Annotated in this window: 52 protein-coding genes (1 of these 52 cut by a window edge); 20 read left to right on the top strand and 32 right to left on the bottom strand. The window is 66.4% G+C overall.

Annotated features, from left to right (window positions below):
- The 8 genes from MU449_RS14460 to MU449_RS14425 all read left to right on the top strand — a co-directional run.
- Nucleotides 1-327 carry the end of a TRAP transporter substrate-binding protein gene (locus MU449_RS14460; protein WP_244739344.1) on the top strand. Its footprint begins 654 nt before the window's first position, so only the last 327 of its 981 coding nucleotides appear in the window; its start codon lies off the left edge, out of view; it ends in the stop codon at nt 325-327.
- On the top strand, nt 324-1100 hold the full coding sequence (locus MU449_RS14455; protein ID WP_244739343.1) for a maleate cis-trans isomerase family protein: 777 nt from the start codon (nt 324-326) through the stop codon (nt 1098-1100). Before MU449_RS14460 ends, MU449_RS14455 begins: the two co-directional genes overlap by 4 nt.
- Nucleotides 1093-1587 (top strand): TRAP transporter small permease, encoded by a 495-nt coding sequence (locus MU449_RS14450; RefSeq protein WP_244739341.1) that lies wholly within the window; start codon nt 1093-1095, stop codon nt 1585-1587. Before MU449_RS14455 ends, MU449_RS14450 begins: the two co-directional genes overlap by 8 nt.
- A complete protein-coding gene (locus MU449_RS14445; protein WP_244739340.1) occupies nt 1587-2867 on the top strand; it encodes a TRAP transporter large permease in 1281 nt (426 codons plus the stop codon). Before MU449_RS14450 ends, MU449_RS14445 begins: the two co-directional genes overlap by 1 nt.
- Before the next feature lie 210 nt (nt 2868-3077).
- The gene (locus tag MU449_RS14440) at nt 3078-4466 is read left to right on the top strand and encodes an ABC transporter substrate-binding protein (protein ID WP_425310714.1); all 1389 of its coding nucleotides are present in this window, start codon (nt 3078-3080) and stop codon (nt 4464-4466) included.
- Nucleotides 4463-5449, top strand: coding sequence for a carbohydrate ABC transporter permease (locus MU449_RS14435; RefSeq protein WP_244739338.1), 987 nt, complete (start codon nt 4463-4465; stop codon nt 5447-5449). The genes MU449_RS14440 and MU449_RS14435 overlap by 4 nt, the downstream gene beginning before the upstream one ends.
- A gap of 1 nt (nt 5450) precedes the next feature.
- Nucleotides 5451-6626 (top strand): carbohydrate ABC transporter permease, encoded by a 1176-nt coding sequence (locus MU449_RS14430; protein ID WP_244739337.1) that lies wholly within the window; start codon nt 5451-5453, stop codon nt 6624-6626.
- Nucleotides 6627-6628: 2 nt separating this feature from the next.
- Entirely contained in the window at nt 6629-7723 is a 1095-nt protein-coding gene (locus MU449_RS14425) for an ABC transporter ATP-binding protein (protein ID WP_244739336.1), read from the top strand.
- Between the two features lie 131 nt (nt 7724-7854).
- Here MU449_RS14425 and leuD read toward each other — a convergent pair whose 3' ends face one another.
- The 9 genes from leuD to MU449_RS14380 all read right to left on the bottom strand — a co-directional run bounded on the left by leuD (nt 7855) and on the right by MU449_RS14380 (nt 16738).
- Entirely contained in the window at nt 7855-8475 is a 621-nt protein-coding gene (gene leuD, locus MU449_RS14420; protein ID WP_244739335.1) for a 3-isopropylmalate dehydratase small subunit, read from the bottom strand.
- Nucleotides 8472-9902, bottom strand: a complete 1431-nt coding sequence (gene leuC, locus MU449_RS14415; RefSeq protein WP_425310690.1) for a 3-isopropylmalate dehydratase large subunit — start codon at nt 9900-9902, stop codon at nt 8472-8474. The genes leuD and leuC overlap by 4 nt, the downstream gene beginning before the upstream one ends.
- Before the next feature lie 13 nt (nt 9903-9915).
- Nucleotides 9916-10779 carry an isocitrate lyase/PEP mutase family protein gene (locus tag MU449_RS14410; RefSeq protein ID WP_244739331.1) on the bottom strand — a complete coding sequence of 288 codons (864 nt, stop codon included), beginning with the start codon at nt 10777-10779 and terminating at the stop codon, nt 9916-9918.
- A gap of 35 nt (nt 10780-10814) precedes the next feature.
- Nucleotides 10815-12308, bottom strand: a complete 1494-nt coding sequence (locus MU449_RS14405) for a tripartite tricarboxylate transporter permease (protein ID WP_244739329.1) — start codon at nt 12306-12308, stop codon at nt 10815-10817.
- A 5-nt stretch (nt 12309-12313) separates the two neighbouring features.
- Nucleotides 12314-12784: a tripartite tricarboxylate transporter TctB family protein gene (locus tag MU449_RS14400; RefSeq protein ID WP_244739328.1), complete on the bottom strand. Its 471-nt coding sequence runs from the start codon at nt 12782-12784 to the stop codon at nt 12314-12316.
- Between the two features lie 20 nt (nt 12785-12804).
- Entirely contained in the window at nt 12805-13803 is a 999-nt protein-coding gene (locus MU449_RS14395) for a Bug family tripartite tricarboxylate transporter substrate binding protein (RefSeq protein WP_244739327.1), read from the bottom strand.
- Nucleotides 13804-13995: 192 nt separating this feature from the next.
- The gene (locus MU449_RS14390; protein WP_244739326.1) at nt 13996-15285 is read right to left on the bottom strand and encodes a TRAP transporter large permease; all 1290 of its coding nucleotides are present in this window, start codon (nt 15283-15285) and stop codon (nt 13996-13998) included.
- Nucleotides 15282-15776 carry a TRAP transporter small permease gene (locus MU449_RS14385; RefSeq protein WP_244739325.1) on the bottom strand — a complete coding sequence of 165 codons (495 nt, stop codon included), beginning with the start codon at nt 15774-15776 and terminating at the stop codon, nt 15282-15284. Before MU449_RS14385 ends, MU449_RS14390 begins: the two co-directional genes overlap by 4 nt.
- A complete protein-coding gene (locus MU449_RS14380) occupies nt 15773-16738 on the bottom strand; it encodes a TRAP transporter substrate-binding protein (protein ID WP_244739324.1) in 966 nt (321 codons plus the stop codon). The genes MU449_RS14385 and MU449_RS14380 overlap by 4 nt, the downstream gene beginning before the upstream one ends.
- A 158-nt stretch (nt 16739-16896) precedes the next feature.
- On the opposite strand from MU449_RS14380, the gene MU449_RS14375 reads away from it, so the two are divergent.
- The gene (locus MU449_RS14375) at nt 16897-17532 is read left to right on the top strand and encodes a GntR family transcriptional regulator (protein ID WP_244739323.1); all 636 of its coding nucleotides are present in this window, start codon (nt 16897-16899) and stop codon (nt 17530-17532) included.
- Nucleotides 17533-17549: 17 nt separating this feature from the next.
- On the opposite strand, the gene MU449_RS14370 is transcribed toward MU449_RS14375, so the two are convergent.
- From MU449_RS14370 to MU449_RS14360, 3 genes are read right to left on the bottom strand one after another with little or no spacing between them, the layout of a single operon-like run.
- Nucleotides 17550-18704, bottom strand: coding sequence for an alpha-hydroxy acid oxidase (locus MU449_RS14370; protein ID WP_244739322.1), 1155 nt, complete (start codon nt 18702-18704; stop codon nt 17550-17552).
- Complete coding sequence (locus MU449_RS14365) at nt 18697-19443, bottom strand: amino acid ABC transporter ATP-binding protein (protein ID WP_244739320.1); 747 nt, start codon at nt 19441-19443, stop codon at nt 18697-18699. The genes MU449_RS14370 and MU449_RS14365 overlap by 8 nt, the downstream gene beginning before the upstream one ends.
- A gap of 13 nt (nt 19444-19456) precedes the next feature.
- The gene (locus MU449_RS14360) at nt 19457-20104 is read right to left on the bottom strand and encodes an amino acid ABC transporter permease (protein ID WP_244739319.1); all 648 of its coding nucleotides are present in this window, start codon (nt 20102-20104) and stop codon (nt 19457-19459) included.
- 287 nt (nt 20105-20391) lie between these two features.
- Between MU449_RS14360 and MU449_RS14355 the strand changes: the two genes are divergently transcribed.
- Nucleotides 20392-21225 (top strand): transporter substrate-binding domain-containing protein, encoded by an 834-nt coding sequence (locus tag MU449_RS14355; RefSeq protein ID WP_244739318.1) that lies wholly within the window; start codon nt 20392-20394, stop codon nt 21223-21225.
- A 46-nt stretch (nt 21226-21271) separates the two neighbouring features.
- On the opposite strand, the gene MU449_RS14350 is transcribed toward MU449_RS14355, so the two are convergent.
- Together MU449_RS14350 and MU449_RS14345 are read right to left on the bottom strand one after the other, a co-directional pair.
- Nucleotides 21272-22027, bottom strand: a complete 756-nt coding sequence (locus MU449_RS14350) for an enoyl-CoA hydratase/isomerase family protein (RefSeq protein WP_244739317.1) — start codon at nt 22025-22027, stop codon at nt 21272-21274.
- A 13-nt stretch (nt 22028-22040) separates the two neighbouring features.
- Nucleotides 22041-23564 carry an AMP-binding protein gene (locus MU449_RS14345; RefSeq protein ID WP_244739316.1) on the bottom strand — a complete coding sequence of 508 codons (1524 nt, stop codon included), beginning with the start codon at nt 23562-23564 and terminating at the stop codon, nt 22041-22043.
- Between the two features lie 111 nt (nt 23565-23675).
- On the opposite strand from MU449_RS14345, the gene MU449_RS14340 reads away from it, so the two are divergent.
- Together MU449_RS14340 and MU449_RS14335 are read left to right on the top strand one after the other, a co-directional pair.
- Nucleotides 23676-24452 (top strand): IclR family transcriptional regulator, encoded by a 777-nt coding sequence (locus tag MU449_RS14340; RefSeq protein ID WP_244739315.1) that lies wholly within the window; start codon nt 23676-23678, stop codon nt 24450-24452.
- A 62-nt stretch (nt 24453-24514) separates the two neighbouring features.
- Complete coding sequence (locus MU449_RS14335; RefSeq protein WP_244739314.1) at nt 24515-25954, top strand: FAD-binding oxidoreductase; 1440 nt, start codon at nt 24515-24517, stop codon at nt 25952-25954.
- On the opposite strand, the gene MU449_RS14330 is transcribed toward MU449_RS14335, so the two are convergent.
- On the bottom strand, nt 25951-26847 hold the full coding sequence (locus tag MU449_RS14330) for a dihydrodipicolinate synthase family protein (RefSeq protein WP_244739312.1): 897 nt from the start codon (nt 26845-26847) through the stop codon (nt 25951-25953). The genes MU449_RS14335 and MU449_RS14330 overlap by 4 nt on opposite strands.
- Before the next feature lie 132 nt (nt 26848-26979).
- Between MU449_RS14330 and MU449_RS14325 the strand changes: the two genes are divergently transcribed.
- Nucleotides 26980-27591 carry a helix-turn-helix domain-containing protein gene (locus MU449_RS14325; RefSeq protein WP_244739311.1) on the top strand — a complete coding sequence of 204 codons (612 nt, stop codon included), beginning with the start codon at nt 26980-26982 and terminating at the stop codon, nt 27589-27591.
- Here the strand turns inward: MU449_RS14325 and MU449_RS14320 are convergent.
- The 3 genes from MU449_RS14320 to hglS are packed head-to-tail and all read right to left on the bottom strand — an operon-like array spanning nt 27579 to nt 31708.
- The gene (locus tag MU449_RS14320; RefSeq protein WP_244739310.1) at nt 27579-28814 is read right to left on the bottom strand and encodes a pyridoxal phosphate-dependent aminotransferase; all 1236 of its coding nucleotides are present in this window, start codon (nt 28812-28814) and stop codon (nt 27579-27581) included. The two genes, MU449_RS14325 and MU449_RS14320, sit on opposite strands and share 13 nt — an antisense overlap.
- Before the next feature lie 7 nt (nt 28815-28821).
- Nucleotides 28822-30339 carry an L-piperidine-6-carboxylate dehydrogenase gene (gene amaB / locus MU449_RS14315; RefSeq protein WP_244739309.1) on the bottom strand — a complete coding sequence of 506 codons (1518 nt, stop codon included), beginning with the start codon at nt 30337-30339 and terminating at the stop codon, nt 28822-28824.
- 1 nt (nt 30340) lies between these two features.
- Complete coding sequence (hglS, locus tag MU449_RS14310; RefSeq protein ID WP_244739308.1) at nt 30341-31708, bottom strand: 2-oxoadipate dioxygenase/decarboxylase HglS; 1368 nt, start codon at nt 31706-31708, stop codon at nt 30341-30343.
- A 94-nt stretch (nt 31709-31802) separates the two neighbouring features.
- Here hglS and MU449_RS14305 point away from each other — a divergent pair, with 94 nt between their 5' ends.
- The gene (locus MU449_RS14305) at nt 31803-32708 is read left to right on the top strand and encodes a LysR substrate-binding domain-containing protein (RefSeq protein WP_244739307.1); all 906 of its coding nucleotides are present in this window, start codon (nt 31803-31805) and stop codon (nt 32706-32708) included.
- Here the strand turns inward: MU449_RS14305 and MU449_RS14300 are convergent.
- From MU449_RS14300 to MU449_RS14275, 6 genes are all read right to left on the bottom strand, one after another.
- On the bottom strand, nt 32679-34430 hold the full coding sequence (locus MU449_RS14300) for a thiamine pyrophosphate-binding protein (RefSeq protein ID WP_244739306.1): 1752 nt from the start codon (nt 34428-34430) through the stop codon (nt 32679-32681). The genes MU449_RS14305 and MU449_RS14300 overlap by 30 nt on opposite strands.
- Nucleotides 34431-34442: 12 nt before the next feature.
- Entirely contained in the window at nt 34443-35714 is a 1272-nt protein-coding gene (locus MU449_RS14295) for an NAD(P)/FAD-dependent oxidoreductase (protein ID WP_244739305.1), read from the bottom strand.
- Nucleotides 35715-35784: 70 nt separating this feature from the next.
- Nucleotides 35785-36927, bottom strand: a complete 1143-nt coding sequence (locus tag MU449_RS14290; protein WP_244739304.1) for an enolase C-terminal domain-like protein — start codon at nt 36925-36927, stop codon at nt 35785-35787.
- Between the two features lie 3 nt (nt 36928-36930).
- The gene (locus MU449_RS14285; protein ID WP_280517790.1) at nt 36931-37698 is read right to left on the bottom strand and encodes an amino acid ABC transporter ATP-binding protein; all 768 of its coding nucleotides are present in this window, start codon (nt 37696-37698) and stop codon (nt 36931-36933) included.
- Nucleotides 37695-38369, bottom strand: coding sequence for an amino acid ABC transporter permease (locus tag MU449_RS14280; RefSeq protein WP_244739303.1), 675 nt, complete (start codon nt 38367-38369; stop codon nt 37695-37697). Before MU449_RS14280 ends, MU449_RS14285 begins: the two co-directional genes overlap by 4 nt.
- A gap of 35 nt (nt 38370-38404) precedes the next feature.
- Nucleotides 38405-39229: a transporter substrate-binding domain-containing protein gene (locus tag MU449_RS14275; RefSeq protein ID WP_244739302.1), complete on the bottom strand. Its 825-nt coding sequence runs from the start codon at nt 39227-39229 to the stop codon at nt 38405-38407.
- Between the two features lie 191 nt (nt 39230-39420).
- On the opposite strand from MU449_RS14275, the gene MU449_RS14270 reads away from it, so the two are divergent.
- Nucleotides 39421-40305, top strand: coding sequence for a LysR substrate-binding domain-containing protein (locus tag MU449_RS14270; protein ID WP_244739301.1), 885 nt, complete (start codon nt 39421-39423; stop codon nt 40303-40305).
- A 50-nt stretch (nt 40306-40355) separates the two neighbouring features.
- Here the strand turns inward: MU449_RS14270 and proX are convergent, their stop codons facing one another.
- The 3 genes from proX to MU449_RS14255 all read right to left on the bottom strand — a co-directional run bounded on the left by proX (nt 40356) and on the right by MU449_RS14255 (nt 43573).
- Entirely contained in the window at nt 40356-41357 is a 1002-nt protein-coding gene (proX, locus tag MU449_RS14265) for a glycine betaine/L-proline ABC transporter substrate-binding protein ProX (RefSeq protein ID WP_244739300.1), read from the bottom strand.
- A gap of 91 nt (nt 41358-41448) precedes the next feature.
- The gene (locus tag MU449_RS14260; RefSeq protein WP_244739298.1) at nt 41449-42348 is read right to left on the bottom strand and encodes an ABC transporter permease; all 900 of its coding nucleotides are present in this window, start codon (nt 42346-42348) and stop codon (nt 41449-41451) included.
- Nucleotides 42349-42388: 40 nt separating this feature from the next.
- Nucleotides 42389-43573, bottom strand: coding sequence for a quaternary amine ABC transporter ATP-binding protein (locus MU449_RS14255; protein ID WP_244739297.1), 1185 nt, complete (start codon nt 43571-43573; stop codon nt 42389-42391).
- 136 nt (nt 43574-43709) lie between these two features.
- Between MU449_RS14255 and MU449_RS14250 the strand changes: the two genes are divergently transcribed.
- On the top strand, nt 43710-43982 hold the full coding sequence (locus MU449_RS14250) for a hypothetical protein (protein WP_244739296.1): 273 nt from the start codon (nt 43710-43712) through the stop codon (nt 43980-43982).
- A 15-nt stretch (nt 43983-43997) separates the two neighbouring features.
- Here MU449_RS14250 and MU449_RS14245 read toward each other — a convergent pair whose 3' ends face one another.
- On the bottom strand, nt 43998-45113 hold the full coding sequence (locus MU449_RS14245) for an NAD(P)/FAD-dependent oxidoreductase (protein WP_244739295.1): 1116 nt from the start codon (nt 45111-45113) through the stop codon (nt 43998-44000).
- 167 nt (nt 45114-45280) lie between these two features.
- Here MU449_RS14245 and MU449_RS14240 point away from each other — a divergent pair, with 167 nt between their 5' ends.
- From MU449_RS14240 to MU449_RS14225, 4 genes are read left to right on the top strand one after another with little or no spacing between them, the layout of a single operon-like run.
- Complete coding sequence (locus MU449_RS14240; RefSeq protein WP_244739294.1) at nt 45281-47338, top strand: hydantoinase/oxoprolinase family protein; 2058 nt, start codon at nt 45281-45283, stop codon at nt 47336-47338.
- Nucleotides 47339-47342: 4 nt separating this feature from the next.
- Entirely contained in the window at nt 47343-49316 is a 1974-nt protein-coding gene (locus tag MU449_RS14235) for a hydantoinase B/oxoprolinase family protein (protein WP_244739293.1), read from the top strand.
- Nucleotides 49313-49609, top strand: a complete 297-nt coding sequence (locus MU449_RS14230; protein WP_244739292.1) for a (2Fe-2S)-binding protein — start codon at nt 49313-49315, stop codon at nt 49607-49609. The genes MU449_RS14235 and MU449_RS14230 overlap by 4 nt, the downstream gene beginning before the upstream one ends.
- On the top strand, nt 49606-50970 hold the full coding sequence (locus tag MU449_RS14225; RefSeq protein ID WP_244739291.1) for an FAD/NAD(P)-dependent oxidoreductase: 1365 nt from the start codon (nt 49606-49608) through the stop codon (nt 50968-50970). Before MU449_RS14230 ends, MU449_RS14225 begins: the two co-directional genes overlap by 4 nt.
- A gap of 18 nt (nt 50971-50988) precedes the next feature.
- On the opposite strand, the gene MU449_RS14220 is transcribed toward MU449_RS14225, so the two are convergent.
- The 4 genes from MU449_RS14220 to MU449_RS14205 form a co-directional block, all read right to left on the bottom strand.
- Nucleotides 50989-52425 (bottom strand): NAD-dependent succinate-semialdehyde dehydrogenase, encoded by a 1437-nt coding sequence (locus MU449_RS14220; RefSeq protein ID WP_244739289.1) that lies wholly within the window; start codon nt 52423-52425, stop codon nt 50989-50991.
- A 20-nt stretch (nt 52426-52445) separates the two neighbouring features.
- Nucleotides 52446-53492 (bottom strand): tartrate dehydrogenase, encoded by a 1047-nt coding sequence (locus MU449_RS14215; protein WP_244739288.1) that lies wholly within the window; start codon nt 53490-53492, stop codon nt 52446-52448.
- A 14-nt stretch (nt 53493-53506) separates the two neighbouring features.
- Nucleotides 53507-54964, bottom strand: a complete 1458-nt coding sequence (locus tag MU449_RS14210; protein WP_244739287.1) for an aldehyde dehydrogenase family protein — start codon at nt 54962-54964, stop codon at nt 53507-53509.
- A 126-nt stretch (nt 54965-55090) separates the two neighbouring features.
- Nucleotides 55091-56416 carry an NAD(P)/FAD-dependent oxidoreductase gene (locus MU449_RS14205; RefSeq protein ID WP_244739286.1) on the bottom strand — a complete coding sequence of 442 codons (1326 nt, stop codon included), beginning with the start codon at nt 56414-56416 and terminating at the stop codon, nt 55091-55093.
- Nucleotides 56417-56515 lie beyond the last annotated feature (99 nt).

Below are 56515 nucleotides of genomic sequence, written 5' to 3'. Positions count from 1 at the left end.
TCGTTGCACGAGGCGCAGCCCTTCATCTCGCTGACCAATCACATCTACACCCCGATCACGCTGGTGATGAACGGCGCCGCGTTCGACGCGCTGAGCGAGGATATGAAAACGCAGGTGAAAGCCGCCGCGCAAGCGGGTGTTGAAACCACCCGCATTCTGTCGGACGAAAGCGACGCCAAGCTTGTGGAGGAGTTCCGCACCGCTGGCGTCACCGTGACCGAGCCCGACATCGCCGCCTTCCAGGCCGCGGCCGAGCCGGTGCGGGCCGAAATTGCCAAAGTGGTGACGCCCGACTTCATGACATCGGTGCAGGGCATGATCCAGTGAACATCGCCCCCAGATCCTATCCGCTTTTCATGCCCGACGGTTCGGGCGATCTGGCCCGCATCGGCCTGATCTACATCGCCTCCTCCGTCGTGATGGAGGAGGAGATGTGGGCCATGTCCGCGCCCGGCGTGTCCACCCACACCGCGCGCATTCGTCTGCCCAAGGTCACCGTCGAGGGGATCGAGGAAATGATGAATGCGCCGGAACTGGAAACCGCCGCCCGCCACGCCGCCGCCGCCCCGATCGACGTCTTGTGCTTCGGCGGCACAAGCGCGTCGTTCCTGCACGGCACAGCGTATGACAAGGCGCTGATCCGCAAGATCGAAGGCTGGACGCCTGGGCCGAAAGTCACCACCGCCTCCACCGCGACGCTGGCCGCCCTGGCGCAGGTGGGGGCGGGAAAGGTTGCGCTGGCGACGCCTTATGTCGGGGCGATCCACGACCGTGCCATCCGCTTCTTGACGGAAAACGGGCACGAGGTGGTGAAAGGCGCCCATCTGGATATCACCGACGATCATGCCTTGGCTGAGGTGTCGATCGAGCAGGTCTATGATCACGTCCTGTCGGTCGATCACCCCGACGCCACGGCCATCTTTATCTCGTGCACGAATTTCCGCAGCGTGGCGGGGATCGCCGCTTTGGAAAAAGAGCTGGGCAAGCCCGTCATCTCGGCCATTCAGGCATCGTTCTGGCATTGCCTGCATCTGGCGGGGGCCAAGGGGGCAAAACCGGGATATGGGCGTCTGTTCGCGGGGTATGAAGCGGATGTCTGACGTCGTGACAAGCCCGACCGCCCCGAAGGGCACCCTGCGTCGAAGCGCCACGACGGTGGTGGAAGTGGCGGCGATCGTCCTGTTGGTCGGCCTTGTCGCACTGGTGTTGTGCAACTCCATCGGGCGATATCTCTTCTCCCGCCCCTTGCCATGGACGGAAGAAGTGGTGACCGCCCTTCTGATGTGGCTGGGGGGCCTTGGCATCACCGTGGCCGCCCTGCGCAACGGGCTGATCGCCTGCTCCATCTGGACGGCGCGGCTGCGCCCTCGGGGTCGGCGGGTTCTGCGCATCACGCAGAACCTGTTCGGCATTGCCACCATGGCCGCGCTCGCATGGTTCGCATGGCAATACATGGGCATTTTCGGATCCGACCGTTCCCCCCTGATCGGGATGCCCAAAGCGGTGCCCATCAGCGGCATCATCGGCTGCGCGGCGGGCTTGTCGCTGGCCTTCGTCATCGACCTCATCGCGCCGGAGGAATTGTGATGCTCGGACTTGCTGCCATCACCTTGGGCGTCTTGTGCCTGCTTGTGCTGATCGGAATGCCGGTGGTGATCTCGCTGGTCGCCTCGGTCCTGATGTTTCTGGCCGTGTCGGGCGGGTGGGCGCTGGCCTTGCCGCAACAGGTGCTGTCGGGCGTGGCCGACTATCTGCTGATCACCCTGCCGCTGTTCATTCTGGCAGGGGGGATCATGAACGCCACCGGCATTGCCGACAAGCTGTTCGATTTCGGTGGCGCGCTGGTTGGTTGGATGCGGGGCGGCCTGGCCCATGTGGACGTCGCGGCCAGCGTCATGTTCGGCGGCATGATCGGCACATCCGTCGCCGATCTGGCGGGAACGGGGTCGGTCACGATCCCCAAGATGAAGGCGCATGGATATCCCGGTCCCTTCGCGGCGGCGGTGACGGCCACATCGTCGGGCATCGGCGTGCTGATCCCGCCCAGTTCACCGATGATCCTGTATTCCGTGGTGACCGGCACGTCGCTTGGCGCGCTGTTTCTGGCGGGGATCGTTCCCGGTCTGCTGATGGCGGCGGTGATGATGGTCACCATCTCCATCCTTGCGCGCCGGAACGGGTGGCAGCCGATGAATTCGTTCGAATGGTCGCGCGTGGTAAAAACGGGGGGACATGCGATCCTGCCGTTGGGAATGCCCGCAATGATCCTTGGCGGACTTGTGTTCGGCATCTTCACCGCGACCGAAGCCGGGGCCTTCGCCGTCGCCTATGCGCTGGTGCTGGCGGGGGTGGTCTATCGCACGCTCACCTTGCCCAAGATGCGGCAGGCGCTTGTGGATTCCGTCATCCTGACCGGCGAAGTGCTGATGGTCGTGGGCTTTTCCACGGCCCTCGGCTGGGCCTTGTCGCAAGCGGGCGTGCCGGCAGCGCTTGCCTTGGGGATCGACACGATCTTCCCGTTCGAAAGCGTGACGATGCGGATCTTCGTCCTGCTGGGGCTGGTGCTGATTGCGGGGATGGTGCTGGATCCGCTGATCCCGATGATCATGCCCGTGCTTTTGCCCTCCTTGCTTGCAATGGATGTCGACCTCGTGCATTTCGGCGTGCTGATCGTGATGACCGTGGTGATCGGCCAGGTGACGCCCCCCGTGGCCATCGCCCTTCTGGTTGCCGCAAAGATCGGCAAGGACGACATATGGGCCGTAACCCAGGCGAACATGCCGTTTTTCTATGCCCTGATCGTGGCCCTGATCATGTTGACGCTGTTCCCCGCCCTGTCAACGACACTGCCCGCCTTGATGAACTGAGGGGTCTTCGAGGCATCGTCGGGCCGCCCCTTCGGGGGCGGGACGGCGCTGACCCGCGCGACATCCTGAGGACCGCCGAAATCACGACCGTAAGCGAACACAAACAGGGCAAAAACACCCCGTCCGACACCCCTCGTCGGTCGCGATAATTTGATCCCGCCGCCTTTGCGGCTAGGTCAACGGGGGAACCCAAGACCGGAGGGGCATGTGATACGACATCCGCTACTTGTCGGCGCGCTTACATTTGTGGCCGGAACGGCCGGCGCACAGGACCTGCTGTTTCCTCCGGGCGAGGATGCGCGCTTTACCTGGGAAAGCTTCGACACCTTCGCCGCCGATCATGATCTGAGCGGACAGAGCGTGACAATTTCCGGCCCGTGGACGGCGGAGGATGAGGTCACGTTCCGGCGCATGTTCGAATATTTCGAAGCGGCCACAGGCGCGCGCGTGAACTACTCCGGTTCGGACAGTTTCGAACAGCAGATCGTCATCGACACCTCCGCCGGATCCCCCCCGGACATCGCGGTCTTCCCCCAGCCGGGTCTGGCGCGGGGGATGGCGGCGCAGGGACGTCTCGCCCCCCTTCCCGACGATACGGGCGACTGGCTGCGCGCGAATTACGCCGCCGGGGAAAGCTGGGTCGATCTTGTGACCTTTCCCGGCCCCGACGGGCGGGAGGCGGTCTTCGGAATGCCCTACAAGATCGACGTCAAATCCCTCGTCTTCTATTCGCCCGAAAACTTTGCCGCCATGGGATACGAGGTGCCCGGAACCATGGAGGACCTGAAATCCCTGACCGAACGGATCGTGTCGGATGGGGGTGTGCCGTGGTGCATCGGCCTTGGCGCGGGGGCCACCACCGGCTGGCCCGCCACGGATTGGGTCGAAGACCTGATGCTGCGCCTTCATCCGCCCGAGGTCTATGACCAGTGGGTCGCGCATGAGATCCCCTTCGACGATCCCCGTGTCGTCGAGGCGATCGAGGAGTTCGGATGGTTCGCCAAGACCGACGCCTTCGTGGACGGCGGTGCGGGCGGCGTGGGCTGGATCGACCACCGCGACAGCCCGACCGGCCTTTTCTCCATCCCCCCACGCTGCTTCCTGATGCATCAGGCGTCCTTCATCGGATCCTTCTTTCCACCGGATACCGAATTCGGCAGCGATGTCGATTTCTTCTACATGCCCCCCTATGCCAGCCACCCCGACCTGGGGCGCCCGGTTCTGGGGGCCGGAACCACCTTTGCCATCACGCGCGACACGCCGACGGCGCAGGCATTCGTGCACTTCCTGCGCACCCCCATCGCGCATGAGGTGTGGATGGCGCAGACGGGCCTCCTCTCCCCCCTCACCACCGCCAATCTCGATGCCTATGGCGATCCCACCCTGCGCGGCATGGGCGAGATTCTGGTCAACGCCGACACGTTCCGCTTCGACGCGTCCGACCTGATGCCGGGCGCCATCGGGGCGGCGGCGTTCTGGACCGGCATGATCGATTTCGTGGCCGGCGACAGCGCCGAGGATGCGGCCAACATGATCGAACGCACCTGGGTCAGCCTGGCCCGAACCGGCGGGCTTGATACGGAGGGAGAGGCGGAATGAACCAGATCCTTTTTGCAGGCCTGACCATCCTTGTCGGGGTCGCCGGGTGCCTTGCCTATTTCTGGCTGTCGAACATGGCGCTGGATCGCGTTTTTCCACCACGGGGCGCGTCGGCCAGCGCCAACCTGCGCCGGTCCGGCCGCATCCGCCCCTGGCTGTTTCTGGCCCCGGCCATCCTGTTTCTGGGCGTCTATCTCGTCTATCCCGTCTTCGCCTCGGTCTGGCTGGCGCTGTCGCAGGGGGGCGTTTTCGTGGGGATCGAGAATTTCGTCTGGCTTGTTCAGGATCCGAAATTCCGCGAAAGCCTGATCAACAACGTCCTGTGGTTGATCTTCGTGCCCAGCATGGCGACCTTGATCGGGTTGATCGCCGCCCAGCTGACCGACAACATCAAATGGGGCGCGATCGCCAAATCCCTCATCTTCATGCCGATGGCGATCAGTTTCGTCGGCGCGGCGGTGATCTGGAAATTCATCTATGAATTCCGCGCCGAAGGATTGGCCCAGATCGGCCTTCTGAACGCCTTCGTCACCACGCTTGGATTCGCGCCTCATGCCTGGCTGACCATTCCGCTTTTGAACACGTTCCTGCTGATGATGATCATGGTGTGGATGCAGGCCGGTTTTGCCATGGTCCTTCTGTCGGCCGCGCTGCGCGGCATTCCCGATGAAACGATCGAAGCCGCCATTCTGGACGGCGCGAACCCGTGGCAGGTGTTCTGGCGGGTGCAAGTGCCGCAGATCAAAGGCACCATCGCCGTCGTCTGGACCACCATCACGATCATGGTGCTCAAGATCTTCGACATCGTCTTTGCCATCACCAACGGGCAATGGGGAACGCAGGTTCTGGCGAACATGATGTATGACTGGTCCTTCCGCGCGGGTGATTTCAATCGCGGGGCGACCATCGCCATCGTCATCATGATTGCCGTCCTGCCGATCATGATCTGGAACATCCGCAATGCGCATCGGGAAAGGGACTAGGATGGACAACATCGCAGGCAAACGCGGCCATCTGACCTGGGCGCTGAACATCGCGGTTTTCGTGCTGGTGCTTTTGTGGACCATTCCCACCGTCGGGCTTCTGGTCTCCTCGTTCCGCGATGCGCAGCAGATCCAGACGTCCGGCTGGTGGACATCCCTCACCCCGCAGCAGGAAAGCTGGGCCGCACGGACCGGACCGCCGAATACCGCCATCCAGGCGGATGGAACCTATGTGCTGGAGGGCAACGTCTTCGGCGACGCTGCGGGCGAGGTGGTCGCCTTCGGCATATCGCCGATGGCCCCATCCGCGTTTCCCGCGGGGGAGACGGCGGAGCGCCAGGACGGCGGCACCCTAGCGGTGAATGCCGACGGCACATACCGCCTGACCCAGACCTTGCCCTTCGACGCGCCCGATGTGGTGGCCGGCGAAACCGCCACCGATGCCCCGCCCCGCGGGATACGGGTGTTCGTCACCTCCACCGAGCCGCCGGATTTCACCACCGGCAACTACGGCACCGTCCTGTCGGCGGAAGGCATGGGGCAATCCTTTCTCAACACCCTGACCGTGTCGATCCCGGCGACGGTGATCCCGATCCTCGTTGCGGCCTATGCCGCCTATGCGCTGGCCTGGATGACCTTTCCGGGGCGGGCGCTTCTGGTGTCGGCGGTGGTGGGGCTTCTGGTCGTGCCCCTGCAACTGTCGCTGATCCCGCTTTTGCAACTGCACAACGGGATCGGCCTCGGGCGCGGATATATCGGCGCCTGGCTTGCGCATACCGGGTTCGGCCTGCCCTTGGCGATCTATCTTCTGCGAAATTACATGGTCGGCCTGCCCCGAGAGGTGATTGAAAGCGCGCGGGTGGACGGGGCCACGGATTTCGAGATCTTCCGCAAGATCATCCTGCCCCTGTCCCTCCCCGCCCTTGCGGCGTTCGGCATCTTCCAGTTCCTGTGGACGTGGAACGATCTTCTCGTGGCCAAGGTCTTTCTTGGGACATCCGACACGCAGATGGTGATGACGGGTCGGATCGTGGAGCTTCTCGGGTCGCGCGGCAACAACTGGGAATTGCTGACCGCCGCGGCCTTCATCTCGATGATCGTGCCGCTTGTCGTGTTCTTTTCACTTCAGAAATACTTCGTTCGCGGCCTTCTTGCCGGTTCGGTAAAGGGAGGATAACCATGGCGAATGTCAAACTGACCGACATCTCCAAGTCATATGGCGGGACGGAGGTCCTCAAGAACATCGACCTCGATATCCGTCAGGGCGAACTTGTCGTCTTCGTCGGGCCGTCCGGCTGCGGAAAATCCACCCTGCTGCGCATGATCGCGGGGTTGGAGAAAATCTCCGGCGGGACGCTGGAGATCGACGGGTCCGTGGTGAATGACACGCCCCCCGCGCAACGGGGCATTGCGATGGTGTTCCAGTCCTACGCCCTTTATCCGCACATGACCGTGCGCGAGAATATGGGCTTTGCGCTGGACATCGCGAAGGTTCCCCGGGTGGACGCCGACGCCAAGGTGGCGAAGGCGGCCGAAACCCTGCAACTCACCCCGTATCTCGACCGGCTGCCCAAGGCGCTTTCGGGCGGCCAGCGGCAGCGCGTGGCCATCGGTCGCGCCATCGTCCGCGATCCCAAGGTCTATCTTTTCGACGAACCGCTCTCGAACCTCGACGCGGCCCTGCGGGTCGCCACACGGATCGAGATCGCCCAGTTGAAAGAGCGTATGCCCGACGCGACGATGATCTATGTGACCCACGATCAGGTGGAGGCGATGACGCTGGCCGACCGCATCGTGGTTCTGGCCGGCAAGGGCATCAGCCAGGTCGGCACCCCGCTGGACCTCTATGACGCCCCCGAGAACGAGTTCGTGGCCCGGTTCATCGGCTCCCCTTCCATGAACCTCATGTCGGGCACGATCACCCAGACCGGCACGGAGACGGTGGTCGCGCTCGATACCGGCGGCACGGCGCGCGCCGCGATCCCCACGGACGACCGGCATCTGGGGGCCAAGGTGAATGTCGGCGTGCGGCCCGAGGATTTCACCCTGACCGATGGTCCCGCCCTTTATTCCGGCCATGTGGACTATACCGAGGCTTTGGGAGAGGTCACCCTGCTCTATTTCGCGCCCGAAAATGGAGAGAGCGGGATTGTCGCGAAACTTCCGGGGACGCACCGGAATCACCGCCGGCAAACCCTTGCCCTGACGGCGGAGCCCGAGCGCGTTCACCTGTTTCTTGACGGGGTGTCCCTGAAACGTCCGCGCCGACCGTGATCCGGCCGCCCTGCCCGACAAATCGCGGCAGGGCGGGGTCCGGTCAGGTCAATCCCCGCATCGCTGCCGGGGTCGCGTAGGCGTAATCCAGACCCATTGCACAGGCCAGGCCCACGGGACCCGGCGCTGCGTCATCCCTCTCCCGCATAAAGCCAGGGTTGCGCGGCGCGGTGGCTGGCTTCGAACGCGCGCACGGCGGGCATCTCGCGGTTCAGGATCACGTCGATCTCGTCCCAGCCTTCCAGGAAGGCCTGCAGGGCGGACGCGCTCAGATCCAACCGCGCGACCTCTTTCCCCGACAGCGACAGGGACCGTTCGGGCAAGTCCAGCGCGAAAACGCCCCCCGCCTGCGCCTGCCGGGCCAGATCCTCACACGCCGCCTCGGGCAACGTCACCAGCAGCAACCCGTTCTTGCGCGCGTTGCCGGCGAAGATGTCGCCGAAATCCGGGGCGATCACCACACGGATCCCCCAATCCACCAATGCCCAGACCGCCTGTTCGCGCGAGGAACCGCAGCCGAAGCCCGGCCCGGCGATCAGCACCTGGGCCTCGCGCAGATCGGGATCGTTGAAGGGGTGGTCCGGCACCATCCGCCCCGTGGCGTCGAACCGGCGGTCGCGAAACAGGCAGTCGTCCATCCCGTCGCGGTCGATCTTCAAAAGAAAGCGCGCGGGAAAGATGATATCGGTGTCGATGTTGGGATCCATCAGGCAGATGGCCCGCGACGTCAGGGTGATCAGCGGCGTGCTCATGATGCGGGCCCCATCGTGCGGATATCGGTCAGCCCCCCCGTGATGGCGGCGGCGGCGGCCATGGCGGGCGACATGAGATGGGTGCGCCCCTCGCGCCCCTGCCGTCCTTCGAAATTGCGGTTCGAGGTGGAGGCGCAGCGCTGCCCCGGCTCCAGCCGGTCGTCGTTCATCGCCACGCACATGGAACAGCCGGCATCGCGCCATTCAAAGCCCGCTTGGGTGAACACGCGGTCGATCCCCTCGGCCTCGGCCGCCTGCTTGACCAATCCCGATCCGGGGACCACCATCGCCCGGACGGAGGGCGCCACCTTGCGCCCCCGCACCACATCCGCCGCCGCGCGCAGATCGGACAGGCGGCCATTCGTGCAGGACCCGATGAAGACGGCGTCCACGGGCGTGCCGGCAATGGGGGCACCCGCCTTCAGGCCCATATAGTCCAAGGCCCGCTGCACGCGCGCGCGCCGATGCGCATCCGGCATCGCCGCCGGATCGGGAATGATCGCGTCGATGGCAATGGCGTCTTCGGGCGAGGTGCCCCAGGTCACATGGGGGGCGACCGATGCGGCGTTCAGCACAACCTCCTTGTCGAACCGGGCCTCCGGGTCGCTGGGCAAGGTGCGCCAGTAATCCACGGCCCGATCCCACATCGCGCCTTTCGGGGCCATGGGGCGGCCCTTCAGCCACGCGAAGGTGGTCTCATCCGGGGCGATCAATGCGACACGGGCCCCGGCCTCGATCGCCATGTTGCACAGGGTCATGCGCGATTCCATCGTCATGTCGCGGATGGCGCGGCCCAGATATTCGATCGCATGGCCCGCCGCGCCGTTCGCCCCGATCCGCGCGATCAAGGCCAGCGCCAGATCCTTGGCGGTGACGCCCAAGGGCAGATCGCCCTCCACCCGGACGGCCATCGTTCCGGCCCGGCGTTGGGCCAGCGCCTGCGCGGCCATCACGATCCCGCATTCCGACGCCCCGACGCCGAAGGCCAGCGCCCCGAACGCCCCATGGGTGGAGGTGTGGCTGTCCCCGCAGGCCAGCGTGATGCCGGGCAGCGTAAAGCCCTGTTCGGGGCCCATGACATGAACGATGCCCTGGCGCCGGTCCCCCAGCGGAATATAGGGGATGCCGTGCCGTGCCACGTTCTCCTCCAGCCGCGCCGTCTGGGCACGCGCCTGCAGATCGGCGATCGGGCGGTTCCGATGGCGCGTCGGCACCGCATGATCCGGCACCGCAAGGTTCGCGGCCGGACGGTGCGGCCCGATCCCGCGTCGGTCCAGCGCCACGAAGGATTGCGGCGTGGACACTTCGTGCAGCAGGTGCCTGTCGACATAAAGCAATGTGGAGCCGTCTTCGCGTTCGCGCACGACATGACTGTCCCAGATCTTGTGATACAACGTGCGACCGGTGCCGGTGGCTGGCATGGGCATTCCCCTTTCGTGATCAGGCCGTCTCGACCCATTCCTTCTCGAAGGCCCAGACATCTTCGAAGCCCAGAAGCTTGTTCATCTCGGCAAAGGAATAAAGGTCGATGTCGTCGCTGGTGATGCCGTTCGCCAGAAGGTCGCCATACGCCTTTTCCAGCGCCCGCGTGACCGCAAGGAACCCGATGGCCGGATGGATGGCGATGGAATAGCCCATGGCGCTCAGCCGGTCGGCCGACAGAAGCGGCGTGCGCCCGCCATTGACCATATTGGCGAAAAGCGGCGCCTTGATCGCGTCCGAGACCGCGATCATCTCCTCCTCGCTTTCGGGGGATTCGATGAAGATCACGTCGGCCCCCGCTTCGGCATAGCCTTGGCCGCGGCGAATGGCCTCGTCGATGCCCAGGCCGGTGCGGCTGTCGGTCCGGGCGATGATCAGGAAGTCGTCGGATTTTCGCGTGCGGGCCGCAACTTCGATCTTGCGCTGCATGTCGGCCATCGGAATGACGCGGCGGAACGGCGTATGCCCGCACTTCTTGGGAAATTCCTGATCCTCGATCTGGATCGCGGTGACGCCGGCGGCCTCATACCCCTCGACGGTGGTGCGCACGTTCAACAGGCCGCCATACCCGGTATCGGCGTCGGCGATGACCGGCTTTTCGGTGCGCTTGCAGATCTGGGCGATGCGTTCCAGCATGTCGCGATAGGTGGCGATGCCCGCATCGGGAATGCCAAGATAGGACGCCACCGTGCCGTATCCGGTCACATACAGGGCCTTGGCGTCCATCCGGTCGGCCATGAGGGCCGAAATCAGGTCGAACACGCCCGGGGCGACGACGAAGTCCTTGGCAGCAATTGCCTGTTTCAAACGGGGATCGGCCATGTTCGTTTCTCCTCAACGATGAAAATGGATGAGCGTCAGCGCGATCTGCGCCGCGCCATGACGGTGATTGCCATCGCCACGGTGGCGATGATGACAACAAGCAGCACCAGCGAGATCGGCCGCGTCGCGATGGGGGTCAGACCGCCGCCGCCCAACTGCCAGGTCCGGACCAGATTGCCTTCCATCATCAGCCCAAGAAGCAGGCCGATCACGACGGCGACGACGGAATACCCATAGCGTTTCAGCACCACGCCCAGGATCGCGAACACGACAAGCGTGATCGGCCCCGACATGCTGGAGGACAGGGCATAGCTGCCCAGGGCGGTGCAGATCACGATGGGGGGCAGCAGATAGGCCAGGGGAACGCGGACGATATAGACGACCAGCCGGATGAAGAAGATGCCGATCATCGCCAGCAGCACGGCCTGGATCAGGTTGCCCGCGATGATAGCATAGACGATGTCCTTCTGGTCGCTGATGAACCGCGGCCCCCCCGTCACGTTGTGCATCGAAAACGCGGACAGCATGATCGCGGTCGCGGCGCTGGACGGAATGCCCAAGGCCAGAAGTCCGACCATGGATCCGCCTTCCGAGGAGGAATTGGCGGATTCGGCGGCGACGACGCCGTTCGGGTTGCCTTTGCCGAAGGTCTCCGGCTCGCTCGAGACGCGCTGCGCGATGGTATAGGAGACGAGGTTGGCGATGGAGGATCCGATGCCGGGAACCACCCCCAGCCCCGCCCCCAGCACGGAGCCGCGCCAAAGCGTGCGCAGGTTGTGACGTATGTCGGCAAAGCCGGACGCGATCTCGCGCAGCGAGACATGGCGCTTTTCGCGGGCATCGACCAGATAGTCCTGCTTGACCAGCCGGAACAGTTCCGAGGCCGCGAAGATCCCGATGATGGCGGCGTTCGTGTCGATCCCGTCCAGAAGATAGATCGACCCGAACGTCCCCCGCTCGATCCCGGCCGAGCTCATGCCGATCAGGGCCAGCAGAACCCCGATGGAACCGCCGACCACGGCCCGCCAGAAATACCCCTCGGCCATCAGCCCGATCAGCAAAAGGCCGACGACGGCGATCAGGAACAGTTCGGGCGGCCCCAGCCGCAGCACGAACCCCGAGATCGGCTCAAGAATGACGAACAGCAGGACATATCCGATGGCCGTCCCGACCGTGGAGGCCGCCAGCGCAAGGCCAAGCGCACGGTTGTGCTCCCCCCGACGGGCCATGGGATAGCCGTCGAAGCAGGTCGCGATGGAGGCCGACGTGCCGGGCACGTTCATCAGGATGGCCGGGATGGACCCGCCGAACCCGCCCCCGGTGAAGATCGCCGTCAGGAACAGAATCGAATTCAGAAAATCCATGTAGAGGGTCATCGGCAGGAAGACCGCCATCGCGATCGGCACCGACAGCCCCGGCACCGCGCCGAACACCAGCCCGATGATCAGCCCCAGCGGCACCACGACCCAGGCCGCGGGGGAGGACATCAGCAAGGAAAACGCATCAAGGATCGCGGCGAAGTCCAACATCGCGCCTACTCCAGAAACATCGTGGGGACGGGCATTCCCATCGGGCCCTGCAGGATCCAGACCGGCACGAGGCCCGTCAGCACGGCATAGACGCCGATGGCGATCCAGTTGCGCTGCCCCATCAGGATCATCGTTCCCGCGCAGAACGCCATGCCCGCCGCATCATAGCCCAACGGCTCCAGCGCCAGCACATAGAGAAGGAAGGCCACGCAGCCGATCGCCACGCCGAAGCGGCTGCGCAGGCTGCCATCGCCCGGCCCCCCTTCGGGGTGGGACGCGTCGCGCGCGGGGTGCATCAGCAGGCCTGCGGCGATCGCGGCCACCAGACACAGGGCCAGCGCCGCGACCGGCCCGATCAGGATCATGTTCACCAGCGTCGGGTCCGCCCGCCATGCCGAGGCGGTGAACCACAGCACGAAGGCCGCGACGAGGGCGAGCAGACCGAAATGGCCGGCCCGGTTCGCTGTCATGTTCATGGCGTGACCTTTCGGCAAGGTTACATCTGCGGAATGTATTTGGCGAAGATGTCGTAGCTCTCCTGCAGCGCCTGCGCCGTCTGCTCGGGCCCCAGCCAGTCCGCCCCAATCTCGCCCTTTGCCGCAAAGGCCTGGAACTCATCGCTTTCCAGCATCGCGCGATAGGCGGTGACAAGCTGCTCGTAGATCTCGGGATGGCTTTGCCGCAGGCTTGAATGCACCGACAGGCAGCGCAGATCGGCGGCGATCACCGGCACCTCCACATTCATGGGGGCCAGCGCCTCGTTGATTGCCGGTGCGTCCCAGCGGGCGGGGTCCGCCTCCTGGCGATAGACCGCAAGCGCGCGGACCTGATCCGCGATGACGTTGCTGCCAAGCGCCGCCGTGACCGAGAACGTCACCTGATTGCCCGCCACGGCCGTGCGCATAGGCCCGCCGCCGTCATAGGTGATCCAGTTCACGTTCTCACGCGGGATCCCCATTGTATCCAGAAGGATGAGCGCCGAGATATGCCCCCCGTCGCCCGGAATGATCGCGCAGCTGACCTTGCCGGGGTTGTCGCGGATGTCGACCAACAGCTCCTGCATGGTCTGGTAGGGCTGCGCGTTGTTCACGAACACCGCGTAATAGTCCTGCCACTGGCCATTGATATGGTGGAAATCGTCCCAGTTCAGCCCCCCTTGCCCGCGCAGCACGTTGGAGATCAGATACGGGTTGACCGGCGAGACGAGGGCCGTGGATCCATCGTCCGGCTGACGGATGAACCAGCTGTGCCCAAGCGCCCCCGATCCGCCCGCGCGGTTGACCACGGTGACCGGCGTGCCCCCCAGATGGGCCGGCAGAAACTGCGCGATGGCGCGCGCCAGACGGTCCGCCGACCCGCCGGCATCGAAGGGCACCACCAGCGTCAGCCGTCGGACGGGATAGGCCGCTTGCGCGAATGCGGGCCCGGACCCGAACCGTGCGACCAAGGGCGCGGCCAGCGCCGTTCCCAGGATTTGGCGACGTGATATCGACATGACATTCCTCCCCTTTGAATACATTATCGCGATTTATATCGGCATTTATTTCCGAACTCTGTCGATATTGTATCCATTCTGTCAACAGTGGATGATGTGTTGAAAAATTTCACACGCGCGCGACGGATGCCGGATGACCCTGCGGTTCCGGCACTGCGGGAGGCGGGACGCACCGCCTTCCGCAAGGGCCGGTCAGCCCAGAACCTCCGGCAGCCACAAGGCCAAGGACGGAAAGCACGCGACCAGCACGACGACGGCGAAGATCGCGATCAACCACGGCAACGAGGCTGCGACCACATATTCGAAAGGCCGGCCCGACAGCCCGGTCAGAACATACAGCACCATCCCGAAGGGCGGTGTCGCCTCGCCGATGACCAGAAGCATGATCATGATGATCCCGAAATGCACGGGGTCGAAGCCGAAAGCCACGGCGATCGGCACAAGGATCGGCGTCAGGATGTTGATCGCCACCGACACGGCCAGAAAACATCCGACCACCAGTAGGAAGGCCATGATCAGGATCATCACCAGAACCGGGCTGCCGGTCAGGTCCGCCAGCCATCCGGCGATCGTGTCGGGCACCCGCGCCCGCGTCAGCACCCAGGCGAACAGGGACGAACAGGCCAGGATGAACATCACCGCCGCCGTGTCGCGCGTGGCCTTGCGCAGAACGCCGCAAACGCCCCGCAACCCCAATGTGCGATAGATGACGGTCGCCAGCAAAAACGCCCACAAGGCGGCGACGGCCGCCGCCTCGGTCGCGGTGAACAGGCCGGTCATGATGCCGCCCATCAGGATCACCGGCGTCAGCAGCGTGGCGAAGGCCGACCGGAACGCGCCAAGCATCCGGGCAAACCCCGGAAAGTGCGCCTTCGGCAGATTGCGCCGCCGGGCATACCACGATGCCAGCAGCATCAGGGCCGCCGCCATCATCAAACCGGGGATCAGCCCGGCCAGCAGCATGTCCGCCGCACTGACCTGCGCCAGAACGGCATAGAGGATGGCCGGAATGCTGGGCGGGATGATCGGCCCGATCAACGCCGACGAGGCCGTGACGCCAATGGTCGTCCTGTCGTCATAGCCCGCCTCGCGCATGGCCCGGATTTCCAGCGCGCCAAGGCCTGCGGCGTCGGCGGTGCCGGACCCCGACATGCCCGCGAACAACATGCTGGCCACGATGTTGACATGCGCCAGCCCGCCGCGAACATGGCCGACCATCGTGTTGGCGAACCCGAACAACCGCGTCGTCGCCCCGCTTTCGTTCATCAGGTGCCCGACGAAGATGAACAGGGGGATCGAGAGCAACGTGAAGCTGTCGACCCCCGCCACCAGACGCTGCGCGATGATCTCGGCGGGGATGCCGTCAAAGCCCCGGGTGACGATGAAATAGATGACGCTGGCAAGACCCAAGGCGAAGCTCGCGGCCAGTCCGAACAGAAGAAGGGCGACCAGAACGCCCATGGATGCAAGACCGAAGATCATGACGCGGCCCCCCGCAGGGCGGCGATGCCCGCGCATTCCTCGATCAGGCGCAGCGCCATCAGCAGCGCCGACAGGCTGGCCCCCAGACAGGGCGCAAGGTAGATGTGCCCCTGGCTGAGGTATTGCATCGTCGACAGCCGGCTGGACCAGCCGCCCTGCATCAGATGCCACGCCCCCCAGGCCACCAGCAGCAGAAACGCAAGGCTGAGCGCCCGCTGCACGATGGTCATGGCCCGGCACAGCGCAGGCCGATGCGCCAGCGCGCGTTCGACCAGATCGATGCGGATATGGCCGTCCGACCGGGTCACGACGATCACGCCCACAAAAACGACATAGACGTTGAGCAGGCGGGCCAGCTCCTCGCTGAAGATCAGGTTGACCCCAAGATAGCGGTAGGCGACCTGCGCCAGGATCGCCAGAAGGAACAATCCAAAGCACAGGCTGGCGACGACCTCGGCCGCCGCCGCGATCCAATCCTGCGCGCGTCTCATGGCTGCGCGCCGATGACCGCCTGCGCGGCCTCGTAGATGCCCTCGGCCAAGGTCGCGCGCGCGACCTTCTCGACGATGGGCAGGGCCTTTTCGCGGAATTCGGGGGACGGTTCGATCAATTCGACCCCGGATGCGAGAATGTCGCGCTCCAACGTCTCGTTTTCGGCGATGGCCGCGTCATATGCCGCGGCACTGGCCGCATCGACCGAGGCCTGAAGGGCGGCTTGCTGATCGGGCTCCAACCCCTCCCAGAAGTCGAGATTGGCCATCACCGTGACATAGCTTTGCTGGTGCTGGGTATCGATCAGGTAATCCTGCACCTCGAACAGCCGCCGCCCCCAGATGTTGCTGAGCATGTTTTCCTGGGCGTCGATGACCCCGGTCTGCAACCCCGAAAACACCTCGGGCGACGGCATGGGCGTCGTCACGACCCCAAGCCCCGACCAGATGTCGATCCAGAGCGGGATTTCCGGCAAACGGACCTTGATGCCCTGCAACTCCTCCAGCGTTGTGAAGGGCGTGTTCGACGTGGTCCACCGGCTGCCCTGATAATAGGTCCCGAGGAATTTGGCGTTGCCCCGTTCGGCCAGCGCCTCCTCCAGCCGCGCCCCGGTTTCCGAGGACAGGAAACGGACGATTGTCTGATAATCCGGGAACAGATAGGGGACCAGCGTCGCATCCAGTTCCGGGTAATACTGCGCCGAATGAATAACGCCCATATGAACCTGCGTCTCGCCCAGCTTGACCAGATCGATCAATTCGCGTTCCGCGCCCAAGGTCCCGTCAAGAAACGGCTCGATGTCGAAATCGGGCAGACGCTCGGACATTTCCTGCGTGAACGTATCGACGAAAACGGTGTTGATCCCGGTGTCGGGCACGGTGGAGGCCAGCGTCACCACCTCTGCCTTCGCCGAAAACGCGCTCAGGGCCAAAAGAGCGCAGGTGCCAAGGACTTTGTTCATGTGTTACCTCCCTCGGTAAGCTTTCGGGAAAGGCTCCTCCCTTTCCGCCCCTCAAGAATGAATACATTTTTCGGTAGATATCAATTTTTAATCCCTAATTGGTCTTTAATGTATACAAACATTGATGAAGATGTGGTTTGTTCATGAAAGAGGCGCCGATGACGAAGGCCAAGGACCGAGCCTATGACCTGATTCGCGACGCCGTGCTGGCGGGCGAATTCGCCGAAGGCGAACGGCTGACCGAAGAACTGGTCGCCGCGCGCACCGGTGTCAGCCGCACGCCGGTGCGCGAGGCGTTGCGCGCGCTTGTGGCCGACGGCTTCCTGCAAGCCCGCGCCAAAAGCGGCGCGATCGTGCCCATATGGGACCGCAAGGCCTTTGCGGATCTGTTCGGCATCCGCGCCGTTCTGGAAGGGTATGCCGCGTCGCTGGCCGCCCACCGCGCCAACGCCGCCGATCTGCGACGCCTGGGGGAGTTGTGCGACCGGATGGAAGCGCTGCCCGTGAACGACGCGCCCACCTATCTGGCCGAGTTCGCCGGTGTGAATTCGGATTTCCACATTCACATCCTGCGCATGTCGGACAATGCGCGATTGGAGCAGCTGGCCGCCCCCTTGATGACGATGGGCCTGCTCGTGCGAACCTACAGCCGCTTTTCGGAACAGGCCATCAGACGAAGCTGCGCCGAGCATCGGTCGATCGTGGCCGCGATCGCCAACAGCGACGGCCGATGGGCGGACGCCATGATGCAGGCGCATATCCTGAAAACCCTGGAACTCGCCGACCCGCTTTAGGGGGCGGCCACCGGACATCACGCGCGCATTTCGGCCCGTGCAAGATCGCCCAGGCGTGAGATTCCCGAGAAGACGAGAAAGGCGCGCAGTTCCTCCTCAAGCAGGGCGATCATCCGCGCCGCGCCCGCATCCCCCCCCGCCGCCAGGCCGAACAGCGGGGCGCGGCCCAGCATCACCGCATCCGCCCCCCTTGCCAGAAGTTTCGCCGCATCGCTGCCCCGGCGCACCCCGCTGTCGGCGATCAGCGTGGCCCCGGGGCCAACGGCGGCGCGGATGTCGGCGCACACCTCAAGCGGCGTGACCGCGCTGTCATGGTTGCGCCCCCCGTGAGAGGAGATCACGACCGCATCGCAGCCGGCGGCAAACGCGGCCTGCGCATCGTCGGGGTGCAGGATGCCCTTGAGGATCAGCTTCCCCGCCCATCTCCGCCGCACCTCCCCCACGAAGCGGAGCGACAGTTGCGTATCGAGCGCGAAGCGCGGGTCCGACAGGACCGAGGTCACGGAAGTCGCAACGCCGACCGGATAATTGGCATAGGCGGGCAGGCCCGTCGCCGCAAGGTAGCGTCCCATCACCCCGATCGTCCAGGCGGGATGCCGCATCAGATCCACACCCAGACGCCACGATGGACGCAAGGGAATGCCGAAACCGTTGCGCAGATTGTGGACCTTCTTCGGCGAGGCCGGGGTGTCCACCGTCAGGACCAGCGTCTCCACCCCTTCCGCAGCCACCTTGTCCAGAAGCGCCCAGGTTTCCGCGCGGTCGCGCCAGACATAAAGCTGAAACCACAGTTCGGCCCCGCTCGCCCCGGCGGCGATGTCGCCGATGCTGGTCGAGGATTGAGTCGCCGCGCAAAAGGGGATCCCGGCCTGTCCGGCGGCGCGGCCCATCTTCACCTCTCCGTCATGGCGGACAAGGCCAGCAAGGGCCGTCGGCGCGATGATGAACGGGCTGGCATATCGGCGTCCCATCAGGGTCGTGCCGATATCGGGGGCCGCGACGGGCCGCAACACGCGCGGCACGATCCGAACCGCATCGAAGCCCTGGCGCAAGGCGGCCAAGGCCCGCTCACCCTCCGTTCCGCGATCGATATAGTCGAACAGCGCGCGCGGAAGGTATCGGCGGGCCTTGGCCCGCGCCTCGTCGTAATCCCCGAACGGGGCGTCAGCCATGCCCCACCCGGGACAGGAAGGCGCGCAGGCGGTCGGATTTCGGCGCGTCCAGAACCTGTTCCGGCGGTCCGTTCTCGACCACCACGCCGCCATCAAGGAACACCACGCGGTTGGCCACATTGCGGGCAAAGCTCATCTCATGCGTCACGACGATCATGGTGGTGCCGTCCTGCGCAAGCGACTGCATCACCTCCAGCACCTCGCCCACCAGTTCGGGGTCCAGCGCCGAGGTCGGTTCGTCGAACAGCATCACCTCCGGCTCCAGCGCAAGGGCGCGGGCGATGGCCACACGCTGCGCCTGCCCGCCGGAAATCTGCCGCGGGTAAAGATCGATCCGATGCCCCAGCCCCACACGGTCAAGCAGCGCCACCGCAAGATCGCGCGCATCCGCCCGGCTGCGCAGACCGTTCAAGAGCGGGCCGGACATCACATTCTCCAACACCGTCATGTGCGGAAACAGGTTGAAGCTTTGGAATACCATGCCCGTCGCCGCGCGAAAGGCCGCCTGTTCCCGCTCGCGCACCCGCTTGCCATCGTTGAAGTCGACGCGGCGGCCCGCGATTTCCAGCGTGCCCGCACTTGGCGGTTCCAACAGGTTCAGACAGCGCAGCAAGGTGGATTTGCCGCAGCCCGACGGGCCGATCAGCACGGCCACATCGCCCGCCGCCACCGACAGGTCGATGCCCTTGAGCACCTCAAGCGTGCCGAAACTCTTGCGCAGGTTCCTGACGTTGATCATGCCCGCCCCCCCTTCAGTGTTTGATTTCGAAGCGATTGGCCAGCAGCGTGACCGGCGTCAGGATGACCAGATAAAGAAGCGCCGCGAAGGTATAGACCTCAAGCGGGCGATAGGTGGCCATCGTCAGCCCGCCCGCCGCATACATGATGTCCGGCACCGCCACGACCGACAGAAGCGACGTGTTCTTCAGCTGCAGGATCGCCTGGCTGACGATGGGCGGGATCATGCGCCGCGTGGCCTGCGGCAGGATGATGTGGCGCATCCGCGTGACATAGGAAAAGCCGAGGACGGTCGACGCCTCCCACTGCCCCTTTTCGATGGAGATGACCCCGGCGCGGAAAATCTCCGCCGCGAAGGCCGCCATGTAGAGGGTGAGACCAAGGCCCGCCGCGAACCAGTCCGGCAAGGTGTATCCGGTGATCATCGGCAAGGCGTAGAAGAACCAGACGATCTGCACCAGCAAGGGCGTGCAGCGGAAGATGTGGATGTAGAGCTTGACGATCCAGTCGAGGCCCGGAACCCGCGCCACCAGAACGAGACCGAGGACGACGCCCAGCAAGAGCCCCGCCACCGCCGTCACGAAGGCATAGGCGACCGTTACACCGACGGCGCGCAGCCACAACTCACCGTCCAGGACGACCGACCAGTCAAATTCATACATCCGAAACCTCCACCTCCGTCGCGCAGACGGCCGCTGCATGTGGTCTCCAGCTAACCCCATGCCACCGCCGATTGCCAGAATTAAAGATAACCTTATCGGTTTATGGATGACAAACGGACTTATTTAATCGCTATGCGATTGCTTGACGCGGCTTGAAAACCGTATTGTCCAGATTGTGAATATAATGCGCTCATGCACGAAAAATAATCTTGCGCTTCGAACCCGGCGCGGGAAAGCTTGTCATCAAGCGGCTGGAACGCGCCGCGTCACCGTCAGGGAGATATGCAATGACCATCAGACTTGCCGCCATCGCCACCCTTGCGATCACCGCCGCCACCCCCGCCCTGTCCGAGGCGCTGTGGGACAAGATCGAACGCACGGGCGAAGTCGTCTGCGGCGGGATCCACGCCTACAAGCCGACCTCTTTCTATACCGGCGGAGAGTTGGAATACGAAGGCTATGGCCCGAACGTCTGCCGCCAGATGGTTGCCGACCTGTCGGAAGAGATGGGCAAACCCCTGACGGTGAAATGGCACGAAACCACGTGGCAAAGCGTCGTGCTGGACCTTCAGGCCGGCCGGATCGACATTTTCCCCGGCATGACCGCGACGGAACAGCGCAAGCAGGCGCTGGACATGGCCGGACCGCTGTATCGCATGACCGATTGCGTCCTTGCGGGCCGGAATGCGGAAACGCGCCCCGAATGGGCCGATTACAATTCCGATGACGCGACCTTCGCCATGGTCACCGGCACCGCGCAGACCCAGTTCATCCAGAACGACCTGCCCGACGCCAACATCATGACGCTGAAGGAAATCAGCGAATCCGTCATGGCCATCCAGTCCGGCCGCGCCGATTACCTTGTGCAGGAACTGCCGATCTGCCTGCAAACCTATTCCACAGCACCACAGGCGTTCTCGGGCTATACCGTGCCGACGCCGGAACACGGCATTCCGGCCGCGGCGGGTCTGCGCAAGGATGGCGACGGGCGCCTGCGCGATTTCATCCAGGCCTGGGGCGAAGAAAAGCGCGCCGACCAATCGATCGTGCCGCTGCTGATGGAAGGGTTCCGTCAGGCCGGCATGGACACCTCGGCCATCCCCGAAGGGATCGAGTTCTGATCCCCACCCAAGGGTGAAAGGCGCCGGATGTCTCCGGCGCCTTTCTTCATTTGCGGGTCAGGAACTTGGCCATCTGCGCCTGCGTATCCCCCAGCTCGAACGCCTTGCGGTGGATCTGACGGGCCAGCTCGAACGTCTCGTCAAAGCTGGTCTGGGTTGCGGCGCAGATGCGCTGCTTGTTGAAGGCATAGGCCTGCTTGGGCTTGGCCGCGAGTTCTTGCGCGAACGCCACCGCCCGCGACAGAACCTCCGGCTGGGGCACCATCTCGTTGATCAGGCCGAGGCGATGGCATTCCTCCGCCTCAAGGATCCGGCCGGTCTGCACAAGGTCGATGGCGCGGGCAAGGCCCAGCATCTCGCGCAGGATCCAGAACCCGGTGGCGCTGGCGATGCCCTGGTTGATCTCGGGCTGCCCCATGCGCGATCCGGCATGGCCGATGCGGAAATCGGCCAAAAGCGAGACCTGGAATGCCGACCCGGCGGCGATCCCGTTCAGCGCCGCGACGAACGGCTTTTCGCAACGGCGGATGACGTTGTAGAGCGTGCGCCATTCCTCGATCCAAAGTTCCGCGCGATCGGCGTCGAAGGACTTGCCCTCGTTCAGGTCCTGCCCCGCGCAGAAGGCGCGATCCCCCGCCCCGGTCAGCACGATCGCCTCAACCTGCGGATCACGCGATCCGCGCAGGATGGCCGTGACCAGATCGTCGCGCATGGGCTTGTCCCACGCGTTCAGCTTGGCCGGTTTGTTCAACGTGATGACCAGCACCGCGCCGTCCATCGTCTGAAGTATGTGATCGGTCATGGCAGATATCCTTTCAGCTGCGGACCCAGTCGCCCGAAGGCGTGGCGTCGAGTAGGTGCTTCATGATCCGCTGGCTCGGCGTGCGCTCGAACGCGGGGGTGAAGGCGATGTGGCGGGGCAGTTGGTGCGGGGCGAGACGGGTGCGGGCCCATTCGAAGATCTCGGCCCCGCTGGCCCGGCGGTCGGGGGCCAGCTGGATGAACAGCTTGATGTCGGCCTCTCCGATCTCGGCCTTCACCGGGATCGCGGCACAGGCGGCCACGGCGTCATGCTGCTCGATGACATGCTCCACTTCCCAGGCCGAGACGTTTTCGCCCCGGACGCGGATGGTGTCCTTCAGCCGTCCGTGGAACTTCACGCGGCCTTCGGCGTCCATCTCGCCTTGATCGCCGGTGTGCAGGCGCCCCCCCCGCAGCGTGTCGCGCGTGGCGTCGGCCGAGTTGAGATAGCCCGAGAACAGCGCCGCCGCCCCCGTGCCGATGGGGGTGACGACGATCTCGCCCCGCGTGCCGCGCGGGCATTCGCGCCCCTCCGGGTCAAGGATCCGCACGTCGAACCACGGCAGGGCCCGCCCGATATATCCGGGCAGCCCCTCATCGTTGATCGTTGTCAGGCTGGAGGCTTCGGTCATGCCGTAGCCTTCGACCATCCGCACCCCGAAACGGTCGGCGAAGGCCACCCAGACATCCGCCGTGCAGCCCCCGCCCCATGCGACGCCGACCTTGTGATCCTTGTCGCGCGGGCTTGGCGGTTGTTTCAGCAACATCTGCAGAATGCCGCCCAGATGGTGAATGCGCGTGGCCCCGCAGGCGCGCACCTGATCCCAGAACCCCGACACGGTGAAGCGCGAGGTCAGCGCCAGCGTCACATCCCGGATCAAGGGCAGGATGATCAGTTGCGCGCCGCCGATATGGTGGAACGGCTCCCACACATACAGCACGTCGTCCGGGCCCGATTGCGACGCGCGGGCCGCCGCCTCGGCGGCAAAGCGCATCATCGCGTGCGTCACCGGCACGGATTTCGGCCGCCCCGTGGTGCCGGAGGTGAAGCTGATCATCAGAATGTCGGACGGATCGACCGCGACCGCGGGCGGCGGGCCGTCCCCTGCCAACACGTCCGCCAGGCTGCCGTGACGCAGGATGACGGGCGCATCCCGATGATCCGCCTGCGCCACGACCTCGCCAAGCGCCGCCTCGGCGATCACAAGCTGCACCTCCGCCTCGGCAAAGATATAGCTGAGGTTGGCGGGCAAAAGCCGCGTTCCGACCGGCACCCAGATCGCGCCAAGGCGCGCGATGGCCAGCACCAGACACAGGTAATCGCTGTGCGTGTCCATCATGCAGGCGACGCGGTCGCCCTTGCCGATCCCGCGCGCGGCCAGCCCCGCGGCCAACGCATCCGCCCGCCCGGCGATGTCCGTCAGACAATGCGCCACCACCCCGCTTTCGGTGAATTCGGACGCATAGATGCGGTCGGGACAGTCGCGGACACGCCCCTCGACAAGATGCAGAAACCCATCGCCTTCCCAGTCGAACACTCCAGCCTCCGATCAAGTATTGTTTTATCGTCATGCGATAACATTTATTGACATTAGAGCTATCCCCCGGCAGATTGTCAACGAACAGTTGGGCGAAACCGGAATGACACGATGACCGACGAAAAAGACGATCCCCTGATGGTCCGCGCCGTGGAAAAGGCGTTCCGCATCCTGTCGACCTTCGATGCGGCAAATTCGCGCCAGACGCTGACGCAGCTGGCCAGCAAGGCCGGGCTGGACCGATCCGCCACGCAGCGCTTCACCCACACGCTGTCGCGCCTTGGGTATCTTCGCAAGGACACCCGCACCAAGGCGTATGAGCTGACGCCCAAGACGCTGAACCTCGCCTATCAATATACCCGGTCCAGCCCGGTCGTCCTGCGCGCGCACCCCTATCTGTCGCACCTGAACCGCACCACGGAGGAGACGATTTCCCTGACGGTTCTGGACGATACCGAGATCATCTATCTCTCGCGCTATCTTTCGCCGAACGTCCTGGATACCGATGTAATCGTCGGAAGCCGTCTGCCCGCCTATTGCAGCGCGGGGGGGCTTGCGCTCCTCTCGCTTCTGGACGACGCCCGGATCGAGGACATTCTGGACCGTTCGAACCTGCGCGCCTTCACCTCGAAGACCGTGTTCGACCGTCCCGGCATCTGGGACCGCATCCATCTTGTGCGCGATCGCGGGTTCGCCTTGGTGGAGGAGCAGATCTATTCCGGCGACATCTCCATCGCCGCCCCCATCACCATGCCGGACGGTCAGGCGATGGCCGCCGTCAGCCTTGGCGCCTCGCGTTTCCGCTATCAGGAGGAGGCGATGATGCAGCGTTTCGTGCCCACGCTGGTCGCGGCGGCCCGCTCCATGTCGCAGGCGATCCAGATCTGACGCGATAAGATGTATTGCACTATGATACTCAAGGTTCCACTATACGACAAATAGCCCTGCCGATGAGCGATCCGATGCCCCCCTGCCCCGACGCCGTATTTCTTGCCGCCCTTCGCGCCATTGTGGGCGACACCCACGTCCTGACCGATGACCATGATGTCGAACCGTTCCTGCACGATTGGCGCGGATATGCCAGCGGCCGGGCGGCGGCGGTGGTGTTTCCCGCCGACACGGATCAGGTGTCCCGGGTCGTGGCGCTGGCCGCGCAGGCGGGGCGCAACATCGTCCCGCAGGGCGGCAATACGGGCCTGTCCCAAGGCGCGGTCCCCTCGGATGACGGGCGGGGGATCGTGCTGGGCCTGCGCCGCATGACGGCGATCCCCGAAATCGACACGCCGTCCGGCGTCCTTCTGGCCGAAGGGGGGGCCACCCTGTCCGCCGTTCATGATGCCGCACGCGCCGTGGACCGCCGCGTCCCCCTCAGCCTGGGAAGCGAGGGCACGGCCCAGATCGGGGGCCTCGTCTCCACGAATGCGGGCGGGATCGGCGCGCTGCGCTATGGCCCGATGCGCGATCTGGTCTGCGGGCTTGAGGTGGTTCTGCCCGACGGACGCGTTTTCCGCGACCTTCGCGCCCTGCGCAAGAACAACACCGGGTATGATCTGCGCAACCTGTTCATCGGCGCCGAGGGCACGCTGGGCATCGTCACCACGGTCGCGCTGCGGATGCAGCCGGTGCTGCGCGCCGCGGCCCATGCCTGGATCGCGTTGGCCGATCTGGACGCGGCGGTCACCATCCTCGCGGGTTTGCAGGAGAGGTTCGACACGGCGGTGCAGGCGGCGGAACTGCTGTCCGGTCCTCAGGTCGATCTGGTGCTGCAGCATATCCCGCGCACGCGCCACCCGCTGGAATCACGGCCCGAATGGTCGCTGCTGATCGAACTGGGCAGCACCGACGCGGATGCCGATCTGCGCGGGCGGCTGGAAGATTGGCTGGCCGACCGGTTCGAGGAGGGCACCCTGACCGACGCCTTCATCGCCCAGAACGAGGCGCAGGCCGCCGCCATCTGGCACCTTCGCCATTCGGTGTCCGAGGCGAACAAGCTTCATGGCCACAGCCTGTCGCATGACGTGGCCGTCCGCCCGTCCCGCCTGCCGCAGATGATCCGCGATTGCACCGACGCCGTCCTGCAGGCGCATCCGGGCGCGACGATCCTGATCGTATCGCATCTGGGCGACGGCAACGTGCATTTCATCGTGCATTTCACCCATGACGCCTGGGCGCGCCTTTCCGATCCCGCCGGCGTCACGCGCGATGTGATGGCGCGGGTCCATGACGCGACGGAGGCGCTTGGCGGCACGTTTTCGGCCGAACACGGGATCGGCCGGAAATTGCGGCAGGAACTTGCGGCGCGGGTCGATCCGGTGCGGATGGGCCTGATGCAGGACATCCGCGCCGTGATCGACCCCGACCGCCGCATGAACCCCGGCGCCGTGCTTTAGGCCATCGCCTCGCGGCGGATGACCTCCAGCGCGGTCCGCATCAGGGCCTGCGTCTCCTCTCCCGGATCGCGCAGCGGCAGGGCGACGCCGCCGACCGGATGGCCCATGGCGGCCATCATCGCCTTCAGCGGGCCGGGATTCACCTCGTTGAACAGGGCGCGGAACACCGGGAGCAGCGTGCGGTGCCGGGCGATGCCGCCCGCCAGATCCCCGCCCGTCAGCATCTTGTGGATGTCCACCCATGTTTTCGGCAAAAGCGGCGCGCTGGCCAGCACCCCGCCCCGCGCCCCGTGCATCACATGGATCGCATAAAGCATGTCGTCTCCCGACAGGAGCGAGATGCGGTCCCCCACCCGTTCGGCCAGCCGGTTGAAGTAATGCGCGTCCGTGTTGCACACCTTGGCACCGATGATCGTGCCATCCTCGGCCAGCTGGGCCATCGTGTCGATCTGCGTGTAGAACCCTGTGCGCGCCGGAATGTCGTAATAGACGAGCGGGCAGTCCACGGCGGCGCGATAGGCGCGGAAGTAATCGGCCACGCCCTGCTGTGTCGGGATCACATAGAAAGGCGTCACCAGCATGATCGCATCCGCGCCCGCCGCGCGGAAATCCTGCCCCGCACGGACGGCGTCGGCAAAGCCGGTGGACAAAACACCGGGGACGACCGGGACGGCGCCCCCGGCCACCTCCACCGTGCGGCGGACGACGGCCACGCGATCCTCGGGCGACAGGACGGTGAATTCGCCCGTTCCGCCCATCGGCACAAGGCCCGGAACCCCCGCCGCAAGATTGCGCTCCACCAGATCGCCAAGCGCGGTCAGGTCGGGGCGCATGTCGGGGGTCATCGGGGTTGGCAAAGCGGGGAAAATCCCGTGAAGGTCCGTGGCAAGCATTCGACGTCCGATCCTGTGTTATTCTCGCACAGGCTAATAATTGTCCTATGGGACAATCAAGCGGTTTATGCGCGATTGCGCCCGGATTTCCCGCGCGCTAGACCGGAACGGGCAAGGGGAAGGGCGCAGGCGATGGATTTCGACATGGCAGCCTCGCGCGAGGCGGAACGCGGCGCGGCCCTGACGGGCGATGGCGTGGACATCGCGGCCCGCGTCGCCGGCCTGCGGGCCGAACGGCAGTGGACGTTGCAGGAAACCGCGCGCCGCACGGGCGTCGCCTTCTCCACCCTGTCGAAGATCGAACGGGGCGAATTGTCGCCCACCATCACCACCCTGACCAAGATCGCGCGCGGTTTGGGAATGACCCTCAGCCGCCTGCTGGAGGTTCCGCGCCCCGCCACGGGGATCGCGCGGCGCAGCATCACGCGCGGATCCGACGGGGCCCGATCGGCCACGTCCGCCTGCGACAACACCCTGCTGTGCGGCGATCTGTCGGCCCGCAGGATGATCCCGATCCGCACACGCGTGCGCGCGCGGGATCTGGCGGCCTATGACGAATGGGCCCGATACGACGCCGAGATATTTCTGACCGTCCTGTCGGGCACCCTGATCCTGCACAGCCAAAGCTATGCCCCGACGCGTCTGGCGGCGGGCGACAGCATCTATTACGACGCCTTGGACGGCCATTTGTGGACGTCCGAGGGCGAGGCGGATGCCGAAGTGCTCTGGCTCTACTCCGAGTAGATCCGGTCAGGCCCCCGCAGGGTGGCGCAGGCGCGGGTGATGCGGGCCAGCGCCTCGGTCAACTCCGCCTCCGACGTGGCGTAGGAGATGCGGAAATACGGCGACAGGCCGAAGGCCGATCCCGGCACCACCGCCACATCCGCGCGGTCCAGAAGCCAGGCGCAGAAATCCCGGTCCGAGGTCAGCGTGGCCCCTTCGGGCGTCACGCGTCCGATCATCCCCTCGCAGCTGGCGAAGGTATAGAACGCGCCTTCGGGCCGACGGCAGTGGATGCCGTCGATGGCGTTCAGCGCGTCCACCACGATGTCGCAGCGGCGGGCGAAACTGGCGCGCCGCTCGCGCAAAAACTCCTGCGGGCCGTCCAGCGCCGCGATGGACGCCGCCTGCGTCACGGACGACGGGCAGGACGTGGCCTGGCTTTGGACGACCGCCATTCCCGCGATCAGCGCGGCGGGACCACCGGCATAGCCAAGCCGCCAGCCGGTCATCGCATAGGCCTTGCTGACCCCGTTGATCGTCAGGCACCGATCCTTCAGCGAGGGGTCCAGCGCCAAGGGCGTGACGAAGCGGAAATCGTCATAGACGATGTGCTCGTAGATGTCGTCCACCATCAGCCAGACATGGGGATGGCGGCGCAACACCTCCAGCAGCGGGCGGTAATGCTCGGCGCCATAGGCCGCGCCCGTGGGGTTCGACGGCGAATTCAGCATCAGCCATTTCGTGCGCGGCGTGATCGCCGCCTCCAGCGCGCGGGCGGTCAGGCGAAAGCCGTCCGCACCCGGACATGGAACGGCGACCGGAACGCCCCCCGCGATCTGCACGATGTCGAAATAACTGGTCCAGCAGGGCGTCGGGATGATGACCTCGTCGCCGTCGTTCAGGCTGGCCATCATCGCGTTGTAAAGCATCTGCTTTGCGCCCGCGCCCGCCGTCACCTCGTTCTGGGCGAAGGTCAGGCCGTTTTCGCGCGCGAACTTGTCGCGGATCGCCCGTTTCATCTCGGGCGAACCGTCGAGGTTGGTGTATTTCGTCTCCCCCTTGCGGATGGCGGCGATGGCGGCCGTCTTGATGTGGTCGGGCGTGTCGAAATCCGGCTCGCCCGTGCCGAGGATGATGATCGGACGCCCCTCACGTTTCAGGGCGCCCGCGCGGGCGGTGATCGCCAGGATCTCGGACACGCCGAGATCCCCGATCCGCCGCGCCGGGCGGAAGCTTGCGGTCATGATGCCCTCAGATATCGAAGACGACGCCCTGCGCAAGCGGCAGCTCGCGCGAGTAGTTGATGGTGTTCGTGGCCCGGCGCATATAGGCGCGCCAGGCGTCGGATCCGCTTTCGCGCCCGCCGCCGGTTTCCTTTTCCCCGCCGAACGCCCCGCCAATCTCCGCGCCCGAGGTGCCGATGTTGACGTTGGCGATGCCGCAGTCCGACCCCGCGGCCGAAAGGAACAATTCGGATTCGCGCAGATCGGTCGTGAAGATCGACGACGACAGGCCCGCCCCCACCGCGTTATGCTCCTCGATCACCGCCGCCAGATCGCTGTAGCGCATGACATAGAGGATCGGGGCGAAGGTTTCCTCGAACACCGGCCCGGTCTGGGACGGCATCTCCACCAGCGCGGGCTTGACGTAGAAGGCCGCCTCGGGCCCGGCCTCGGTCACACGGGCGCCGCCATGCACGGTGCCGCCCGCCGCCTTCGCCTCCGTCAGCGCGGCCTGCATCGCGTCATATGCACCGCGATCCACCAGCGGGCCGACCAGCGCCTGCGTCGTCAACGGGTTGCCCACCGACACGGACCCGTAGGCCTTGATCAGCCCCGGCACCAGCGCGTCATAGACGCTGTCATGCACGAACAGGCGGCGCATGGTGGTGCACCGCTGCCCCGCCGTGCCCATCGCACCGAAGGCGATCGCGCGCAGCGCCATGTCCAGATCGGCCGAGGGGCAGACGATGCCCGCATTGTTGCCGCCCAGTTCCAGGATCGTGCGCCCGAACCGCGCCGCGACCTTGGGCCCCACCTCGCGTCCCATGCGGGTGGATCCGGTGGCCGACACCAGCGCCACGCGCGGATCGTCCACCAGCGCCTCGCCCGTCGCCCGCCCGCCGATGACGACCGCGCTCAGCCCCTCGGGGGCGTCGCCGAACCGCGCCAGCGCGCGGTCAAGGATGGCGTGGCAGGCCAGCGCCGTCAGGGGCGTCTTCTCGGACGGCTTCCACACGACCGGGTTGCCGCAGACCAGCGCCAGCGCCGTGTTCCACGACCAGACCGCGACGGGGAAGTTGAACGCGCTGATCACGCCCACGACGCCCAGCGGATGCCACGTCTCCATCATCCGGTGGCCGGGGCGTTCGGTGGCGATGGTCAGACCGTAAAGCTGCCGCGACAGGCCGACGGCGAAATCGCAGATGTCGATCATCTCCTGCACCTCGCCCGCGCCTTCGGACGGGGATTTGCCCGCCTCGATCGACACGAGCCGGCCCAGATCGGCCTTGGACGCACGCAACTCCTCGCCCAGAAGGCGGACCAGTTCGCCGCGACGCGGGGCGGGAACGGTGCGCCAGACGCGGAACGCCTCTGCCGCGCGCCCGATGGCCGCGCCGACCGCCGCCGCATCCTGCTCCGGCAGGGCGGCCGTCCGCTCGCCCGTGACGGGGGAGAACGCATCGAGCGTGCCGCCGGTATGGCGCGCCGCATCGACCCCCAGACGGGCCAGAAGATCGGTGCACTCCTTGGCGATGGTATCGGTCATCTTAATGTCCTTCGTTCAGGGTCTTGAGGCTTGCGGAAAGCGAGGCGTGCTCGATCCCCGCGTAATGGGCGAATTCGTCCAGCACGTCCGCGCCCAGATCGGCCTCGAACATGCGTTGGTTGGGGCTGGCGGAGAAATCCTGCACCGCGCCGTCGCCAAGGTTGGACTGGAAGATGCCCGCGGCGGATACCGGCAGGAAATCCTCATAGATGATCGGGTCGCAGCGCAGGGCCCCGGCGGCCAGCAACGCCTCGGGGTCGGTTCCCGTCGCGGGCGTTCCGGTGGCGGACCATTCGAAATAGCCAAGCCCCTGCCGGCGCAGGCTGTCCCAATCGTCGGGGAACGCGGCGAAGACCTCGTTCAGGATGCGGACATATTCCGCCGCGTTCGATCCGTTGGCGGCGGGCGTGATCCGGGCCCGCACCTGATCCAGCAGGTCGTCATAGAGCGCGCGGCCCTTGGGCGTCAGCGCGATGCCCCGCGCCTCGATCTCGCCGAACCGGGCGGTGTGGGACCCTTCGGCCGCATCGCCCGCAAAGCGCACCGTTTCCTCCAGCGCCTTGAACGAGGTCTGGCGCAGCAGGATCGGGCAGGCGCGGCGGGGCGGCCCCTCGATCACCGCCTTGGGGGCGATGCCATGCGCGGGCATGTCGGCCTGCACCCGGTCGATGTCCAGCGTGCGCGGCGTCAGGTGGTTGATATGCGGCCCCCGGAACGACACGACATCGGCGATCAGGCGGTGCGCCTCGTGCAGACGGTGATAGAGATCGGCCGACACCAGCGCGTCGGAATGCCAGCGGAACGTCTCCAGCGCCTCGGTCACGAAACGGTCGGCTTCGTCCTCGGACAGGCCGCTCTCGGCCTCGGCCCGGTCGATCAGCGCAAGGCAGGTGTCGGTGAAGATCCGCCGCTTGGCCAGAATCTCCGCCGCCTGACCCCTCAGGGCCGCGTCGTCGATCAGATCCAGCCGCAACAGCGAGGTGAAGACCCGGAACGGATTGCGCCGCAGCGCCGCCTCGTCCACCGGGCGGAAGGCGGTGGAATGCACCGGCACGCCCGCCTCGCTCAGATCGTAATAGCCGACGGGGAACATGCCCATCACCGCAAACAACCGCCGCATGGTGGCCAGCTCCGCCGCCGTTCCAAGCCGGATCGCCCCGTGCCGTTCCTGCGAAATCCGCTCCAGCTGCCCCGCCGCCGCCAGATCCCGCGACAGCGCGGCATCCCCCGCCAGCACCGCCGCGTTCACCTGCCCCACAAGGTCCATCAACGTGCCATAGGCGGGAACCTCGTCCCGATACATTGCGGACATCGCCGAGGAAAAACGCGTGCGGATCTCGTCCGGGGATACCTTTGCCGTGCTGGTCATGTCACATTCCCTGTGCATTCTGTCGTTGATAAGCATACCGTATTCAACGCGGATGAAAACGCCTTGATTTGACCTGACTTGATACGGATTCGGAATGAAGTTAAGCCGCAGCCTCGTGCCCGACCTGACCGCGCTGCAGACCTTCGCGGCGGCGGCGCGCCATGGAAACTTCACCCGCGCCGCCGAAGAACTGAACCTGACGCAAAGCGCCGTCAGCCGTCAGATCAAGGATCTGGAGGCGCAACTGGGCGTGGCCCTGTTCGAACGCGTCCGCCAGCGGGTCGTTCTATCGACGGCGGGCCAGCGTCTGCTGCCCGGCGTGGATCACATCCTGGCCCAGACCGAGGCGCTGGCCCTGCGCGCCGTGGGATCGCGCGATGTGACGGACCATCTGACCGTCGCCACCCTGCCCACCTTCGGCAGCCGGTGGCTGATGCCCCGCCTGCCCGATTTCCTGGCCCGCCACCCGGGCGTTCAGGTCACGCTCATGACCCCAAATCACCCCTTCGATCTGGCCGAGGCGGGGGTGGATGTCGCCATCCATTACGGCAAACCGTTCTGGCCCGATGCCCGCTGCACCTATCTGTGCCGCGAAACGCTGATGCCCGTCGCGGCCCCGGCGCTGGCGGATCGGCCGTTCGGGCCGGACCTGCCGCTGTTGCATCTGGAGTCCCGCCCGATGCTGTGGCCCGAATGGCTGGCGCTGCAGCATGAGGAGGTGGACGCCTATCGCGGGCACCGTTTCGACCAGTTCGCCCTGATGATCGAGGGGGCGCTGGCGGGGGTCGGGGCCGGGCTGATCCCCACCTATCTGATCGAACGCGAACTGCGCGAAGGGCGCCTGCGCATCCTGCGCGACGCCCCCCTGACGACCGAGGCCGCCTATTACACCGTTCTGCCCGAGCACAAGGCCTCGGACCCGCTGTGCAACGCCTTCACCGCCTGGATGCGGACGGCCATAGAGCCCAGGTCAGAGATACCCGTGGTCCGCCGCCTCTAGCGCCATCGGATCCTGACCGCGCCGGGTCAGCCAGGAATAGACGGGCGGCACGCGGTCGGCGATCGATTCCACATGCACGTCGATCAGGCAGGGCCCCGTCCGGTGGGCAAAGGCCCCGGCCAGCGCCGCGTCCAGATCGGCGGGCGTTTTCGCGGTCCACGCCCTGACCCCGAAGGCCGAGGCGATCGCGGCGCCATCGGGCGGAAGGAAGTCCACCCCGAAACACTGGTTGTGCCCCTTCAGACGGTGCAGACCCTTGATCCAGCCGAAGGTGCCGTTGTTGAACAGCATCAGGATGGCGGGCACCTGCAACCGGACAAGCGTTTCCAGTTCGCCCACCGTCATGCCGAACGACCCGTCGCCGAACAGCGCGATGGGCCGTTTGTCCGCCGCCGCGCGCCACGCGCCGACCGCCGCCGGAAGCGCCGACCCAAGGCCGCCGAACGCCCTCGGAATGCAAAAGCGCGTGCGGTTGTCGTTGATGCGCAGATAACGCGTCATGTAGGGCGTGGGGGTTCCCGCATCGGAATAGATCAGCGCCGGTTCGCCCGACGACTCGAGCGCATCGTTGAACGCGCGCACCACGCGTTCGGGGCGCATGGGAAGCGTGTCGGCGGCCAGTTTCGGCGCCGCATGGTCCCAGAATCGGGCGCGGTGGTCGTTCAGCTCGCGCACCCACGGCTCGTGCCGTGCGCCGTCCACGCGCAGATCCTGCGCAAGAAGGTCGCCGAACGTCAGCCGCGCATCGCCCAGGATGGACAGCAGGTTCTGATAGTTGTTGCCCATCACCTCGGGCGCGATGTCGATCTGCACCAGCCTGCGGTTCAGCGTCACCTTGGGAAAGGTCCAGCCGATGGTGACGACCGACCCGATGCGCGATCCGACGAAGATCGCAAGATCGGAATGTTCCAGCGCCCAGTTGGCATGGGGGTGATATCCGTTGTCGCCGATCACCCCGATCGCAAGGCGGTGGTCGTCGTCGATCGTGCCCTGCCCCGTCATGGTGGTGCAGATCGGAATGTTGCAGCCTTCGGCAAAGCGGGTGATCACACCCCCCGCATCCGCCCGGCTGACCCCGCCCCCGGCCACGATCAGGGGGCGTTCGGACTGACGGATCAGCTCCATCAGCGCCTCCAGCTTGCCCGCTTCGGGGCGCGTGGGGAATGCGGGGAAGGTGCGGCATTCCTCCTCGACATGAAGCGAGATCGTGGCCGGATCGACCTCGGCCAACAGCATGTCTTCGGGGATCTGAAGATGGACCGCGCCCGGCTTGCCGGAACAGGCGGTGCGAAAGGCGCGGCGGATGATCTCGGGCAGCTTCTGCGCCGATTTCACCTGCACCGACATCTTCGTCACCGGCTCGAACAGCTTTGCGCAGTCCAGTTCGGTCAGCACGCCCCGGCCTTCGCCCGGCAGCGGAATGTCGATCGTCAGCAGGATGACGGGAACCGACGACCCGTTGGATTCCGCCACGGGCGGCAGGGAATACATCGCCCCCGCGCCCGAGGGGCATTCGAACACCCCGGGCCGATTGGTGAACCGCCCATAGGCATCCGCCATGTATCCCGCCGACCTCTCGTCGCGTGCCATCACATGCCGGATGCGGTCCTCGCGCATCTGCAACGCCTCATAGAAGGGGACGTTCGTATCCCCCGGCACCCCGAAGATCGTGTCGACGCCATACCCGATCAGCATCTCCACCAGAATGTCTGCGCCCTTCATGTCCTGTCCTTTTCACGTCGTGATGCGGGGGGCGCCGCGCGCGAACCGGCGCGGCGCGAATGCCTGGATGTCGATGGCCGGCGGCGTGCCGGTCATCAGATCGGCCAGCAGGTCGGCGGTATGGGGCGCCGCGTTCAGGCCAAGATGACCGTGGCCGAACCCGTACCACACGCCGGGGACCGAGGCGGCCCCGATGACCGGAAGCCCGTCGGGCGTGGACGGGCGGTTGCCCTGCCACAGATGCGCGCGGCTCCAATCCGCGTCCCGCAAGGCGGGATAGGTGCGGATCAGGTGGTCGCGCAGAATCTCGGCCCTTCGCCAGTCGGGATCGGCGCCCGCATGGGACAATTCCACCTGACCGGCGGCGCGCAGGCCGTTCGCCGTCATGGTGTTGGCCATCTTGCCGTCATTGGGCATGATCGGGCGGCGCAGGGCGATCGGCGGGTCGGGCAGCTCGATGTGATAGCCGCGCTCGGCCTCCATCGGGATAGTGTCGCCCAGCGTTCGTGCAAGATGGGCCGAGGCCATGCCCGCCGTCAGGACGGTGGCGTCGCAGGCGATCTGACCGTGATCGGTTCCCACCACGCCCGGCCGGATATGCGTGGCCCGCGCCACGCGCAGATCGGCCTTCGAAGCCGCAAGGATCGCGCCCACATACGCGCCCGGATCAACGCAATGCGCCCCGCGTTCCACCAGAACGCCAAAGCCATATCGGTCGGACAGCGCGGGTTCCGCCTGCCGCAGGGCGGCCGCGTCCAATTCCGTCCAGGTCAGCCCGTTCGCGCGCCGCAGCGCCCAAAGCGTCGCCTCCGCCGCGAACTCCGCGCGGTTGGCATAGACGTAAAGAAGGCCGTCCTGACGGATGACCCCCTCGACGCCGATATCGCGGGCAAGGGCCAGATGGCGTTCGGGGCCCTTGTGCAGCAGGGCGGCGAGGTTCGCCGCCGTCCGCGTCAGGCGGGGCCCGGTCAGGCCCGCCAGCAGGAACCGTGCAAGCCACGGCGACAGACGCGGAAGGCTGGCCCAGTCGATGGTCAGCGGGCCCGTCCGGTCCATCAGAAAGCCCGGCACCTTGCGCCACAGGCCGGGCACCGACATCGGGATGATCGACGCGGGAGAGATGAAGGCCCCATTGCCATAGCTTGCGGCCTGCCGCCCCCCCGGTGGAGCGGGGTCCACCACCGTGACACGAACCCCGCGCCGCGACAGGGCCAGCGCCGTGCAGGCCCCGACGATGCCGGCGCCGATCACCACCGCATGACGCTGTTTGTCCTGGCCTGTCATCCTTGCAATCCTTCCCCGGTGACGGCGGGCCTTGCCTGCCGTCCTGTGCCGATGTTCATGATGGTGCGTCTCAGGCCTGCGCCAGACGACGCGCGCCGTCGCGCAGCGAATGTTCGGTGATGGTGATGCCCAGCCCCGGCCCCTTCGGCACGATCACCGCGCCGTCGCGGTTCTCGATCCGGGCCTCCAGCACATCTTCGGTCAGAACGTGATGCGGCATATAGAATTCGCATCCCAGCGACATGCCCGGCGTGGCCGCGATGAACTGGGTTCCCGCCGCAAGGGCGATCCCCCCTTCCCACAGGGTTCCGCCATACCCCGGAAGGCGCGCGGCGTCCGCCAACCCCATGAGGGCCTGCCCCTTCAACATGCCCCCGACCTTCATCAGCTTGACCGAGATCGCGTCCGCCGCCTTCAGCTCGATCAGCCGCCGCAGGTCGCCCATGTCGAAACAGCTTTCATCGGCAAGGATCGGCGTATCCAGTTTCCGCCGAAACTCCGCCATGGCCGTCAACGCATCGCGGGGCACGGGCTGTTCGATGAACGAGGGGGCGAACTGTTCGACATCCCGCAGGACCTGCATGGCGCCAAAGGGGGACAGGGCCTGATTGTAATCAAGCCGGATGTCCACATCGGTGCCGAACGCCGCGCGGATGGCGTCCAGATGCGCCATATCCTTCGCGTGTGGCTTGACGCCGGTCTTGACCTTGTAGATGCGGTTGCCCTCGGGCACCATGCGGTGCATCCGCTCCAGATCCTTGTCGAAATCGGGATCGGCGATGGAGAAGGACAGCGGGATGCTGTCCCGCACCCGACCGCCCAGCAACTCGGCCACGGACAGGCCGCAACGTTTGCCCAAGATGTCGAACATCGCCATTTCGACCGCAAGTTTCGCCTCGTGATGACCGACAAGGGCGCGGTCCATCGCCTGCGTCAGCCCGCGTATGTTCGACAGCGGCCATCCCATGACGATCGGCCGCAGATAAAGGTCGAGGGCCGCGAACGCCGCCTCCGGCGTGCCGGTGAACACCTCCCACGGGGCCGCCTCGCCCCAGCCGGTGATCCCGTCCCGGCTGGTCAGTTCCAAAAGCACCCGCTTGACCGTGCCCTCTATGTGGCCCACGCCCTGCTGCCGCGCCATCTTGATCGGGCTTTCCACCAGAAAGACGCGAAGGGCCGCGATTCCGTCCGAATGAACATCCTGTTGCGTCATGTCTCAGGCCTGATGTGAATGAAAATGTGCCAGAAAGCTGCGGGTCGCCTCGTGGCGCGGCGCGTCGATCATCTGCCTTGCCGGCCCCTCCTCCACCACGACCCCGTCGCGCATGAAGACGATGCGGTCAGCCACCTCGCGGGCGAAGGCGATTTCGTGCGTGACGATGACCATGGTCATGCCCCCCAACGCCAGGGCGCGCATGGTGGCCAGCACCTCGCCCACCAGTTCGGGATCCAGCGCCGAGGTCGCTTCGTCAAACAGCATCACCTGCGGTTCCATGGCCAGCGCGCGGGCGATGGCCACGCGCTGCTTCTGCCCCCCCGACAGGGTGTGCGGCATCTGGTCGGCGCGATCCGCAAGGCCGACCCGCGCAAGCTGCTCCATCGCCAGATCGCGGGCGGCGGCCTTGGACATCTTGCGCACCTGAACGGGCGCCTCCATCACATTGCCCAGAACCGTCCGATGGCCGAACAGGTTGAAGCTTTGAAACACCATGCCGGTGCGGGCGCGAAACGCCGCAAGGGCGCGGTGACCGGGTGCGGGCGTGCGCCCATCGAACGAAAATTCGGTGTCACCCACCCGGATGCGACCGGCATCGGGTTCGACCAGCAGGTTCATGCAGCGCAGCAGCGTCGATTTGCCCGATCCCGACGGGCCGATCAGCGCCACGACCCCGCCCGGTTCGACGTTGAAGTTGATGTCGCGCAGAACCACCAGCTTGCCGAAGGTTTTGCGCAGGCCCGCGATCTCGATCATCGATCCGGTCATCTCGCCCCTCCGAATTTGGCGTCCTGATGGCGCACGAACAGGGTCAGCGGAAGCAGGATCACCAGATAGGCGACCGCGATCGCGGTATAGGTTTCCAGCGGTCGGAAACTGTCATGCGCGGCCAACTGGCCTTGATACACAAGATCGGGCACCGCCAGGACCGAGACGAGCGAGGTGTTCTTGAACTGCAGGATCGACTGGTTCATCAACGCGGGCACCATGCGGCGCAAGGCCTGCGGCAGCACGATGCGGCGCATCGCCAGCGCCGGCGTCATGCCAAGGGCCAGCCCGGCCTCGCGCTGCCCGTCCTCGATCGACACGATGCCCCCGCGTATGATCTCGGAATAGAACGACCCGCCGTAGCATGACAGCGCGATGATGGAGGCGGTGATCGGGGTGAGTTCAAGCCCCGTCAGGATCGGCAGCGCGTAATAGCACCAGATCAGTTGCACCAGGATCGGGGTGCAGCGGAACAGCTCGGTAAAGGCCAGCGAAACGCCCTTCAACACCCGGTTGCCCGACATCATCCCAAGCGCCGCGACCAATCCGACCCCAAGCCCGCCGATCACGACCGCCGCCGTCAGCGATACGGTCATGATCATGCCGTCCAGAAACAGCCATCGATACGCCCACAGGACGCCGAAATCCCATTCGTACATACGCGTCTCCATCGCGGGGTCGGTCCGTGCCCGACCCATACCGCCCGTCAGATGTCGAAGCCTTCGGGGAAGTCTTCCTCGCGGACGTTGACCAGCGCCATGTTGTCGATGACGGCCTTGCGGACGAACCCCTCCTCGCGCTGCGTCTCGATCCAGGCGGTCACGAAATCGCGCCACGACGTCTCCGGCTCGCGGCGGAAACCGGCGTTGGACGTGGTCGAATCCGTCGGTGTGGGAATGATGACCTTGCCGAAGGACGGGTTCTTGGCCGCAAGCGTCAGGGCCAGGACCAGAACCAGGCATTGCGCATCGGCCCGCCGCGCCTGCACCGCGGCCGTCGCATCGCTTTGCGATTTCAGGCGGATGATCTGGGCGTTGGGGCAATGCCGCGTGACGGCGGCATCATGCGAGGATCCGGCATCGACCGCGATCCGCATGTCGGGGGTGTTGAACTCCTCCCACGTGGTGGCGGTGCTGTCGCGCGAAGTGACGAGCGTGAAGGCGTTGCGGAAACAGGGGCCGGAAAAGTCGATGACCTCCTGCCGTGCGGGCGTGGGGTTCAGGCCGAAGAACACGTCCAGCTTGTCCGTCTGAAGATCGAGAACGGAATTGCCCCAAGTCGTTTCCAGAACCTGAAGCTGAAGGCCGAGGTCGTCCGCCAGTTTCTGGCAGATGTCCATGTAGAACCCGCGCCAGCTTCCGTCCATGATGCTCTTTTGGTAATAGGGCGCCCCGTCCGCGACGGCCCCGATGCGCAGGACGCCGGACGCCTTTATCCGCTCCAACGATCCTTGGGTCTGGGCGCGCGCGGGCATCGCCGCCATCGCAGCCCCGCCGGCCATCAGGGCCGAAAAACGACGACGAGAGATCATGGCATTCTCCTGTTGGGTGGTTCCCGCCTGTTTTTCAGGCTTTCCCGATTGATATGCTTTAGAATATGGCACAGCATATAACTCATGCCGTACGGCCGGTCGTCGTGATGCACGACATTTGAATCCAAGCTAACGTCATTTGCAAAGACCTGCCAACCCCACTATCCATCCCTCTGTCATGAGTTTTCATCATGTCGACCCGCCGTCTTCTCCCCTCTCTCCCGGCCCTTCAGGCTTTTGAGGCCGCCGCCCGCCTGTTGAACTTCACCAAGGCGGCGGACGAGCTTGGAATGACGCAAAGCGGCGTCAGTCGGCATGTTCAGGGGCTGGAGTCGTTCTTGAACCTCGCGCTGTTCGAACGGGCGGGCTCCCATCTTGCGCTGACCGAAATCGGTCGTTCCTATTACGAGGATGTGGTTCAGATCCTGGCACGGCTGGAGGAAGCGTCCATCGATGCCGTGCGCGGCCGCCGTGCGAACGAATGGCTGCTGGTGGGCAGCACGCCGACCCTTGCCTCGACATGGCTTCTGCCGCGGATGCGGGATTTCTGCCGCAATCACGGTGACATCCCGTTCGAATTGACCATGCTGACCGAAGATCAGGACGTGGACGCGCGGGCCGTGGACATCGCCATCATGCGGGGCGCTGGCCAGTGGCGTGGACGGGCCCACAAGCTGTTCGACGAGGAGTTGGTCGTCGTCGCCAGCCCGAACCTTCTGCCCCCCGGCACCCCGCGCGACATGCTGGATTTCGACGCCATCCCCTCGCTGCAGAATGCCAGCCGGCCCAGCCTGTGGCTGACATGGCTGCGCATTTCGGGAACGCGCCATCGCGGGACGATCAGGGGAAACCGCTTTTCACACAGCGCCCTGCTGATCGAGGCCGCCATTCTGGGATTGGGAATCGCCGTGGTGCCGCTTCATTACGTCACGTCCGAACTTGCGGACAGATCGCTCCATCTGCCCTTCGGCCCGCCGATCCGATCGGGCGAGGCGATCTGGCTTCTCAACCCCGAAGGAAAGGGCCTGAAACGCAATATGCAGGTGCTGCGGGACTGGTTGATCGACCGCAGATGAAAGGGCAGTGACCCCCGTTCGGGGGATCACTGCGCCGGACATGCGCCCGATCAGTTCTGGGCGTTGACCGCGGTCTCGATCCAGCCGTCGACCGTGTCGCGGTTCGCCTCGATCCACGCGGCGGCCTGCGCTTCGATGTCGTCGTCGCCTGCGTTCATGGCGGCGTTCTGTTCGAAGATGTCGGCCACCGGGATCTCGGACACCTCCAGCAGGGCGCGGACCGCCGGGTTTGCGTCCAGAAACGCGCTGTTCACCACCGCCGAGATGTCGTTGCCCGGATATCCCAGACGGCAGGGATCGGCCACGCAGCCCGTCACCCCGGCGGTCGGTTCGGCTGCGGGCAGGTCGGTCTCCACCTCGCGGTCGGGGACCTGGATCCAGACGACATCCTCGCCGGGGACCAGTTCGTTGACGGTCCAGTTCGGCGTCCAGGTATAGAACAGGATGTGTTCCCCCGCCCCCTGCGCCGCGATCGCATCGGCCATGGATGCGGCATAGCCTGCGTTGATCAGGTTGATGTCGTCGCCCAAGTCATAGGCGTCGATATGTTTGGCGATCGACAGTTCGCACCCCCAGCCGGGGGGGCAGGCGACCATGTCGGCCTTGCCGTCGCCGTTGCGGTCGAACGCCTCGCGGACCTCCGGGCGCTTGAAATCGTCCAGCGTGGTGATGCCGAATTCGTCCGCCGCCGCCTTGTCGACAAGATATCCTTCCATCGCGCCGCCGGGGGCGACCGCGCCCACCACCTCGGCCGACCCTTCGAAGATCGGGCGGTAGGTGTCGTGCAGCGGGAACCAGCCATCCAGCCACAGGTCCACGTCGCCATAGGCCACGGCCTGATAGAAGGGCGGGTTGTCCAGCGTCTGCGGGCCGTTGACGGTGTATCCCAGTTCCTCGAAAAGCTGCTTGTAGATTTCGGTGTGGAACCAGCTCGTGTCCCAGCTGGGCTGCGCCAGATTGATCGACGTGCCGGTCCCCGGCATGTCCTGCGCCAGAACGGGCGCGGTGGTGGACAAGAGGGCGGCAATCATGACTGCGGGTGTTTTCATCATGGTCTCCTTCATGGGATGACGGGGTCGCACGGCAAGGGCGCGGCCCCGGGGGGGGGTAAGGCGGGCCGGAACGACCCGCAGGAATGGGGGGTCAGGCGACGCGGCGCGGGCGGACATAGCCCTTCAGGACCGACAGCAATGAGGTCCGGTCCGGCCCCCGCTCGGCCAGGCCCTGACTGATGCGGTCCAGAATGATCGCCAGGATCACGATGCCAAGGCCGCCCGCCGTCGCCCCGCCGACGTCCAGACGTCCCAGCCCGGTATTGACCACAAGGCCCAGCCCGCCGCCGCCGATCAGGGCGGCGATCACCACCATCGACAGGGCCAGCATCAACGTCTGGTTCAGGCCCGCCATGATGGTGCGGATGGCCAGCGGGAACTGCACGTCCCACAGCATCTGCCACCGGGTGGATCCGAAGGACTCCGCCGCCTCCACCAGATCGGCGCGCACCCCGCGCAGACCCAGATTGGTCATGCGGATGATGGGCGGCAACGCGAAGATCACCGTGGCGATGATGCCCGGCGGCATCCCCACGCCGAACAGCATGACGATCGGCACCAGATAGACGAAGGACGGCACCGTCTGCATGATGTCGAGGATGGGCCGCATGATGCGCCAGGTCATGTCGCTGCGCGCGGCCAGGATGCCCGCGGGAATGCCGATGACGGCGCAGAACAAGACCGAGGTCACGATCATCGACAGCGTGGTCATCGTGGCGGCCCAAAGGCCGATCATGTCGATGAAGCACAGGCCGATCACCGTGAAGATCGCCATCCCGCGCCCCACCGCACGCCAGGACGCGAAGGCAAACAGCGCGGTCATCACCAGCATGGGGATGAAGGCGAAAAGCGCATCCAGCATGTTCAGAAGGTTCGCCACCGGAACCTGCAGGGCGCGGAAGAACGGGCGGAAATTGGGGACGAGAAACCCGCGCACGAAGTCGTTCACCCAATCGTCGATCGGGATCATAAGAATGTCGGAAGGTGTCATGGCCGCCTGATATGCTGATTGGATTGGGGGGTGGCGTGGATCATGCCGCCGGCTCCTCCGACCCCGGTTCGGGAACCGAGTTCGACAGGTGGGCCAGCACGACCTTGGGTTCCACCACGCCCGTCAGGTGCCCTTCGTCATCGGTCACGGCCACGGGCAGGCCAAGGCTCGCCGCCTCGTAAAGCTGATGCAGCGGGGTGTCAGGACCCGCCACGGGCATGTCCGCCTGCATCGCGTCCGACAGCGCCCCGTCATCGCGCACCGCGCGGGCGATGTCGCGATAGGTGGCGATCCCCTCCAGCCCCTCGGCGCCGATCACGTGAACCGCATCGGCGTCGGCGCGGTCCAGTTGGGCCAGCGCCGCCGCCGGCGCGCTGCCAGCCGTAACCGTCACCGCAGGTTGCGCCACATCGGCGGCCGTGAACACGCGCCCGCGGTCGATGTCGGCCATGAAGGCCGCAACGTAATCGTCCGCCGGCTGGGCCACGATCTCGCGCGGGGTGCCGACCTGCACGAACCGCCCGTCCTTCATGATGGCGATGCGGTTGCCCAGCGTCATCGCCTCGTTCAGATCGTGGGTGATGAAGACGATGGTCTTGTGCAGCTTGCGTTGCAGGTCCAGCAACTCCTCCTGCATCTCGCGCCGGATCAGGGGGTCGAGCGCGCCGAAGGGTTCGTCCATCAGGATGATGTCGGCATCGGTGGCAAGACCGCGGGCGATGCCCACGCGCTGCTGCATCCCGCCCGAAAGCTGCGCGGGATAGCTGTCGGCCAACGCGCCCAAACCCACCTGATCCAGCGCCGCGCGCGCCTTGGCCGCACGGTCGGCCGGGCCGATCCCCTTCACCTTCAGCCCATAGGCCACGTTTTCAAGGATCGTGCGGTGCGGAAACAGCGCGAAATGCTGAAAGACCATGGAGATCTTTTCCCGGCGCACCTTGCGCAGCACATCCTCGGTGCAGGACGCGATATCGACGCCGTCGATCCGTATCTCGCCCGAGGTCGGGGGCACGAGACCGTTCAGCATCCGCACCAGCGTGGATTTGCCCGATCCCGACAGGCCCATGATCACGAAGATCTCGCCCTGCTCCACCTCGAAGCCCACGTCGTGCACGCCGACCGTCACGCCGGTGGCCGCAAAGATGTCCGCCTTGCTTTCGCCATGCGAAAGCCGCTCCAGCGCCTCGGGCGTCCTGTCGCCGAAGAGCTTCGTTGCGTGTGTCACGCATAATTTTATTGTCATGGGGAGTGGTTATAGTAAATTTTTGCCGATATCCAACCCGCGCGCGATCTTATGCTGGCAACGTCTTGATATAATGGTATATTATACCGGGAGTTCTTTCCAAGACAAGGCGTCGTCCATGCTGACGAGCGCGAGCCGCCAGACCCGGTGGCGCAACGCCAACCGTTCGAAATACGACGCGCATCTTGCGGTGCGGCGCGCGGTTTCGGATGGCACGCTTCAGAAACGGACCTGCGAGGTGTGCGGCGCCGCAAAGGTTGACGCACATCATGACCGCTACGATGCCCCGCTGGAGGTGCGTTGGCTGTGCCGCCGCCATCACGTCAAACTGCATCGGGGCGGCGAGGATATGTTCCCCCTGCGCGCCCCGCCCAAGGCCTCCCTGACCTGAGATGACAGGGCGGCGTCAGGCCCGCGCGAAACGGCCGATGGCGAACGGTTCCAGCGGCTCGTCCGTGCGGCCGGTGGCGATTAGATCGCTCATGACCTGCCCCACGCCGGGTCCAAGCTGAAATCCGTGCCCGCAAAAGCCGAAGGCGTGAAACAGCCCCGGCGTCGTCGCCGACGGTCCCATGACCGGCAGGCCGTCGGCCACATACCCCTCGCAGCCGGACCAGGTTCGGATGACCGCGACATCGGCCAGCGCGGGGCACAGACGCAGCAGGCTGCGCAACTGGTGTGGCAGGCGTGCGGGGTCCGCCTTGGCATATCCGTCGTCCAGATCGACGAAGCTGCGCTCCGCCCCGCCGCCAAAGACGATGTTCCCCCGTTCCACCTGCCGAAGATAGCCGTCGCGCCGTCCGGGGGCCGCCCACATGCCCACGACCGGATGAATGCGGTGCGGCAGCGGCTCGGTCACGCCCATCTGCGGGCCGCGCGCCTCGATCGGAACAGGCTCGTCAAAGCGGGCGGCCAGCCGCGCGCCCCAGGCCCCGGCGGTGTTCAGCAACCGCTCGGCGTGATGCTCCCCCCGCGCGGTGCGCACGGCGAACCCCGCCTCCGTGAGCGCGATGTCCAGCACCTCGCACTCCTCGACGATCGTGGCCCCCAGTTTCTGGGCCGCCGCGGCAAAGGCGGGGGCGATCAGGCGCGGATTGCCGCAGCCGTCCTCCCGCGCAAAGGATGCCCCGATCGCGTCGGGCCCCAGACCGGGAAAGCGGGCGTGGATCTCGTTCGGGCCGATCTCCTCGGGGTGGAACCCCCAGGGGTGCGCGTCGGCGATAAATCGGCGCATCGCTGTCAGACCATCCTCGTCGAAGACCAGCCGCAAATGGCCCGTGGCGCGAAATTCGACATCGCGGCCCAGCATCCGTTCGGCCTCGCCCCAGATTTCGCGCGCGCGGTGGGCCAGGGGCATCTGCGGCAAAAAGCGGCCGCTGCGGCGGATGTTGCCGAACGAGGCGACGGTGGCTCCGGCCCCGACGCGGCCCCGTTCGATCAACGTGACGCGCAGCCCGCGCCGCGCCAGAAAGAACGTCGCCGCCGTTCCCATCAATCCGCCGCCCACGACGACCACATCCATGACACTCTCCATCCTCGTCCGGGCCGTTGTCCCATGACGGGCGGGGGCGGGTCCAAGACGCAGACGGCGCACATCCATAACCCGGACTTATGCGGCGCGTCGTTTTGGGTCTTGGACCCGCAAGGCCGCGCCGTGGAAAGGTCGGGCAAACGGCGAAAGGGCTTGGCATGGACGGGGAAATGGGACCGGCGGACTGGAAGATCGGGGTCGATATCGGCGGAACCTTCATGGATTTCTGCGCGCTCGACACCCGCTCGGGCCGGGTCGCGTCGCTGAAGGTGCTGACAACCCCCGACGATCCGGGCGCCGAATTGCTGACCGGCCTGCGCCTTCTGGCCGAGCGGGAGGGGCTGGATCCGACCCAGGTCAGCCGCTTCGTGCACGGGACCACGGTGGGCATCAACACCATCATCCAGCGGCGGGGGGCGGATCTGGCGCTGATCACCAATGCCGGCTTCGAGGATGTGATCGAGCTGGGCCGCCTGCGGATGCCCGAGGTCTACTCGCTGTTCTGCGCCCGCCCCGAGCAGTTGATCCCGCGCGACCGGGTCTTCGGCATTCCCGCACGGATGCGGGCCGACGGAACCCAGCCGACCGCGCCCGACATGGACGCGCTGGACGCGGCGATCGCCACCGCCCAGGCACGGGGAGCTATGGGCATCATCGTCGCCTTCCTGCATTCCTGGCGCGACCCCGCGCAGGAGGATGCGGTCAAGGCGCGGATCGGCCAGATCGCGCCCGACCTTTTCGTCTTCACCTCGTCCGAGGTGTGGCCCGTCATCCGCGAATATGAACGCACGACGACCGCGATCCTGAACGGCTATGTCCATCCGCGGGTCGCGGGGTATCTGACCGCGCTTGAGGCGCGCCTGATTGACCAAGGCGTGCCCGCGCGGCCCATGCTGACCAAATCGAACGGCGGCCTGATGAACGCCGCCGAAGGCAAGCGCGCCTGCGTGAACATGCTGCTGTCGGGCACCGCCTCGGGCGTGATGGGGGCGGCGTGGCTGGCGCGGCAGGCGGGCGCGGGGCGCATCCTGACGCTGGACATCGGCGGCACCTCGGCGGATTTCGCGCTGATCGTGGACGGCGCCCCGCAATTCGGCACGGGCGAGCAGATCGGAGAGTTTCCGCTGCACGTCCCCTCCATCTCGGTCAGTTCCATCGGAATCGGCGGCGGTTCCATCGCCAGCGTGGATGACCGCGGCGTGCTGCGCGTGGGGCCGGAATCCGCCGGATCGACGCCCGGCCCCGCCTGCTATGCCCGCGGCGGAGAGCGCGCGACGGTGACGGATGCGCTGGCCGTCTGCGGATGGCTGGGGCACAGCCAGATGGCCTATGGCCAGTTGCAGATGGACACCGCTTTGGCGCGCCGGGCCGTGGGCCGTCTGGCGGACCAACTTGGCCGCCCGCTGGAGGACACCGCCCAAGCAATCCTCGACATCGCCGTGTCCGAGATGTTCGTGGAGGTGGAGAAGCTTGCCTCCCGCGCGGGGGTGGACCTGCGCGACTTCACGCTGATGCCCTTCGGCGGCGGCGGCCCGATGCTGGGCGCGTTCCTTGCCCGGGAAATGGGGATGTCGCGTGTGATGGCCCCGCGCCGCCCCGGCGTCGTCTCGGCCCTTGGGGGGTTGGTCGCGGACCTGCGCGGCGATTTCATCCGCACGATCTTCACCCGCCTCGACACGGCTGCCCTGCCCCGCCTTCAGGGCGCCCTGCACGACCTGCAATCCGAAGGCCGCGCCTGGTTGGCCGCACAGGGCCATGAGGGGCCGTCCATCCTGAACCTGACCGCCGATCTGCGCTATGTCGGCCAAAGTTACGAGATCGAGGTGCCGTTGCAGGCCGAATGGCTGGACGGCGATCCGGGCGCGGTGGCCGGGGCCTTTCACGCCGCGCACCGCCAGATCTATGCCTTTGCCGACGAGGACGGAGAGATCGAGGTCGTGAACCTGCGCCTGTCGGCCGTGGGCGCGGGCCCGCACCTGCACTTCCCCCAGGCACCCGAAACCCCGGCCCCCGCCCAACCCGCCCGCGCGGTGCCCGTCCACACGGGCGGCGCCACGCGCCCCGTCCCCCTGTTCCAGCGCGAGGATCTGACCCCCGGCGCGCGCTTTGACGGCCCGGCCATCGTCGCGCAGGAGGATACGACCTTCGCCATTCCCGCCGGTGCGTCCGCCCATGTGGACCGCCACTTGAACCTTCACCTCACCTTCGCGGAGTAAGCCCATGTTTGACCGCATGAATTTGCAGGTTCTCGCCAACCATGCCCGCGCCGCTGCCGAGAACATGGGCTATACCCTGCAGCGCACCGCCCATTCGGCCTTCGTCAAGGAGACGGAGGATTTCACCGTCATGCTGCTGAACCGCAAGGGCGAGACCTTTGCCGTGCCGATGGATCTGGGGGCGACCTGGTATTGCGGCCTGACCTTCGGTCGCGCCATCGACATGATCGACGATTACCGCCCCGGCGATGTCGGTTTCACCAACGACACCTATTCCAGCCATGTCGCCACGCACACGCCCGACATCGTGATCTGGAAGCCGGTGTTCTTCGACGGCGAGATCATCGCCTGGACCGGCGGGCATATCCACAACACCGACATGGGCGGGGCCGTCCCCGCCTCGTTGTCGCGCGCGCTGACCGACATCCATCAGGAAGGCATCCGGTTCCCGCCGATGAAGTTGGTCAACGAAGGCGTCTTCGACGAGCAGATCCTGCGCATCATGACCGCCAACGTGCGCAAGCCCGATCTGAATGTCGGCGACATCAAGGCGCTGGTCGGCGCGCTGAACACGGGCGAACGCAAGATCCTCGCCATGGTGGAGAAGTTCGGCAAGGACGCCTTTCTGGATGGGGTGGAGGCGCTGATGGACCATGCCGAGGCGCAGGCCCGCGACATCCTGCGCGCCATGCCCGACGGCACGTGGGAATTCGCCGATTACGCCGACGAGGATTCGGTCGAGGCCAACCCCTGCCGCCTGAAACTGACCCTGACGATCAAGGGGGACGAGGCGATTCTGGACTTCACCGGATCGGACCCGCAGCTTGGATCGTCGCTCAACGTGCCGTCGGGGGGCGATCCGCGCCATTCGATGCTGCTGGTCGGGATCTATTACATTCTCTATACCCTGAACCCCAAGCTGCTGATGAACACCGGGCTGACGCGGCCCTTCACCTGCATCGCGCCCGAAGGCACGGTGCTGAACCCGGTCAGCCCGGCGGCGGTGGGAATGCGGTCGCTGACCTGCGCGCGGCTCCGCTCGGTCCTGTTCGGCGGGTTCAGCCAGGCGGTGCCCGACCGTCTGCCCGCCGCGCCCGCGGGCAACAACTGCATCGTCAACGTCATGACCACCGACGAACGCAGCGGACGCAGCGTGATCGCGGCAGTGAACCCGGTGGTGGGCGGCGGCGGCGGAATGCCCCACCGCGACGGCACCAACGGGTCGGGGGCCGATGCGGCCTATCTGAAGAACACCCCGATCGAGATCACCGAAACGGAAACCCCGATCGAATTCCTGTCCTATGGTCTGGCGCAAGACAGCGGCGGGGCGGGCCGCTGGCGCGGCGGGCTGGCGACCCGGATGGCGTTCCGCGTCTTCGCCCCCGACAGCCGGATCACCGCGCGCAACCGCGACCGGTCGTTCTTTCGGCCCTGGGGCGTTCTGGGGGGCCGTGCCGCCGGTCTGTCAGACATGTGGGTCAATCCGGGCCGGGACGACGCCCGCCACCTGGGCAACATCGACACGGCGGTCCTGCAACCGGGCGACGTGCTGGAGATCCGGTCGGCGGGCGGCGGCGGGCGCGGCAACCCGCTGGAACGTGAGCCGGAGCGTGTCGCAAGGGATGTCGCGCGCGGCTATGTCTCGGCGGCGGCGGCGCGGCGGGATTACGGCGTCGTGCTGACCGACGGGGCCGTGGATCAGGCCGCCACCGTCGATCTGCGGTCGGGAATGACGGCCCATGACGGCCATTTCCATTTCGGCCCCGAACGCGACGGATACGAGGCGCAGTGGACCCCCGCCGCCTATGACCTTTTGACCGAAACGTTGGCCGACCTGCCGATCCACTGGCGTTTCTTCGCCAAGACCGAGATTTTCCGCCGCATGAAGGATCGGCGGGACGTGGACGGCCTGGCCGTGGCGATCGCCGAGACGCGGGCGCGTTTCCCGGAAATGCCGCTGCGGATGGCGGCGGAATGACCGGCCGCATCCAGCGCCTGTCCGAAACCGGGCGCCCCCCGGTCGGGTTCTGGCTGGACGGTCGGCCCTGCACCGCGATGCGCGGCGATACGGTGCTGACGGCGGTCCTTGCCCATGCGCGAAACCTGCGCCGGGACGAGTTCGGCCCCGAGGCCCGCGCCGGGTTCTGCCTGATGGGCGCGTGTCAGGATTGCTGGATGTGGCAGGAGGAGGGCCCGCGCCTGCGCGCCTGCTCCACCCCCGTGACCGAGGGGATGCGCCTGCGGACCGACACGCCGGAGGCATGGCCATGACCGACCGCGTCGTCATCGTCGGGGCGGGTCCCGCCGGCATCCGCGCGGCGGAAACGCTGGTCGCGGCGGGCCTTCGCCCCATCGTCGTGGACGAGGGGGCGCGCGCCGGCGGCCAGATCTATCGCCGCCCGCCCGAGGGGTTCCTCCGCCCGCCCGAACAGCTTTACGGGTCCGAGGCGGGCAAGGCGGGGGCCCTCCACGCCACGTTCGACGGCCTGACGGCGCGGGGTGCGGTGGACCATCTGGCCCGAAGTTCGGTCGTGGCGGTCGCGGATCAGGTGCTGCACGTGCTGACGCCCCTTGGCCGCCGCGAGGTGCCCTTCGACCGCCTGATCGTCGCCACCGGGGCCACCGACCGCCTGGCCCCCCTGCCCGGCTGGCAGGCGCCGGGGGTCTTCAGTTTGGGGGCCACGCAGATCGCATTGAAGGCGCAAGGGGTTGCGTTGGGGCGGCGGATGGTGCTGGCGGGCTCGGGCCCGCTGCTGACGCTGGTCGCGGTGCAGCTGATCAAGGCCGGGGCCCATGTCGCGGCGGTGTTGGACACCGCGCCCCTGCGGACCCAGGCGCGCGGGCTGGGCGGCCTTCTGGCCCGGCCCCGCCTTGCGGTGCGGGGGCTGGCGATGCGCGCCCGTCTGGGCCGACTTTATCATTCCGGCGTGCGTCTGGACCGGGTCGAGAGCGACGGGGACGGGCCGGTCGCGCTGCACTGGACCACCGCCGGAGGCGCCCCCCGGCGCACGGACTGCGACATGGTGGGGCTGGGCTGGCATCTGCGCCCGGACACGCAATTGGCGGGCCTTGCCGGGGCGCGCTTCACCTATGACGAAAGGTGGGCGCAATGGTTGCCGCAAAGCGACCTTTTCGGGCGCGCGGGGGCGGGGCTTTATCTTGCCGGGGACGGGTTGCGGGTTCTGGGGGCCGACGGGGCCGAGATTCTGGGGCGGCTTGCGGCGACGGCCTGCCTGCAGGACATGGGCCGGGCCGCGCCCGACCCCGCCGCCGATCTGCGCCGGTTGGCACGGATGCGGCGCTTCGCCACCGGCATCGCCACGGCCTTTCCCTGGCCGGCTGAAATGGTGCGACAAACGCCCGATGCAACGATCGTCTGCCGCTGCGAGGGGATCACGGCGGGTGCCTTGCGCGCCGCGGTCGATCATGGCGGGGCCGAAGCGAACCGGGCCAAATCGCTGGGCCGTGTCGGCATGGGCCGCTGTCAGGGACGGTTCTGCCAATTGGCGGGGGCCGAGATCATCGCGGGCCATGCCGGGATCCCCGTCGCGCAGGTCGGACGCCTGCGCGATCAGGCCCCCGTCCGCCCCGCCCCCATCGGCGCATGGGCCGCCGCCCCCGACACCGACTGACGTCCGGGGCGGGGGCCGTTACAGGCCACCCATGTGGAAGGCCTTGGTCTCAAGATACTCCTCGATCCCTTCCTGCGCACCTTCGCGGCCCAGACCCGACGCCTTGACGCCGCCGAAGGGCGCGACCTCGTTGCTGATGGTGCCGGTGTTCAATCCGACCATCCCGACTTCCAGCGCCTCGCCCACCCGGAAGGCCCGGCCCAGATCGCGGGTGAAGAAATAGGCGGCCAGGCCGAAGGGGGTGGCGTTGGCGATGGCCACGGCCTCCTCCTCGGTCTGGAAGCGGAAGATGGGCGCGACGGGGCCGAACGTCTCTTCCGATGCCAGCAGCATGTCGGTGCGGGCCCCTTCCAGAACGACGGGATCGGCGTAACCGGCGGGCAGATCGCGCGCCTTCGTCGCCGCCCGCGCGCCCTTGGCCGTGGCGTCGGCCACATGGGCGCGGATCTTGGCGATCGCCGCGCTGTTGATCATCGGGCCGATCTGGGTCCCGTCCTCGGTCCCCGGCCCGACCTGCAGCGCGTCGACACGGGCTGCCAGCGCCGCCACGAAGGCGTCGTGAATGCCCGCCTGCACAAGGATGCGGTTGGCGCAGACGCAGGTCTGCCCGCCATTGCGGAACTTGGACTGCATCGCCCCTTCGACCGCCGCATCCAGATCGGCGTCGTCAAAGACGATGAAGGGCGCGTTGCCGCCCAGTTCCAGCGACAGTTTCTTCAGCGTGGGGGCGCATTGTTCGGCAAGCAGGGCGCCCACGCGGGTCGATCCGGTAAAGGACAACTTGCGCACCACCGGGCTGGCCGTCAGCGTGGCCCCGATCGCTTCGGGGCGGCCCGTCAGCACGTTCAGCACCCCCGCCGGAATGCCCGCCCGTTCGCCTAGGATCGCAAGGGCCAGCGCGGAATAAGGCGTGAAATCCGACGGCTTGATGACCATCGTGCAGCCCGCCGCCAGCCCCGGCGCGACCTTGCGCGTGATCATCGCGATGGGGAAGTTCCACGGCGTGATGATGGCGCAGACGCCCACCGGCTCCTTCATCACAAGGATCTTCCTGCCCGGCGCGGGCGAGGGGATGATCTTGCCGTTGATGCGCCGCGCCTCCTCTGCGAACCAGCGCACGAAGGACGCGCCATAGGCGACCTCGCCCCGCGCTTCCGACAGCGGCTTGCCCTGTTCGGTGGTCAGGATCAGCGCCAGATCCTCGGTGTGGTCCAGGATCAGATGATACCAGCGCATCAGGATATCGGCCCGTTCGGCATGGGTGCGGGCACGCCAGCCCACCATCGCGGCCTCGGCGGCGGCGATGGCGCGGGTCGTCTCCTCGGCGGTGCAGTCGGGCATCGTGCCCATCGCCGTTCCGGTCGCGGGATCGACCACGTCCAGATCGGCGCGCGCGATCCATTCCCCGTCGATCAGGGCCGCCTGGCGAAAAAGCTGTGGATCGGTCAGGTTCATGGGTCGGCCTTTCAATGCGTTCAGGATGGCAATGCGTTCAGGATGGCGGTGGTGATCTGCCCCGTGCCATGAGAACCGGGGCGGGTGCCGATGCCCTGCGCCGTCGCGGTCTCGATGGCGGTCAGGATGGCGGCGGCGGCCTCGCTCTCGCCCAGATGGTCCAGCATCATGGCGCCCGACCAGATCGCGGCGATGGGGTTGGCGATGTCCTTCCCCGCGATGTCGGGGGCCGATCCGTGCACCGGTTCGAACATGGACGGGCCGCTGCGGTCCGGGCAGATGTTGGCCGATGCGGCAAAGCCGAGGCCCCCCTGGATCGCGGCGCCCAGATCGGTCAGGATGTCGCCGAACAGGTTCGAGGCGACGATCACGTCCAGATCCTGCGGCGCCATCACCATCTTGGCGGCCATGGCGTCGATATGCATGTGGCTGACCGCCACGTCGGGATAATCGGCCGCCACCTCGCGCGTGACCTCGTCCCAGAAGACCATCGAGTATTTCTGCGCGTTCGATTTTGTGACCGAGGTCAGGTGCTTGCGGCGGGCCCGCGCCTGATCGAACCCGAAGCGGATGATCCGTTCCACGCCCTTGCGGGTGAAGATGGCGGTCTCGGTCGCCACCTCGTTGTCGCGGCCCTGATGGACGCGGCCGCCCGCGCCGGAATATTCGCCTTCGGTATTTTCGCGGATGCACAGAATGTCGAAGCCCGTGGCCTTCAGCGGCCCTTCGACGCCGGGCAGCAGCCGGTGCGGACGGATGTTGGCGTATTGGTCGAACGCCTTGCGGATCGGCAACAGCAACCCGTGCAGCGACACGCTGTCGGGAACCGTGGCGGGCCACCCCACCGCGCCCAGAAAGATGGCATCGAACGCCCGCAACTGCGCGATCCCATCCTCGGGCATCATCGCCCCGGTCCGCAGATAGGTGTCGCAGGACCAGTCGAAACCTTGCGTCTGCAGCGCAAAGCCGAAGCGGTCGGCGGCGGCCTTCAGGACCGAGACGGTGGCGCGGGTCACGTCGACCCCGATGCCGTCACCGGGAATAAGTGCGATCTGGTGGGTGGTCATGGCGGACTTTCTTGTCAGATGTCGATCAGCACGGATTTCGTGCGGCGGTTCGCGGTATATGCTTCGCGTCCAAGGTCCTTGCCAAGCCCCGAGGCCTTCCAGCCCCCCGTCGGCAGGATGTGATCGCGCGACCGGCCATACCGGTTCACCCAGACCGTGCCCGCCTGCAACCGCCGTGTCAGACGCAGTGCCCGCGACAGATCGCGGGTGAACAGCCCCGCGCAAAGGCCATAGGTCGGATGCGCGGCCAGCTCCATCGCCTCGTCCTCGGTGTCGAAGGTCTGGAAGGTGGCGACGGGGCCGAAGATCTCCTGGGTGACGGCGGGGCTGGCCGCGGTGACGTCGCGGATCAGCGTGGGCCGATAGAAGCTGCCCGGATGATCGAACCGCGCGCCCCCGGTCACAAGCCGGGCGCCTTCGGCGACGGCGGCCTGCACGATGCCGTCGATGCGGGCCAGCTGCGTTTCCGAGATGATCGGGCAGAAGCCCGGCTGGTCGGCCCAGGTCGCGGCGGGCCGGTGAACGGCAAAGCGCGCGGCCAGACGTTCGGCCAGCGCGTCCGCGATGCCCCGCTGGACGATGATCCGCGATCCGGCCACGCAGAACTGCCCCGCATTGGGCAGGATGCCCCGTTCCAGACAGTCCGCCGTCAGGTCGAGATCGGCGTCGTCGAACACGACCATCGGGCTTTTGCCGCCCAGTTCCAGCGTCATCGGCTTGATGCCCGTGCGGGCCACATGTTCCATGATCGCCGCGCCCGCGCGGGTGGAGCCGGTGAAGCTGACCTTGTCGATCCCGGGATGGCCGGTGATCGCGGGCCCCGTCGTCACGCCATCACCCAAGACCACGTTGACCAGCCCCGCCGGAATGCCCGCCCGCACCGACAGTTCCGCCATGTAGAGGGCGGAGAACGGCGTCATCTCCGACGGTTTCAGCACGACTGCGTTCCCTGCGGCCAGCGCGGGCGCCATTTTCCAGCCGGCCATGGAGATCGGGAAGTTCCACGGCGCGATGGCGCCGATCACGCCATAAGGCTCGGACGCGATGAACCCCAGGCTGCCGGCCCCCGTGGGAACCAGATCGCCGCCCTCCTTGTCCGCGAATTCGGCAAAGAACCGGATTTGTTCGGCCGTGACCACGACATCCCCGGTCGCCGCGTGGGATACGGGACGCGAGGAACAGACGGCCTCCAGATGCGCAAGGGTGTCGGCCTCGGCCTCGATCAGGTCGGCCCAGCGATGCAGGGCACGGGTCCGGTCGCGCGGCGTCAACCCCGCCCAGCCCGAAGTGCCGAGCGCCGCGCGCGCGGCGGCGACCGCGCGGTCCACCATCGCGGCCGAAGCGACGGGGATGCGTGTCAGCACCCGCCCGTCGGACGGCGCGATCACGTCCAGCTGCGGCGTGTCCTCCACATAGGTGCCTGCGATGAAATGCGCCGCGCGCAGCATCAGATCGTCCGGTCGCCGTGACATGACGTCCCCCTTGTCGGTTTTGCCCATGATCGTTCAGGTGCCGCGACACCACCTGCCGAAAGGGCGGCCCTGACGGCAGATCGCGCGAAAGCCGAACCGCGCCGCCGCAGAAGATTTCGCGGCCCCTCAGAACTTGGCCACCTTGCCCCACTGGCTTTCGTCGAACCGCGCCAGCCTGTATTGCGCGGTTTCGGTCAGGGGCGCGCGGCCCAGCACCATGTCGGCCACAAGATGGCCGACCCCCGGCCCGATCCCGAACCCGTGCCCCGACAGACCCGCCGCCAGCACCAGCCCCGGCACGCCCATATCCGCGTCGATGACCGGCACCCCGTCGGGCGTGCTGTCGATATACCCCGCCCAAGAGGCCTGGACCGGGATGTCGCGCAGGGCGGGCAGCAGCGCGCGCGCCCGCGTCAATGTCTGCCGGATCAACGCCGGCGCGGGGGCGGGGTCCAGCACGCGCATCCGCTCCATCGGTGTTTCGCGGTCCAGCGCCCAGATCCGCCGCGTCTCGAACCCCGCGCGCCAGCCGCCCGTCCCGCCCACGCGCAGCGCGCGCCAGCGTTTGGCGAACATCGGCAGAAACTGCTTCGACCCCCGCAGCATTCCCGGCGTCAGATCGACCGAGGCGCGGCCCGAGATCGCCAGCGTGTGCCCGCCATCCCCCCGCCGCGTGATGGACACGTCGGCGGTGTGCAGCGCATCGGGCAATCCTGTCGCGCCCGGCATGATCGACAGGATCGAACTGCGGATCGAGGCTTGCGGAAAATCCACGCCCATCTGGTGCAGAAAGCTGGACGCCCACGCCCCGCCGGCGACGACCACGCGGGCCGTGCGGATCGTGCCGCGTTCGGTGACGACCCCGGCGACGCGACCGCCCGCCATCTCGATCCCGCGCGCGGCGCACATCTGGACCACGCGGCCGCCGTGCTTTTCGACCCCCTGCGCGATGAAGGGGGCCGCGCGGGACGGATCGGCCGTGCCGTCCGAAGGCGACCAGACGCCGCCGCGCCAGGTGCGCCCGGTCGCGGCCGCCCGTTCGGACGCCTCCGCCCCCGTCAGCATCCGCGTGTCCACCCCCGCCGCGCGGGCAAAACGACCCCAGGCGGCCCAGCCGTCCAGCTCCGCCTCGCTGTTGGAGAGATAGAGGAGGCCGCAGCGAGAAAACCCGGTACCGGGCCCCAGATCGCGTTCGATATCCTCCCACAAGGTCAGGCTGGCGGTGGACAGCGGCAGTTCGCGCGCGTCGCGATTCTGCTGTCGGCACCAGCCCCAGTTCCGGCTGGACTGCTCGGCCCCGACGCGCCCCTTTTCCAAAAGCACGACCGCCTGCCCCGCCCGCGCCAGCCAATAGGCGGTGCAGACCCCGACGATCCCCCCGCCGATGACGACGCAATCGGCATGGGACGGCAGATCCGGGTCGGTGCTGATCGTGGCAAGCGGCGCGGGCATGGGCTGTCTTCCTGTTCGTGGCACGATCAGATTAGACCGGGGCGGACGGCGTGATATGCCGCTGTCACCTTCACAGACGGCATCATTTGTTGTAGCCGG

Source organism: Falsirhodobacter halotolerans, assembly GCF_022899245.1.
Lineage (GTDB): Bacteria > Pseudomonadota > Alphaproteobacteria > Rhodobacterales > Rhodobacteraceae > Falsirhodobacter > Falsirhodobacter halotolerans.
Note: the sequence above shows the minus strand (reverse complement) of the source record. Positions and strands in the feature narration are given on the sequence as shown.

Excerpts from the sequence above, each read along its gene's own strand:
- MU449_RS14450 (WP_244739341.1), top strand. The coding sequence starts at position 1,093 with ATGTCTGACGTCGTGACAAGCCCGACCGCCCCGAAGGGCACCCTGCGT.
- MU449_RS14445 (WP_244739340.1), top strand. The coding sequence starts at position 1,587 with ATGCTCGGACTTGCTGCCATCACCTTGGGCGTCTTGTGCCTGCTTGTG.
- MU449_RS14435 (WP_244739338.1), top strand. The coding sequence starts at position 4,463 with ATGAACCAGATCCTTTTTGCAGGCCTGACCATCCTTGTCGGGGTCGCC.
- MU449_RS14430 (WP_244739337.1), top strand. The coding sequence starts at position 5,451 with ATGGACAACATCGCAGGCAAACGCGGCCATCTGACCTGGGCGCTGAAC.
- MU449_RS14425 (WP_244739336.1), top strand. The coding sequence starts at position 6,629 with ATGGCGAATGTCAAACTGACCGACATCTCCAAGTCATATGGCGGGACG.
- leuD (WP_244739335.1), bottom strand. The coding sequence starts at position 8,475 with ATGAGCACGCCGCTGATCACCCTGACGTCGCGGGCCATCTGCCTGATG.
- leuC (WP_425310690.1), bottom strand. The coding sequence starts at position 9,902 with ATGCCCATGCCAGCCACCGGCACCGGTCGCACGTTGTATCACAAGATC.
- MU449_RS14410 (WP_244739331.1), bottom strand. The coding sequence starts at position 10,779 with ATGGCCGATCCCCGTTTGAAACAGGCAATTGCTGCCAAGGACTTCGTC.
- MU449_RS14405 (WP_244739329.1), bottom strand. The coding sequence starts at position 12,308 with ATGTTGGACTTCGCCGCGATCCTTGATGCGTTTTCCTTGCTGATGTCC.
- MU449_RS14400 (WP_244739328.1), bottom strand. The coding sequence starts at position 12,784 with ATGAACATGACAGCGAACCGGGCCGGCCATTTCGGTCTGCTCGCCCTC.
- MU449_RS14395 (WP_244739327.1), bottom strand. The coding sequence starts at position 13,803 with ATGTCGATATCACGTCGCCAAATCCTGGGAACGGCGCTGGCCGCGCCC.
- MU449_RS14390 (WP_244739326.1), bottom strand. The coding sequence starts at position 15,285 with ATGATCTTCGGTCTTGCATCCATGGGCGTTCTGGTCGCCCTTCTTCTG.
- MU449_RS14385 (WP_244739325.1), bottom strand. The coding sequence starts at position 15,776 with ATGAGACGCGCGCAGGATTGGATCGCGGCGGCGGCCGAGGTCGTCGCC.
- MU449_RS14380 (WP_244739324.1), bottom strand. The coding sequence starts at position 16,738 with ATGAACAAAGTCCTTGGCACCTGCGCTCTTTTGGCCCTGAGCGCGTTT.
- MU449_RS14375 (WP_244739323.1), top strand. The coding sequence starts at position 16,897 with ATGACGAAGGCCAAGGACCGAGCCTATGACCTGATTCGCGACGCCGTG.
- MU449_RS14370 (WP_244739322.1), bottom strand. The coding sequence starts at position 18,704 with ATGGCTGACGCCCCGTTCGGGGATTACGACGAGGCGCGGGCCAAGGCC.
- MU449_RS14365 (WP_244739320.1), bottom strand. The coding sequence starts at position 19,443 with ATGATCAACGTCAGGAACCTGCGCAAGAGTTTCGGCACGCTTGAGGTG.
- MU449_RS14360 (WP_244739319.1), bottom strand. The coding sequence starts at position 20,104 with ATGTATGAATTTGACTGGTCGGTCGTCCTGGACGGTGAGTTGTGGCTG.
- MU449_RS14355 (WP_244739318.1), top strand. The coding sequence starts at position 20,392 with ATGACCATCAGACTTGCCGCCATCGCCACCCTTGCGATCACCGCCGCC.
- MU449_RS14350 (WP_244739317.1), bottom strand. The coding sequence starts at position 22,027 with ATGACCGATCACATACTTCAGACGATGGACGGCGCGGTGCTGGTCATC.
- MU449_RS14340 (WP_244739315.1), top strand. The coding sequence starts at position 23,676 with ATGACCGACGAAAAAGACGATCCCCTGATGGTCCGCGCCGTGGAAAAG.
- MU449_RS14335 (WP_244739314.1), top strand. The coding sequence starts at position 24,515 with ATGAGCGATCCGATGCCCCCCTGCCCCGACGCCGTATTTCTTGCCGCC.
- MU449_RS14330 (WP_244739312.1), bottom strand. The coding sequence starts at position 26,847 with ATGCTTGCCACGGACCTTCACGGGATTTTCCCCGCTTTGCCAACCCCG.
- MU449_RS14325 (WP_244739311.1), top strand. The coding sequence starts at position 26,980 with ATGGATTTCGACATGGCAGCCTCGCGCGAGGCGGAACGCGGCGCGGCC.
- MU449_RS14320 (WP_244739310.1), bottom strand. The coding sequence starts at position 28,814 with ATGACCGCAAGCTTCCGCCCGGCGCGGCGGATCGGGGATCTCGGCGTG.
- amaB (WP_244739309.1), bottom strand. The coding sequence starts at position 30,339 with ATGACCGATACCATCGCCAAGGAGTGCACCGATCTTCTGGCCCGTCTG.
- hglS (WP_244739308.1), bottom strand. The coding sequence starts at position 31,708 with ATGACCAGCACGGCAAAGGTATCCCCGGACGAGATCCGCACGCGTTTT.
- MU449_RS14305 (WP_244739307.1), top strand. The coding sequence starts at position 31,803 with ATGAAGTTAAGCCGCAGCCTCGTGCCCGACCTGACCGCGCTGCAGACC.
- MU449_RS14300 (WP_244739306.1), bottom strand. The coding sequence starts at position 34,430 with ATGAAGGGCGCAGACATTCTGGTGGAGATGCTGATCGGGTATGGCGTC.
- MU449_RS14295 (WP_244739305.1), bottom strand. The coding sequence starts at position 35,714 with ATGACAGGCCAGGACAAACAGCGTCATGCGGTGGTGATCGGCGCCGGC.
- MU449_RS14290 (WP_244739304.1), bottom strand. The coding sequence starts at position 36,927 with ATGACGCAACAGGATGTTCATTCGGACGGAATCGCGGCCCTTCGCGTC.
- MU449_RS14285 (WP_280517790.1), bottom strand. The coding sequence starts at position 37,698 with ATGACCGGATCGATGATCGAGATCGCGGGCCTGCGCAAAACCTTCGGC.
- MU449_RS14280 (WP_244739303.1), bottom strand. The coding sequence starts at position 38,369 with ATGGAGACGCGTATGTACGAATGGGATTTCGGCGTCCTGTGGGCGTAT.
- MU449_RS14275 (WP_244739302.1), bottom strand. The coding sequence starts at position 39,229 with ATGATCTCTCGTCGTCGTTTTTCGGCCCTGATGGCCGGCGGGGCTGCG.
- MU449_RS14270 (WP_244739301.1), top strand. The coding sequence starts at position 39,421 with ATGTCGACCCGCCGTCTTCTCCCCTCTCTCCCGGCCCTTCAGGCTTTT.
- proX (WP_244739300.1), bottom strand. The coding sequence starts at position 41,357 with ATGATGAAAACACCCGCAGTCATGATTGCCGCCCTCTTGTCCACCACC.
- MU449_RS14260 (WP_244739298.1), bottom strand. The coding sequence starts at position 42,348 with ATGACACCTTCCGACATTCTTATGATCCCGATCGACGATTGGGTGAAC.
- MU449_RS14250 (WP_244739296.1), top strand. The coding sequence starts at position 43,710 with ATGCTGACGAGCGCGAGCCGCCAGACCCGGTGGCGCAACGCCAACCGT.
- MU449_RS14245 (WP_244739295.1), bottom strand. The coding sequence starts at position 45,113 with ATGGATGTGGTCGTCGTGGGCGGCGGATTGATGGGAACGGCGGCGACG.
- MU449_RS14240 (WP_244739294.1), top strand. The coding sequence starts at position 45,281 with ATGGACGGGGAAATGGGACCGGCGGACTGGAAGATCGGGGTCGATATC.
- MU449_RS14235 (WP_244739293.1), top strand. The coding sequence starts at position 47,343 with ATGTTTGACCGCATGAATTTGCAGGTTCTCGCCAACCATGCCCGCGCC.
- MU449_RS14230 (WP_244739292.1), top strand. The coding sequence starts at position 49,313 with ATGACCGGCCGCATCCAGCGCCTGTCCGAAACCGGGCGCCCCCCGGTC.
- MU449_RS14225 (WP_244739291.1), top strand. The coding sequence starts at position 49,606 with ATGACCGACCGCGTCGTCATCGTCGGGGCGGGTCCCGCCGGCATCCGC.
- MU449_RS14220 (WP_244739289.1), bottom strand. The coding sequence starts at position 52,425 with ATGAACCTGACCGATCCACAGCTTTTTCGCCAGGCGGCCCTGATCGAC.
- MU449_RS14215 (WP_244739288.1), bottom strand. The coding sequence starts at position 53,492 with ATGACCACCCACCAGATCGCACTTATTCCCGGTGACGGCATCGGGGTC.
- MU449_RS14210 (WP_244739287.1), bottom strand. The coding sequence starts at position 54,964 with ATGTCACGGCGACCGGACGATCTGATGCTGCGCGCGGCGCATTTCATC.
- MU449_RS14205 (WP_244739286.1), bottom strand. The coding sequence starts at position 56,416 with ATGCCCGCGCCGCTTGCCACGATCAGCACCGACCCGGATCTGCCGTCC.